We start from the raw sequence: 57,671 nt of genomic DNA, 5'->3' as shown, positions 1-57,671 counted from the left end.
CAGTACCTGCTGCTCGCCCGCGTCGACGGGGTCGGCTGGCCGCTATTCGTGCTGTGCGCGGTGTCCTCGGTCGGCGACACCTTCTACTGGACGACCTACCACGCCTATTTCGCCTCGCTCGGCGACGCCGAGCATCGGGGCCACCAGATCGGCGCGCGCGAGGCGATCGCGGCGATGGTCGGCATCGCCGCGCCGCTGCTGACCGGCTGGGCGCTGGTGACCCTGGGCGCGGAGGTCGCCTTCGGCGCCACGGCGGTGGTGCTGGCGCTGTCGGCCCTGCCGCTGTTCTTCACGCCCGAAGTGCCGATCAGGCGCGAGGCGCCCCTGGCCTTCTCCTCCGCCCGGCCGGGGGTGGCCTTGTTCATCGCCGACGGCTGGATGGCCTCGGGCTATCTGTTCGTCTGGCAGATCGCGCTCTTCATCTCGCTGGGTGAGAACTTCGCGGCTTTCGGCGGGGCGATGGCGATCGCGGCGGTCGCCGGCGCGGCCAGCGGCCTGCTGCTGGGACGGTTCATCGATGCAGGACATGGCCGGCGCGCCGTCTGGCTGGCGGCCGGCACGGCGGCGACGGTGATCGCCGCGCGGGCGGCGGGCTATGGCCATCCGGCCGTGGCGGTCGCCGCCAACGCCGCCGGCGCCCTGGTCGTGGCGCTCTACACCCCGACCATGATGACGGCCGTCTACAATCTCTCGAAGGCCTCGCCCTGCCCGCTGCGCTTCCACATCGCCACCGAAGGCGGCTGGGACGCCGGCGGCGCGGGCGGCGCGCTCACCGCCGCCGCGCTGCTATGGGCCGGCGCGCCGTTCTGGGCCGCGATCCTGATGGGACTGGTCGGCACCAGCGCGGCCTTCGTCCTGCTGCGCCGCTACTACTACGCAGCCCCCGCCGCCGAGGCGCCTCAGATCACGTAGTCGTAGACCGCCTCGGCCAGGGTGTGGTCCATGCTGCGGGCCGGTTCCTCGCAGGTCGGGCAGTTGACCAGGCGGGCCGGAACCCCGGCCGCCGTGCAATGCGGCGGCACCGGCTTGAGCACGACCGAGCCCGACGCGACCTTGGCGTAGTCGCCGATGGTGATGTTGCCGAGCACCTTGGCCCCCGCGCCCAGCAGCACGCCGTTGCCGATCTTCGGGTGGCGGTCGCCGCGCTCGGCGCCGGTGCCGCCCAGGGTCACGCCCTGCAGCAGCGAGACGTCGTCGCCGATGACCGCGGTCTCGCCGATGACGATGCCGGTGCCGTGGTCGATGAACACGCCCGAGCCGATCTTGGTGGCCGGATGGATGTCGACCTGGAAGATCTCGGACATGCGGCTCTGCAGGTAGAGCGCGATGGTCTCGCGGCCCTGGCGCCACAGCCAGTGGGCGACGCGCTGGGTCTGCAGCGCCTGGAAGCCCTTGAAGAACAGGAACGGCTGGACATAGCCCTTGCAGGCGGGGTCGCGCTCGAACACCGCCTTGAGGTCGGCCTCGGCGATGTCCACCAGCCGCGGATCGGCGGCGTAGGCCGCGTCGGCCAGTTCGCGCAGGCTCATGGCCCGCAGCTCCTGGTCGCCCAGCTTGCGCGCCAGTTGATAGGACAGGGCCGCGCCCAGGTCCTGGTGGCTCAGAACCACGGCGTTCAGCAGCGAGGCCAGCGCCGGCTCGGCCTTGGCCGCGCGCTCGGATTCCATGCGCAGGGCCGCCCATACCGGCGGTGCGGCTGACGGATCGATAACTTCCAGGCGCTGACTCAAAGGCTCCTCCCGTCCCAAAGGCGGTCCCCTATCCTAGCATGGCGCGCGCGAGCGGCGCCGACAAAAGCCCTTCCCGGGCCATGTGGTACGCCCGAAGCAACATGGCAACCGTTAAGGCGTCGCGGATATGGCCCGCGCTCGCCGCCTCCAGCGCCTGGCGGAACGGCGCGCGGACCATGGCGATGTCCTCGGTGTCGTCGGCATGGCGCGTGTCCACGGCCGGGTGCAGGCCGGTGGCCAGATAGCCGATCGCCAGTTCGTCGGTGACGGAATTGGAGAGCTGGACGCGCAGGATCTCGCGCCAGTCGGCCGCCGCCAGGCCGGTCTCCTCGGCCAGTTCGCGCTGGGCGCCGAGCAGCGGGTCCTCGTGCTTGGGGCCGCCGCCCTCGGGAATTTCCCAGCTATAGTCGGCGAACGGGAACCGGTGCTGCCCGACCAGGACCACCGATCCGTCGTCTTCGATCGGCAGCACCGCCAGCGCATAGTTCTTGAAGCCGACGACGCCGTAGAAGGCCGGCGAGCCGGTGGGGGCGATCGCGGCGTGCTCGGTCACGGTGATCCAGGGATTTTCGTAGGCGACCTTGGATTCGCCCCGCCCCCAGGGCTTGCCGTGCTCGGTGAGCCACGCAGGTTTTTGCGACATATTCTCAACTAGCCTTGCAGATCTTCGCCGCGAACCCCACTAAAGGAGCCCCTGCGGCCCTTCATCCCAGCGAGACGCCCGTCTTGTCCATCAAACTTCCCCAAGCCCCCGCGTTCGGCGCGCCCGTCGAACAGCGCCCCTGCCCCGAGTTGCTCGGCTTCCTGGCGACCCGCCGCTCGTCGTCGGCCGTCACCCTGGCCGAGCCGGCGCCGGCCGCGGGCGAGATCGACGCCCTGATTCGGCTGGCCGCCCGCGCGCCCGACCACGGCAAGCTGGCGCCCTGGCGGTTCATCATCCTGCGGGACGAGGGCAAGGCCGAATACGCCGCCCGGCTGGAGGCGCTGGCGCAGTCACGCGGCGACGCCCGCGCCGCCGCCAAGCTCGCCAAGCTGAAGATTCCGCCGATGGGGATCGCCGTGGTCTCGGCGCCGCGCGCGCACGAGATTCCCGAGTGGGAACAGGTGCTGTCGGCCGGGGCGGTGTGCACCGGCCTGCTCTACGCCGCCCAGGCGCTGGGCTACGGCGCCAACTGGATCACCGACTGGTACGCCTATGACGACGAGGCCAAGGCGATCCTCGGCCTGGCGCCGAGCGAGAAGGTTGCGGGGTTCATCTTCATCGGGACGGCGAAGGAGCCGCCGCAGGAACGCGAGCGCCCCGATAGCCAGGCCCTGACCACCGTTTGGCGTCCCTAGGCCCAGACACACGGCGGCCGGACAGCGATGGCCCGCTGCCCGGCCTGATGTGACACGCCCGAGGAGAGATGGGCACGGTTCTTATATCACGCTGCTAGCTGCACGGCTAGTCGATCAAGGCTAAGACCAGCGCGACATGAGGCCGCTCGGGGCCAACGCTCCAACCAGAGCACAACCATTGGGATGTATTGCGGCAGATGAATACTTTCCCGGCCTGGGCCGAGGCCTCACATTCAACCGTCCGAACCAGGATGATCGGGCCGATGGACCGCCCCTATGCTGGTCAGCCGCGGCCGCGATAGGTCGCAACACCCTGATCGGGGACCCAAAGACCCTCCGGCGCCGGCCCGCTTTGCCAGAAAACATCGATCGGAATGCCTCCGCGCGGAAACCAATAGCCGCCGATGCGCAGCCAGCGCGGCGCGGCGACCTCGACGATTTTCCGGCCGATGGCCACGGTGCAGTCCTCGTGGAACGCCCCATGGTTGCGGAACGAGCCGAGATACAGCTTCAGCGACTTCGATTCGATGAGCCAGTCGCCCGGCGCATAGTCGATCACCAGGTGCGCGAAATCCGGTTGGCCGGTGACCGGGCACAGGGAGGTGAACTCCGGCGCGGTGAACCTGGCCAGGTACAGCGTGTCGCTCTGCGGATTGGGCACGCGTTCGAGGACCGCCGCCTCGGGGCTGTCGAAGCCCCGAACGTCCCGCCCCAACTGGGTCAGATGCATTTCTTCCATGGCCGCGATTTATCCCGGCCGGAGGTTTGCGGCAACCAAGCGAGCCGCTATCAAGCTTCCAACCAACAAACAGGGAGAAGGTCATGGCGGGCAAGGACTTCGAAGGCTTCATCGTCGTGGTGACCGGCGCATCGACCGGCCTTGGCCGCGCCATCGCCGTGGAGACCGCCAGCCGCGGCGCGCAGGCGGTGGTGATCAACTACGCCCGCAGCGCCGACGAGGCCCAGGAGACCGCCCGCCTGGTCGAGGCGCACGGCGCCAAGGCCGTCCTGGTCCAGGGCGACGTGGCGATCGACGCCGACTGCCGCAGGATCGCCCAGGCGGCCGAGCCGTTCGGGCGGATCGACGCGCTGTTCAACAACGCCGGCGTCACCAAGTTCGCGCCCAACCACGCCGACATGGACGCGGTGTCGGCCGAGGACTTCCTGCAGCTCTACGGCGTCAACGTGGTGGGCGCCTTCCAGATGACCCGCGCGGCCCGCACGCTGCTGGAAGCCGCGCCGCGTCCCGGCGCGGTGGTCAACACCTCGTCGATCGCCGGGGTCGCCGGCATCGGCTCGTCGGTGCCCTACGCCGCCTCGAAGGGCGCGATGAACACCATGACCCTGTCGCTGGCGCGGGCGCTGGCGCCCAGGATCCGCGTCAACGCCATCTGCCCCGGCTTCATCGACACGCCCTGGTTCGACAAGGGCGTCGGGGCCGAGCGTGCGCAGAAGATGCGTGACGGCGCCGCCGCCAACACCCCGCTCAAGGCCGCCTCCAGCGCCGAGGACGTCGCCGCCGCCGCCGTCTTCCTGGCCTCCACGGCCTCGCGTCACGTCACGGGCGAGACCCTGCTGGTCGACGCCGGGACTCACCTCGGCTATGCGCCGCTGGCCATGCGCTGAGGCTCGCGGCGGGGACGCAGCCTCAGGTCAAACCCTGACCTGGGGCGCACCCGTGGCGCCAATGGCACAGTCATTCGCCCAAAATCGCGGCGCCACGTTCTGTTAACGCTCAAAAATAGAACAGCGACTACCCAGCAGAGGTGATCAGCTCCGCCTGCGTTGATCTGCCGGTCGGCCGCATGGCGATCTCGGATCGACGATCAGCTGGAGCCTGGTCGGACAATGGGGATACAACGCTAATGAAAACTCTCACCACCACGCTGATGGCCGCCGCCGCGACGATCGCCATGAGCGGCGCCGCCTTCGCGCAGGACGAAAGCCCGCTCGACATCTCGTTCAACATCGGCGCGGCCACTGATTACGTCTGGCGCGGCACCAGCCAGACCGACGGCCCGCAGATCTCGGGCGGCATCGACGCCACCGTGGGCGGCCTGGTCTACGCCGGGACCTGGATTTCCAACGTCGACTTCGGCACCGGCAACGACACCGATTTCGAACTCGACCTGTACGCGGGCGTCACGCCGCAGCTCGGCCCGGTCAGCCTCGACCTCGGCATCCTGTACTACGGCTACATCAACGCTCCGACCGGCTCGGACCAGGACTTCATCGAATTCAAGCTGACCGGCTCGGTCCCGGTGGGTCCCGCCACGCTCGGCGCCGGCGTCTACTGGTCGGACGACTTCTTCGGCGGCAGCGGCAACGCCACCTATGTCGAGCTGAACGGCTCGGTGCCGATCGCCGAGAAGTTCACCGTCTCGGCCGCCGTCGGCCATCAGGACGTCGACTATGACGGCGACTACACCACCTGGAACCTCGGCGTGGGCTACGCCCTCACCGACTATCTCGGCGTGGACCTGCGCTATCACGACACCAACGAGCACGATTACGGCGACCTCTACGAGGGCCGCGTCGTTCTCAGCCTGACCGCTTCGTTCTAAGTCTAGGCAGACGTGATGAAATGAAGAGCCGCCCCGGCGACGGGGCGGCTCTTTTGCTCTATTCCGGGCGACTGCAGCGCAAATTCGACCCCATCGCGAAAAAACATCGTTCTCCTACGGAGCGAAAACCTCGCCTTGGAGTTTCATTGGACGGTCGCGTTGACGCGTCTATGTTGCCAACCCAAGACGGACGCGGAGCGCGATTCATGGAGCAGATGGCCAATCGGGCCCAGACCATCATCGCGGATGCTCTGATTGCCGCCGGCGCTTTCTTCCTCGCGTACCTGCTAGCCTCCGGTCAGTTCCTGGAAACTGCCGGACCTACTCTTCCTGCACTCAAGCTCCTCCAGCTCATCGGCATCTATACCGGCCTCGCGGCGCTGTTCTCGACGATCTTCCGGCGTGAGCTCTCGCCGTGGCGCTATGTGTCGATCCCCGACGCCCTGGTCCTGGCGCGCACCGCCTTCCTGACCGCGGGCGTCTTCCTGCTGCTGGTCTTCGTGCTCAATCGCGCCGAGGGCCTGCCGCGCTCGGCCCTGGCCATGGCCGTGGTCTTCCAGATGGTCGGTTCGATGGGCGCGCGCCTGATGCGCCGCGCCATGCACGAGCACGCCCTGGACAGCTTCGCGCCGCTGAAGTCGATCAAGGACCGGGCGCCGCACGCGCCGTCTCTGCTGCTGATCGGCTCGCCGGCTCTGGCCGACTCCTATCTGCGCGACGCCGCGCGCCGGCACGACCATGCCTGGACCCCGGTCGGCATCGTCAGCCCCGACGCCCGCGACCTGGGCCAACAGGTCCGCGGCGTCTGCGTCATCGAAAGCCTGGTCAATCTGGACGAGGCCCTGACCGATCTGCGCCGCTGGAACCGCTATCCGCGCGCCATCCTGTTCCTGGACGAGCCCGGCCGCCTGAAGGGGCTGACCGCCGACCAGCTCGGCCAGCTCAAGAACGACGGCATCCGCCTGCTGCGCCGGCCCTCGATCGTCGAACTCGCCCATCACGAAGGCACGCCGCTGCTGCCGATGCGCGAGATCAGCGTCGAGGAGCTGCTGGCCCGCGAGCCGATCGAACTGGACCGCGCCGCGGTCGGGGCGCTGATTCACGGCCGGCGGGTGCTGATCACCGGGGCCGGCGGCTCGATCGGCGCCGAACTGGTGCGCCAGGTCGCGCAGTTCCAGGCCGCGCACGTCACGCTGATGGACTTCTCCGAGACCTCGCTGTTCGAGATCGACCGCGAGATGGGCGAGACCTGGCCCAACCTGTCGCGCACCCCGGTGCTCTGCGACGTGCGCAACGCGCACCGCCTGCACCAGGCGTTCGACCGCGAGAGGCCCGACCTGGTGTTCCACGCCGCGGCGCTGAAGCACGTGTCGATGGTCGAGCGCCACCCCTGCGAAGGCGTGCTGACCAACGTGGTCGGCACCTGGAACGTCACCGAGGCCGCCCGGGCCTGCGGCGCGGCGCAGATGATCCTGATCTCGACCGACAAGGCCGTCGACCCGTCGAACGTCATGGGCGCGACCAAGCGCCTGGCCGAGGCGGTCATCCAGGCCCAGCAGGCCGGCGAAGGCACCCGCTTCTCGGCGGTCCGATTCGGCAATGTCCTGGGCTCGGCCGGCTCGGTGGTGCCGATCTTCCGCTCGCAGATCGAGCGCGGCGGCCCGGTGACCGTCACGCACGAGAACATCGAGCGCTTCTTCATGACCATCCCGGAGGCCGCGCAGCTCGTGCTGCACGCCACCGCCCACTCCGCCGAGGGCGAGGAGACCACCCACGCGCGCCTGTTCCTGCTGGAAATGGGCGAGCCGGTCCGGATCATGGACCTGGCGCGGCAGATGATCGCCCTGTCGGGTCACGTCCCGGGCAAGGACATCGAGATCGAGGTCACCGGCCTGCGCCCCGGCGAAAAGCTGACCGAGGCGCTGCTGGACGAGACCGAGCGCTCGCTGCCGTGCGCGCCCAAGGTGATGGAGGTGGTCTCGTCCTCGGCCCTGCGCATCACCGCCAACCACCTCATCGAACTGGAAGCGATGGCCCAGGGCGGCGACGTCGATCAGGTCCGCGCCAAGCTGTTCGACATCGTGGCCCAGGTCCGTGGCGAGAAGCCGCCGGTCCCGGCCCTGCGCGTCGTCTCCAACGCTTAAGGCCGCCGCCGAGGCGTGACGCGGCCGCGCCAAGGGTCTAATCGATTGGCATGGCGGTTATCCTGGTCACCGGCTCGGCCGGCTTCATCGGCTCCCACGTCGCTCATCGGCTGCTCGATCGCGGCGACGAGGTGGTGGGCCTCGACAACCTCAACCCCTATTACGACCCGACGCTGAAACAGGCGCGGTTGGCGCGGCTGCAGGCGCGGGCCGGCTACCGGCACTCGGCCATCGACCTGGCCGACCGCGAGGCCATGGCCCGCCTGTTCGCCGAGGCCAGGCCCGACCGGGTCGTCCACCTGGCCGCCCAGGCGGGGGTCCGCTACAGCCTCGAGCAGCCGGCCGCCTATGTGGACGCCAACCTCGTCGGCTTCGGGAACATCCTGGAGGGGTGTCGCGCCGTGCAGGCCCAGCACCTGGTGTTCGCCTCCACCAGCTCGGTCTATGGCGCGAACGGCAAGCTGCCGTTCTCGGTCCACGACAGCGCCACGCACCCGATCACGCTCTATGCGGCGACCAAGCTGGCCAACGAGGCGATGGCCCACTCCTACGCCCACCTGTTCGGCATTCCGGCCACCGGCTTCCGGTTCTTCACGGTCTACGGCCCGTGGGGCCGGCCGGACATGGCGCTGTTCAAGTTCACGAAGGCGATCCTGGACGACCAGCCGATCGACGTCTTCGGCCAGGGCCGGATGCAGCGCGACTTCACCTATGTGGACGACATCGTCTCGGGCGTGGTCGCCGCGCTCGACCGCCCGGCCCAGATCGACCCGGACTGGGACCCCATGGCGCCCGATCCGGCCACCAGCGGCGTCGCGCCCTGGCGCATCCTCAACCTCGGCAATAGCCAGCGGGTCGAGCTGATGCGCTACATCGAGGTGCTGGAGGAGAAGCTGGGCCGCAAGGCCAAGCTCAACCTGCTGCCCATGCAGCCCGGCGACGTGGCCCGCACCGAGGCGGACGTGACCGACACCAAGGCCGCGCTCGACTATGCGCCCTCGACCCCGATCGAGGTCGGGGTGGCGAACTTCGTCGACTGGTATCTGGAATACTATCGGGTCGGCGCGAACTGACGCCTGGACCGGAAGGGCTCTAGCGGCGGCGGGCGTCGTCCTTGGCCCCTGCGGCCTCTTCCTTCGCCCGGCGGGCTTCGGCGCGGTCGGCCCGGCGCTCGGCCACGATCGACCAGATGATCAGGCCGACGATGCACGCCGCCAGGAACGGCAGGGAAAACCGGCCGAGTTGTTCCATGGAAGATCCCCTCAGGTCAGCGACGACAGCTAGTCGATAACAGGGTTGTGCGCCCTGACAAGCGGCCGCCTACAGGCGCAGGTCCGCCGCCCCTTGCGGGAACATCGCCTTCACGTCGTAGAGGACCGCCCCGGGCTTGCCGAGGGCGCGGATCGCCTCCACGCCCATCTCCTTGAACTGGGTGTGCGCCACGGCCACGACGATGGCGTCGTAGGCGCCCTGCGCCAGGCCCGCCACCGGGGCCACGCCGTATTCGCGCTCGGCCTCCTCGGCGTCGGCCCAGGGCTCGTGCACGTCGACCTCGATCTCGTACTCGCCCAGCTCGCGGACGATGTCGATGACCCGGGTGTTGCGCAGGTCCGGGCAGTTTTCCTTGAAGGTCAGGCCCATGACCAGGACGCGCGCGCCGCGCACCTGGATCTCGCGCCGGATCATGGTCTTGACCAGCTCCTGGGCGATGTAGCCGCCCATGCCGTCGTTGATCCGGCGGCCGGCCAGGATCACCTGCGGGTGATAGCCCGCGTCCTCGGCCTTGGAGGTCAGATAGTACGGATCGACGCCGATGCAGTGGCCCCCGACCAGGCCCGGCGTGAACTTCAGGAAATTCCACTTGGTGCCCGCCGCGGCCAGCACCTCCTGGGTGTCGATGCCCAGCCGGTTGAAGATCAGGGCGAACTCGTTGATCAGCGCGATGTTCAGGTCGCGCTGGGTGTTCTCGATCACCTTGGCCGCCTCGGCGACGCGGATGGAGCTGGCCAGGTGGGTGCCCGCCGGCACCACCGCGGCGTAGAGCGCATCGACGAACTGCGCGGCCTGGGGCGTCGATCCGGCGGTCACCTTGATGATCGTCGACAGGCGATGCTGGCGATCGCCGGGATTGGCCCGCTCGGGGCTGTAGCCGGCGAAGAAGTCCTGGTTGAAGCTCAGGCCCGAGACCGCCTCGATCACCGGGATGCAGTCCTCCTCGGTGGCGCCGGGATAGACGGTCGATTCGAAGATCACCACCCCGCCCTTGCCGATCACCCGGCCCACCGTCCGGCTGGCCGCCAGCAGGGCGGTCAGGTCGGGGCGCTTGTAGCGGTCGATCGGGGTCGGCACCGTCACGATGAAGACGTTGCAGGCCTTCAGCTCGGCTTCATCGGCCGCAAAGGCCAGCCCGCCGGCCGCGGCGAGCTCCTCCTCGGAGGTCTCCAGGGTCCGGTCGTGCCCCGCCTTCAGCTCGCCGATCCGCTCGGCGTCGATGTCGAACCCGACCACCGGGTACTTTTCCGCCAGCGCCACGGCCAGCGGCAGGCCGACATAGCCCAGGCCGATCACGCCGATCCTGGCCGGCGTGCGCGTGAAGGGGTTCTGGAGCATCAGGCGGTCTCCTAGCGTCCGGTCGCCCGGAACAGCTCCGTGCAGGCGCAGAGGATATGGTAGAAGGACGTGGCCGGGGCCGGCTCGTCGATGAAGGTTCCGTCGGCCCGCAGCTTGTCGCGCCAGGCGCCGGGCGCCGGCGTCCGCAGATAGCGCCGCAGCACCTCGGCGGCCTCGACCTGGCGGGCTTCGTCGCCGAACAGCAGCTCGGCCTTCAGGTGCTCGGTCTGCGGCCACAGCCGCGCGGTCGCCTCGCGGATCGAGAAGTCGTCCCAGAGTTCGTTCATCACCACCTGGCGGGCGGCGTCGATCCCGCGTCGCCCGGCGTCGTAGAGGCCCCGCGCGGCGGCCAGGGCGTCCTCGCGCCCGCGCAGCTTGCCCCACTTCTCCAGCAGCCAGGCCCATTCGAACTGATGTCCGGGCTCGACCAGCCGGCCGTCGTCGCCGTCCACCAGCCGCCAGTCGGCGTCGAAGAACTCACGCAGGAAGCCGCCGCGGGGGTCGATGAAGACGCGCAGCGCCATCTCGACGATCTCGTCGGCCATGGCGTCCCAGACGCCGCCGTCGTTCTCGGCCCAGGCCAGCGCGCCCTCCAGCAGGTGCATGTGGGCGTTGGCCTGGTACGGATAGGCGATGTTCTCGACGAAGCCGCCGGCGGGGTTGCGCATCGCGTCCAGCCCGTTCAGCACGCCCAGCGCCACCGCCCGCAGGTCGTGACGATCAGGATCGACCCGATGCAGGGTGGCCGTACCCAGCAGGGCGAAGGCCTGGTCGTACAGCATCGCCGTGTCGTCCAGCGGCGCGCCGTCCAATCCCACCAGGGTGCGGAACAGGCCGTCGGGCCGCAGATAGCGGTCCAGCAGGAAATCCATGCCGTGCCAGGCGGCCTCGCGCCAGGGGCCGTCCCAGCCCATCGCGCCGGCGGTGGCGAACACATAGGTCTGCCGGCCCTGCACCCGCGCCCGACGCGGCCCCGGACGGGGCTCGCCGGCGATGCTCAGCGCTTCGTGATAGCCGCCGCGCTCGCGATCGGCGCCGCGTTCCCACCAGAGCGGCAGCGCCGCCTCGCGCACCCAGCCATCGTACCAGGCGCCGGCTGCCGCCAGGCTCCCGAATGCTGCTGCGTCCTGAGCTTTCTCGTCCCGTCGCGCCGGCGAATCGACTTTCAACACTTCCAACCTTGTCCTAGCAGCGCCCTCGATAGCGCGTCGTGGCCACGCGTCATATCGCGATTGTGGCGGGCCCAGTTACGGACAGCTTGCGGCGAAATTGCGTGGCCCTCGGGCGACATCGCCAGAGCCCCGGCCGAACATGGGAAACCTTTGTTCAGCGGCGGGATGCTAAACCGATCCTCGCTGCGGCGCTCCGGCCGCCCCGCGTGAAGGCGCTGACATGTTCGGACTGGTCAACTCCGCCATCCTCAAGCTCAGGCTCTACCTGATGAAGCGGCGTCAGTTCGACAACCTGGCGCTCCGCAAGCTCTTTCGCGAGCGGTACGACATCGACATCGGCATGTACTCCTACGGCTGCTTCGACCAGTGGCGGATGCCCGGCCCGATCCGCATCGGCCGCTACTGCTCGTTCGCGAGCACGGTGCGCTCGGCCCCGATCAACCATCCGCTGGAAGCGCTCACGACCCACCCCGTGCTCTATGAGCGCAAGTTCGGGGTGGTCGACAAGGACATCACCTGGGACCAGCCGCTGATCGTCGAGGACGACGTCTGGGTGGCCCACAACGTGGTCATCCTGCCCAGTTGCAAGTTCATCGGGCGCGGGGCGGTGATCGGGGCCGGCGCGGTGGTGACGAAGGACGTCGAACGCTACGCCGTCATGGTCGGCAACCCGGCCCGCAAGATCCGGGACCGCTTTCCCGCCGATCTCGCCGCCGCGATCGAGGCCAGCCGCTGGTGGGAGCTGGACACGCCCGAACTCAGGCGCCTGCTCGAAACCCACGGCGACATGGTGTCCAGCCCCACCGTCGCCGCGCTTGAGGCCTGGAGACACGGCTAGCGACGGGCGGGCCGAAGGGTCCGCAACAGATCCCGCACTTCGACGATCGTCGCCCGTTCGCGCAGAAGCACCCATCCGATCACCGCCGCCAGGAGCGTCGTGAACAGGGTCATCGACGCATAGTGGCCGGTCTCGGCGCCCCATGCCGCCCCGAAGACGATCGCAAGGACTGCAGCGAACACCGCGACGCGATCGAAGCCGTCCCAGGCGGAGAATCCGACCTGCCGGTTCAACAGGGTCAGGGCCACGATCAGCGCCGTGAACTCCCCGAAGATGAAGCCGGCCAGGATGCCCGTCAGGCCGCCGAAGCAGATGAACCCGACGATCGCCGCCGGCAGCGCGACCAGGCGTGCGATGTTGTTGATCATCACGATGCGGCTCAGGCCCATGCCGAGCGCGACGTTCGTCGGCCAAAGACGGATGAACCGCGCGGCCTGCAGGATGCCGATCAGGGCGACCACGGTCACCGCCTGATGGAACGCCGGGCCGTAGAGCATGACCACGGCGATCGGCGCCACCAGGGCGAAGCCGGCGGCGATGCCCAGCGACAGCAGCAGCGCGCGCCCCGCCAGCCGGTCAGCCGCCAGCTTCAGGTTCGTAAGGTTGCCCCTGGCCGCCGAAATCAACGGCAGGTTCGTCGCCCCCAGGACGCGCGTCACCATCGACGCCGGCGAGCTCACCAGCAGGAGCACTGCGGTGTAGTAGCCCAGGTCCTTCACCCCCAGTTGGTGCCCGATCAGCACCCGGTCGCCCTGCGAGCCGATGAACAGCAGCAGGCCGTTGACGACCAGGGGACCGGCGAACAGCGCCAGCCGCCCGGCGTATTCGCGGGAATAGCCGATCGCATAGGGGCGTTTGGCCGTGAGATGGGACACGATCACCTGGACCAGGGGCCGGGCGATGAGGCCGTACAGGATGGCGGTGAAGTCGCGTGTGCAATAGGCCGCCACGATGATCACCACGGTGCTGACCACCTCGGCGACGGCCAGGCCAAGCGCCTCGGCCCGGAAGTCGTGCCTGCGCTGCGCGCGGCGGAAATCGAGATGCAGCCAGCCGCCGATCAGCGGCGCCGCAGCGAGGATCATGAGGCCCGGAGCCAGCGCCGGCTGGCCATACAGATGGGCCATCGGATAGGCGGCGATCATCAGGCCAAGGGCGATGAAGACGCCGCGCCCGACGAACACCAGTTGCACCAGCTTCTGGACGGCCGGGACGTCTCCGTCGGGGTCCTGAATCAGGAAACGATCGCTGCCGCTGTCGCTCACCGATTCGAAGAACGCCGCCGTCAGCAGCAGCAGGGCGGCCAGGCCGAGCTGTTCGGGCCCAAGCAGCCGCGCCATGATCGTGTAGCGCGCGAGGGAGCAGGCCTGCGCAACTACAGACGCGGCGACATATGCTCTCGTACCCTGACGAATGACAGCGCCCTCAATCTTCGATCGCCTCGCCGCGGCCGCGGCTGGCGCATCCACCTACACCGTTTCCGCCAACACCGATCAGCGGTTCGGCTCAAAACTCACTCAGGCCACAGCCGATGCGAATATCCGGCGCAACTCCGCCCGGTACACGCCGAGCAGATCGTCCACCTCCCGCATTCCATTGGCGATGTCGGCCGCCAGTTCCTGCCGTCGATCGAGGCAGTCCTCGAGATAACGGAGCGCGCCCTCAAGATCGACGCCCGAGGTTGGAATCATCCACTTGTACGCCAGCAGGCCGAACAATCCGCTGAACTTTCGACTGTAGGCGACTGGCACGACAGGAGTTCCCGACGAGAACGCGCCGATACAGGCATGCATTCGCCCGGCGACCAGGAAGTCGAGGCTGGAGATGTACGATTTCGCGTCGGACGGCTGCGTGAAGTTCGGGACCCGAACCACGCTCGGGAACTCCGCCGCGAGCCGGTCGGCCACGCGGCCGTCATCGTCCCAGACATAGGCGTCCGCCGTCGCGTGGGGAACCAGATGCACCTCCACGCCCGGCCGCGCGACCGCGTAGGCGATGAACCGCCGCATGAGCTGGGCGTAGTCGAGGCTGAGCCCGAAGCGGTTGCGGCCGCTCTCCGCCTCGTTGAACAGCAGCCCCGAGACATTCACCCCCAGCCGCAGGCGATCGCCGCCGCGCTCGGCGCTGCGATCGACATAGGGCAGCGCGAACGCCACATCGACGGACAGGCGGCCGTTGGCGTCGGGCGCCAGGTCGCGCAGCGCTTCCAGCGACGCCCGGTCCCGCGCCAGCACGCTGTCGGCGCGCTTCAGGGGGATGGCCGCCAGTTGGCGGTAGGGGAACTTGGTGAAGGGGCCGATGGTCTGCGGCGACAGGACGAGCGGCGTGCGCCCGATCAGGGCGTGGATCTTGGTCAGCCACAGGAACAGGAAGCGCCGGAAGCCATAGATGTCGGCGAAGCTGTCGCCGGCTCCGATGTCCAGGATGCAGTCCTGCTCGCGAATGACCCGGAGCGCTCCGCGAGGATCGAGCAGCGTTCGGGAGTTCATCACGAAGAGATCGGCTTCCCCAGGCGACACGTAGACAGCGCCGTCGTCGCGCATGCCGATGATCGTAAAGCGGGGATCGAGATCGAGTTCCAAGGCCACCTGGCGAACGATCGCCATGTTGGCCACCGTCAAGGCCCCGACGCCCAGATTCCCGGAGTTCGGCGAATGCCATAGCAGGCCGATTTTGATCGCCTTAGCCGCCATACCTAAGTCTCTTCCTATACGCTCTGGAAGCGCCGGGCCGGACGCGGCGCGGCTTCCGGCTCGCTCGTCACCCGCCGGCCCGGCCGATAGCCTTCGCCAGCTCCGTCCCCACGAGGGCGCTACGACGCCCGGCCGGGATGGCGGCCAACAGCGCCGGCACGAATTTGTCGATCAGGGCGAAGGCGCCTTCGGGCGCCTCGCCAAGCGCCGAGAACCGCACCAGCACGCCGTCGGGAACATAGCCTTCCATCGCGGTCTTGAGACGAATGGATCGCTGGTCGCCGGCGCTCTTGGGCAGGTACTCGCCCATGCGGGTCCAATAGGTCACGTACTCGACCCGATCGGCGCCCTTGGCGACCAGCCGGCGGACCGGCAGGTCGGCGCCGCCCGGCAGCTTCATGTCGCCGGCGCTGACCGACTGCAGTTCGAAACCCAGGGCCGGATAGCAGGACTCCGGCCGGTGCAGTTGCAGCATGTCGCTCTGCGTGTCGCCATAGGCGATCAGCATCATCACCTGGTCGCCGCTGTCGAGGTCGCGATAGATGCGCCCGACCATCTCGCTGTAGAGCGTGGCGGCCAGGCCCTCCGACTTCGGCTGCACCAGGCTGTCGCTGTCCTCCGACGACCAGCCCGCGAACCGGACCGGGACGATGTTCTCGATCTTGTCGCCCGACTTCACCAGGCTCAGCCGGCGCCGCGGCTTGAGGCCGTAGGCGACCCCGGCCGCCCCGGCGGCGGCGCCCAGGAACAGAAGTTGCCGACGCCCGATCATGCCGCCGCGGCCTTCAGCGTCAGCAGCCGCGACATCAGGTTGTCGACCGCGAAGACCAGCAGCAGCGCCGTGACGAACAGGAAGATGCCGGCCGCCATATGCAGGAAGCCCTGCGCCACGGCGTCGCCGAAGAAGTAGGTCAGCAGCACGAGCGTGACGATCCGGATGATGTTGGCCACGATCGCGATCGGGATCACCAACGCGACCAGGAACAGCGAGTAGCGCCACGAGGCGTTGCGCAGCAGGTAGATGTAGAAAAGACTGATCGCCACCAGGCCGGTGATCGAGTTCATGCCCGAGCAAGCGTCCTCCACCAGTAGCTGGTAGTGGCCGATCATCAGGGTCACGCCCTCCCGGAACACCGGGATGCCGACGGCCTGGAGGCCCTCGGTCGCGGCGAAGGAGACGAACAGCTTCAGCGGCGCGGTGAAGCTGTCCATGAGCCAGCCGGGCAGCGGCGCCAGGAAACCCAGATAGAGCAGCGGGAACCAGTTCGTGAGCAGGACCTTCAGGCCGAAGGCGGCGTAGAGCAGCGATAGCCCGACGCCGTAGAGGCCCATGACCTCGAGGCTGATGAAGTCGTAGGCCCGGCCGAAGACGTAGAGCGCCAGGGACGCGGCCATGGCCGGGACGGTCAGCCAGTCGCTGCCCGGCGAGGCGGCGGCCAGCATCTCGCCGCGCTTGCGCCACAACAGCCACAGGCCGGTCGCCAGGACGATCGGACCATGGGCGCCGGCCTCCTTGGACCAGACCTGCTCACCGAGGGTCGCGAGGGTCGGAACCGACAGCAGCGCCATCCCCAGGGCGACCGCCCACATATTCGGGACCGCGAGCCGGGAGCGCGGCGCAATATCGGATGCGGCAGTCGCCAACGATCAGCCTTCGTTCATCACGGTTCCGACGATACGGGCGCGGTCTTCGTTCAGTTGGGCCGCCAGGGCCTGCATGTCGCTGATAAAGCTCTGATTTCGCCGCACGACGATGAGGCTGTAGCCGACGACGGTGCTGATGCGGCGCGCGTCGGCGCAACTGTTGGCGGCCGGCGTGTCGATGATCGTCATGTCGAAGTCGCGCAGTTGCTGGTCGACCAGATCCTTGAAGCGATCGCTGGCCAGCAGTTCCTGGGCGTCCGGGGCGGTCCCGCCCGAGAACATCACCGACAGGTTGGGCAGGACGAAGGACTGGATGACGCCGTCCTCGGCCTCTTCGGCGTTCAACGCCTGGCGCAGGCCGATCACCGGCTGGGCGGGCCGGATGAGGTCCTGCACGCTCGGCTTGCGCAGATCGCCGTCGATCAGCAGCGTGTTCACGCCGGTCTGAGACAGCGCCACGGCCAGGTTCACGGCCGTGAAGGTGCAGCCCACGCCGATGCTGGGCCCGCAGATGGCCAGCCCGCGACGTCCGTCGTCCAGGTGCTGGGCCATGATGTGGGTGCGCAGGGTGCGAATGGCTTCCGCCTGCTCGGCATGGGGCGCCGAAAGCGTGACGACCGCGGGAGAGAAGGAATACGCCCGCTCCCCGCCCCCGCGCATCCCTACCTCGGCGATCGAGGCGCCCCCGATCGGGGTGGCTTCATTTGTCCGGGGCACTTGCGTTTCCTTGGTCATGCGTTCGCGAATTTACGCCGGCCCGGCCCCTGGGCGGTGCGGGCGGGAAGTTGGAGCCCCAGGAACCCGCGCGACTTGCGCGGCCCGGCGATGACCGCGAGCAGCGGCGCATCGATGACAGCCGTCACGTCCTCGGCGCCGCGGACGCGGCGGCCGAACATCTCGATCAGCAGCGACACCAGGACGCCGAAGCCCAGGCCGAAGCCGAGCGCGCCGAACATGATCAGCGGCACGTTGGGGAAGCTGGGCGCCTGCGGGGTCACCGCGCTGCCCAGCGGAACCAGGTTGGTCTCGCCGATCTCGGCTTCCTGACGCAGCTCGGCCGTGCGGGCGGCGGCCTTCTCGAACTGCGCCCGGCGCAGATTGACCTCGGCTTGCAGTTGGCGCAGGCGCTCGACCTGGTCGCGCTGGCCGATGACCTTGCTCTTCTGACGCTCGAGCGCGCCAGCGCTCACCGCGGAGGCTCCCGCCATCGCGCCCGCCGCGCTGCGCTCCTGGGCGACCTGGCTGGCCATGACCTCGCGCTGCTGGCGCATGGCGATCAGGTCGGGGTGGTTGGGGCCGAGCGTGCGCGAGGCCTGGGCGATGGTCGCATCGATCTGGGCCAGTTGCATGGCCGAGGCCGAGGGGCCGGTGATCACCGGCATGGCCGGCGCGGCGGACGCCTGGGCCAGCGCGCTCAGCTTGGCGCTCTCGAGGTCGGTCGCATCGTCCTGCAGGACGATGCCGGTCTGCTTCTCATAGGCGGTCTTGGCCGCCTCGGCGGCGACCAGCACGGTCTTGGCCTTCTCGGTCTGCTCGCCGTACCACTCGGCGGTCCGCCGAGCGGACTCCCGGCGGAACGCCAGGCTGGTGTCGATATAGGCCTTGCGCAGGGCGTCGGCGACGGTGCGCGCGCCCTCCGGCGAATTCGAGGTGTAGCTGATCTCCAGGATGTTGCTGCCCTCGATCAGCGAGACGCCGGTGCCGTCGATGACGAGCTGGGCGGCCCAACGCCGGAAGTCGCGGTCATCGCCCGGCCCGCGCATGTCGTATTGGGTGATCAGGTTGGGATCCTTCAGCCAGCCGAGGTCTTCGACCACCTGACCGGCGACCCGGTAATCCCTGATCAGCTCGATCTGGGTCTTGGTGTAGGCCCGCGCGAAGTTGGGGGCGGTGATCTGGCCGGTCACGGGATCGGGCTTCACGAGGTCCATCATGACCCGCGAATAGGCCGCGTAGCGCGGCGGCACGATCATGATGACGATGAAGGCGCCAAGAACGCAGCTAAGCGTCGCGGCGATGGTCACCCACCGCCGGGCCCAGAGGATCCTGAGAAACTGGATAATGCTCATTGTCTGCCTCCGGCCCCCACTTCGCCTAGAACAAGCGCTCGCCGATGACGATCACGTCGCCCGGCTCGACCTTGTCGTCGAGGGTGACCTTCAATTTGGCGCCTGATCGCGTGACCTGCACACGACGGTCCGAGCCCGCCGGGCCGAGGCCGCCGGCCTTGGCGATCGCCAGGCGATAGGTCAGGCCGGTGGCGACCGGATACGAGCCGGGCGCGTTGACCTGGCCGCTGATGTAGAAGAGCTCCGCCTGCGGGGCGAAAATCTTGTCGCCGGGCCCCACGACCGGGTCCTGGGAGAGGTCGCCGGTCGCCAGGTCCTTGATCAGGAGCCGCTTCTCGGCGCCGCCGTCGGCCGGCCGCAGGACCACATAGTCGGCCCCGCCGCCGCTGACCCCGCCGACGCGGGCCAGGATCTCCGACAGCCGGTAGGTGCGGTTCACCGTCACCAGGCCGGGCGAGGCGACCGCGCCCAGCACCGTGACGTAACGGCTCGAATAGGAGACGACCTCGACGTTGACGATCGGGTCGGCGAAGTAGCCGCCGGCCTGCAGCGCGCCGCGCACCTGGTCGCTCAGGGCCCGCGCCGTGCGCTCGCCCGCGGGGATGCGGCCGATCAGCGGCAACTGGATGGTCCCGTCGGCGCCGATCCGGGCCCTGGTCTTGAAGTCCGCCCTGCCCAGAACCTCCACGTCCACGACGTCGTCCGGACCAAGGATGTAGTCCGGCGACGGGGCCGGCTGCGCATCCGGCGCCGCCACCGCCGGCGGTGCGACAGACGGCGCGATCGGCTGCGCCAGCGCACCCATGGGCACGGCGAGCGCGGCGCTGATCGTGACAAGCAGTTTGGGCAGGCTATTACGCATGGTCAGGCCTCAGTCCGATCAAAACGCGACACCCGTCGACAGCGCGACGACTGTCCGCGTGTAAGTATATTGCGGAACGTTGGCGTCCCGATCCTCGTAACGCGCCGTCAGGGCCCATTTGATCCGTTCACTTTGGGCGAACGAAATGGCCCCAAATACGGCGTAGCTGTCCGAATCCGCCAGAACCGGCGCGATGATGGCGAAGGCCCCCTCGGTTTCGGTGCTGGCGAACTCAGTGCCGAGCGACACTGCAATTCGCGAGCCAAGATCATAGGCCCCCGTCAGGCGCCAGGTCGTGTCGATGCTGTACAGCCCGCCCAGGCTGCTGGCCGGGGAAACCTGACGGCCGACGCCGAACTCGGCGCGGAGCCGCTCGCTCGGGCGGTAGGTCAGGTCGAGGCGGTAGGTCGAGCCCTCGAAATCGCTGTCGGGCAGCAGGCTGTCGGTTTCGACCGTGGTATAGGCGTAGGACACGACGCCTTGCAGGCGGCTGCTGATCCGGCGCTCGAACGAGACGCCGATCGACGTCGTCTCGTACCCGCTCGCCTGCGTCGGCAGGATGCGATTGGGATAGTCGGTGTCGGAATAGCCCGTGAAGACGGTGATCGTTCCCAAAGCGGGACGCGCATAGGTGACGCCGATGGTCGCGTCGAACGTCTCGGAGTCGTTTCCGGACACGATGGCGTTGCTGTTCTCGGACCAGGTCTTGTTGACCGTGCCCATGACGCCCAGGCCCGACGCCCGCGAGCAGGCCAGCGTTCCGCCGATCGACCGGCTCTCGATCGCGTTTTCGGAGTCGACCAGCGTGACCGTCTGGAGGTTGGCCTGGCCGTAGTGGGCCTGCCCGCCGATCTGGCCCTGGCAGGGCCCGAAGTTGAGGTTCAGCCCGCCGACCAGATCAAGGTTCTCGGTGTCGAGCTGGGTGTTCTTGTCGTGGAAGTCGTAGCCCACGCTGCCCTGCAGATAGATCGATTGCCGGCTGATCGGCAGCAGCACGTCGGCGGTCACCGCCGGGCTGAAGATCGTGTCCTCGCGGACGATGCCGCGGAGCGCGGCGGTGGCGGCGTCGGAACGCGAGACGTTGGTGTCATGCAGGACCGTCGCCTGAACCCCAAACGTCACGCTCCGCACGTCCTGCGCGAGCGCCGGCGTCGACATCGCCGCAACGCCCAGCAGAGTACTGTAGACGACTTTCCGATAGTGCATGCGCATCCCCCCCAATTCGTAACGCCTTCTGACAGGTCAAAGCCTTCAGAGAGATAGCGCCCGCGATTTGCGCGTGCACTAACAAAGTAGGCTGGTCTTTGTGAACAATCTGCTCATGAGCAGTTCGGTTAATCAGCGCTTCCCAAGAAGTACCCGCCGAACAGTGCCTACGAGATTGCGCGCGGCCTCAGTCGGCGGCGCGCGCCGGGCGGCCTCGGAGACTTCGGTCCCCCGCATGTCGGGCTTGGGTTGCAGCGTCGCGGTCAGGGCGCCGAGCCGGGCGTGGACCAGCCGCTTGCGGCGCGCCTGCGAGGGTTGCATCAGGTCGATCTCGCCGACATCCAGCGTTTCGACGCTCAGGGCGCAACCGTCGACGGCGCTCTGGAACGCGCGCGCGCCGGCTTCCGAGCGGACCACGATCAGGCTGCGCCCGTCCTGCTCGTCGAAGCTGGGATAGCCGCTCTCCCCGCCGTACCAGGCGTCGGCGCAGGCGATGTCGGCGACGCCGCCGACCGCGTCCGGGCAGATCTTGCAGCGGAACTGGACTTCCTTGGACAGATGCGCGCCCCAACTGTCGGCGTAGGACATCGTCGCCACGCGGCCGTCATGGGTGGTCGCCGCCGCCGTGCCCGGCCATCCCTGCCCGCGGTATCGGAAAGCGGCCACCTCGTCGAACCGCACGTCCATGGTGTCGAGCATTCGATGCACGCCGTCGTGGCTCGGCATGCCGCCGCAGAAGAACGACAGCATCAGCGGCACGTGCCGGTCGACCCTGGGGTCGCCCAGCGCCAACCTGCGCAGGGCCGAGACATCGCAGGGCTTGCCCACGAAGGCCATCCGGCCGCCTGCCGCCAGCGCCTCGTCGATCTGGCTCAGCGGCGAGGAGGCGGTATAGCGCGATCCGGCCCCGGCGATGACCTCCTCAGGCGTCGTCGAACAGACGGTGACGTTGGCGGTCGGCTTCTCGGGGTCGGCCTTGATGTGCAGCACGCGGTCGACGAGGCCGGTGGCCAGGGCGTGGATGAGAATGGCCGACAGGGCGCCGCCCGACGAGCCTTCGAACCTGACCGCCGCGTCGGTCGCATAGCCGGTCCAGACGCCGCGCCACGGCCCCCAATAGGGATGAAGGTTCTCGGCCCGGCCCCAGGGCGCGACGACCGCGCCGGGACATGACTGGGCGATCGTCGCCTCGGCCGCGTCGGAGATGGGCGCCGACTGGATGGGACGGCTGTAGCCCGGCGGGGTCATGCGCATGCCGATGGCGCCGTCGGACACCGCCGCGCAGAGCCCGCAACCGGTGCAGAGCTGCCCGCGAAGGACGCGCTCGACGGTTGGTGATGCCGGCAAGGCCATACTCAGTTCCCTAGTCCCACGCGCAAGCCGCGCGAAGTCGCTACAACAAAAAAAGATTTAGCGGCGGTTTAGCGGCGACGGGCTCACGAATTGTAAGCCACGTAGTAACCCGTCTTTAGACGTCTTACTGGTACGAGAGACTTCATGCGTGGATATTGATGGCGAGACGGTGGCGGTTTCAGACGTCGTAGTTGCGGGATCGGCTCCCATACCGGGCGCCAAGGACGGCGCGCGGCGTCTGCGTCTCTGCCTGGCGGCGTCCGGCGGCGGCCACGTCCGCCAACTGCTCGATCTGGAGAAGGTCTGGTCGAAGCACGACTATTTCTTCGTCACCGAGGACACGGCGCTGGGCGCCGATCTCGCACAAAAGCACCGGACCTATTTCGTGCCGCACGTGGCCATCGGCCAGGCGCGGCTGGGCAAGCCCTTCCGGATGATCCGGGCCGCCGCCCGCAATTTCCTCCGGTCCGCGGCGATCATCGCCCGCGAGCGCCCGGACATCGTCATCTCGACCGGCGCGGGCGCGGTGTTCTTCGCCGTGGCCTGGGCCCGCCTGCGCGGCGCCAGGACGGTGGTGATCGACTCGTTCGCCAGGTTCGACCGCCCCTCCCTCTTCGCCCGCATCGCCGCGCCGATCGCGCACGACCTGATCGTGCAGTCGGCGGCGCTGGCGTCGTATTTCCCGAAGGCGAAGGTGTTCGATCCCTTCCGCCTGCTGGATACGCCCGCCCCGCTGAAGAAGCCGCTGCTGTTTGCGACGGTCGGCGCCACCCTCCCCTTCGAACGGCTGGTCTCGTCGGTGGCCGAACTCAAGGCGCGCGGCGGCCTGCCCGAGGAGGTGATCATCCAGACCGGGGTCGGGGCCCCGCAACCGCAGGGCGTCGAATCCTTCGAGACCCTGTCGTTCGATAGGATCCAGGAACTGCTGACCGACGCCGACATCGTGGTGTGCCATGGCGGCACGGGTTCGCTGATCACCGCCCTGCGCAAGGGCTGCCGCGTCATCGCCTTCCCGCGCCTGATGGAGAAGGGCGAGCACTACGACAATCACCAGGCCGAGATCACTCGCGCCTTCGCCACGCGCGGCCTGATCGCCGTCGCCAACAGCGCCGACGAGCTGGCCGTGGCCCTGGAGCTGGTCCGGTCCCGGCCTCCGGTCCTGGCGACCACCGACGCCAGCGAACTGATGAGCTACCTCGAGGACATGCTCGATGACGAGCGTCGCCAGCGGCGGCTCAAAACGCAAAGAGCGTGACAGCCCGCCAAGGCCGCCACGCTCTTTTCGTATTCCACGGTTCTCCCCGGGCCTGATCGGCCCAGGGACTGTTGCAGGCGCTTAGAGCGCGAACTCCGAACCGTCCAGGGTGTGGACGCCCATCAGCTTGATGTGCAGGTCGGCCACCTTGTCGCCGTTCATGTCGCCATAGACGTGCGTTTCGCCCTTGGAGACCTCGTAGCGAAGTTCACCCGCATTGCCGCTGAACGCCTTGGTCCCGATGAAGGCGAACTTGTCGTTGGCCGCCGTCTTGGTGTTGGCGTCCAGTTCGCTCAGCAGGATCTTGTCGCCCTGAGCCTTGGAGAAGTCCGTGATCGTGTCGGTCGACCCGAGGTCGGCCGGACGGAACACGAAGCTGTCGGCGCCAGCGCCGCCGGTCAGGGTGTCGGCGCCCGGGCCGCCTTCGAGGCGGTCGTTGCCGGCGCCGCCCACCAGCACGTCGTTGCCTTCGCCGCCGAGCAGGCTGTCATTGCCGTTGCCGCCGTCGAGACTGTCGGCCCCGGCGTCGCCCAGCAGCCGGTCGTTGCCGTCGCCGCCCGAGAGGGTGTCGTTGCCTTCACGGCCCCGCAGGATGTCATCGCCGCCCAGACCGGACAGGTTGTCGGCCTTGGTGGTGCCGGAGATGTCGTTGGCCAGGTCGTTGCCGACGCCGACCGTGGCGCCTTCCTGCAGCTTCAGGTTCTCGACGTTGTCGGTCAGCTTGTAGTTGACCGACGCATAGACGGTGTCGTTGCCGCCGTTCACGCCCTCGACGACCTTATCGTCGGCGTCCTTGATGATGTAGACGTCGTCGCCGGCGCCGCCGACCAGGGTGTTGGTTCCCGCGCCGCCCGTCAGGGTGTCATGACCAGCGCCGCCTTCGAGCTGCATGTTCTCCTTGCCGCTGACCGTCAGGCGGTCGTTGCCGGAGGTGCCCTTCAGGATGGTCGAGCCGCCCGGGTTCGGGGTCGGGTCGGGGGTCGGATCAGGCTTGCCCGGAGTGGGATCGGGGTTCGGCTTCGGATCCGGCGTCGGGTCGGGAGTCGGCTTGGGATCGGGAGTCGGTTTCGGATCGGGCGTCGGCTTCGGATCAGGGGTCGGGGTCGGGTCGGGCTTGCCCGGGTTGGGGGCCATGCCGCCCGGCAGCGGCACGGTCGACACGTCGCCCGCCGAGCTCTCATGGGCCTTGATCCACGCGTTGATCTTGGCGATCTCGGCCGAGGTCAGGGGCGAGACCGTGACGTTGCCGCTGTTGGCGGTGGTCGTCGTGCCCTGCAGGTTGAAGCTGGCGGCCTCGTTGTTGGTGATCTTGGCGTTGGTCGATTCGTTGATCCGGATCCACGAGGTCATGTCGCCGTAGGGAATGACCGTGTTGCCGTCGACCACCAGGCCGTTGACCTTGGCGACCATGATGCCGTTGTACATCCCGCCGACGACGACGTTGTCGGTCACGGTGACGCGATCATAGCCGATGCCCGCCTGGTCGGTGATGAAGATGCCCTGGATGATGCCGCCGTCGCCGCGCGCGATGACGTTGCCGCTCACCTCGATGTCGTGAGCCTTGGAGGTGGCCCCGCGGGTCAGGAACTGGATGGCGTCCGGGTGGTCGCCATTGGCCGGCGCGAAGTCATGGAACGTGTTGCCGAGGACCTTCACGTTGGACGTGCCGACGGCGATGACGCCGTCCGCACGCATGTCGTGCATGTTGTTGCCTTCGATGCGCACGCCGGTGCTGTTCATCATGCTGATGCCGTGAGCGAGTTCATGGAACTCGGACCCCGTCACCGTCACGTTCGAGCTCTCGCGGATGAGCATGCCCGACTGGTCGTCGCCCGGGTTGTTGTTGAGCGACCCGTGGAATTCGATGTTGTTGAACGCGATGTTCTTGGAGCTGTTGACCTGGGTGTTCCACACGGTCGACGGCTTGCTGAAATCCATGTGCAGGTTCTCGAAGGAGAGCCCCTGGCTGTTGGCCACGGTCAGCCCCGTCAAGGTCGCCGGATTGCCCGCGTCCTTCGAGGTGATCGTCACCGTGCCGTCGAACACGACACCCTTCAGCGAGATATTGCCGTAGTTGCCGGCCGAGAGAAGGATGGTGTCGCCAGACTTCGCAGTCGTCAGAGCGGCACGCAGCGCGTCAGCACTATTAACAGTAATATTAGTCACGTAGGGAGACCCTCACTATTGGTAGCCAAAGTCCGGCGCAGCTAAATGCACCAAGGCCACTGAATGTGAGAGACTATCTACATACTCGAATGGATCGCCTCCAGGTGACGGAACGTCGCAACAAACCTGAAACATGGCGAATTTAAACTTCTCAGAACCTGAATCTTGACTGTCGATTCGCGGCGAGGGCATGTCCTGAATCTGGCAGAATCCAGACATTTTTCGCGTAGTCTTCAGTTTTCCTTGCCGCCGGCCAAAACAAAACCCGCCGCTGCATGGCCTGCAGCGGCGGGTTGCACGGTCCGGGGAGACGTCGCCCCGGCTCAGAGCATGAAGTCGGCGGCCGTGAGCTTGCTGACACCCACCACGTTTATCTCGAAGTCGGCGATGCGATCGCCATTCATGTCGCCATAGACGTGCGCGTCGCCGTTGATGACCTGGAAGCGCAGTTCGCCCGCCTTGCCGCTGAAGGCGCTCGTTCCGATGAAGACGAATTTGTCGTTGGCGGCCGTATTGAGGTTGGCGTCGAGTTCGGCCAGCAGGATTCGGTCGCCCTGGGCGGACGAGAAGCCTTCGATCCGATCCACGCCGGACAGGTCGCCGGGACGATAGACGAAGCTGTCCGCGCCGGAGCCGCCGACCAGGGTGTCGGCGCCAGGGCCGCCCTCGAGCCGATTGGCGCCCGCGCCGCCGATCAGGATGTCGTTGCCCTCGCCGCCATAGAGGCTGTCGGCCCCGGCGCCGCCTTCCAGCCGATCGTTGCCGGCGTCGCCATACAACTGGTCGTCGCCGTCGCCGCCCAAGATCGTGTCGTTGCCCTCGCGGCCCTTTATGGTGTCGTTGCCGCCCATGCCCGAGAGGCTGTCGGCCTGCGTCGTGCCGGTGATGCCGTTGGCCAGGTCGTTGCCGACGCCGACCGTGGCGCCTTCCTGCATCTTCAGGTTCTCGACATTGTCGGCCAGCGTATGATTGACGTAGGCGTAGACGACGTCGACGCCGCCGTTGGCGCTCTCGACCACCTGGTCGTCGAAATCGCGGATGATGTAGCTGTCGTCACCGGCGCCGCCCACCAGCGTGTTGGCGCCCGCGCCGCCGGTCAGCACGTCGTTGCCCGCGCCCCCTTCGAGCCGCATGTTGGCCTTGCCGGTGACGGTCAGGCGGTCGTCGCCGGACGTGCCGGAGAGCACGACCACGCCAGTACTGGGAGCCGTCGGAGCGGGCGGGACCGTGGCGGGGGGCGGGGCCTTGGGGACCGTCGGGACGGTCGGCGCCGTCGGAACCGTCGGCGTGGTCGGGACGGTGGGAGTCGTCGGGACCGTCGGGGTCGTCACCGGCGGCGTCGGAATGGTCGGCGTCTCGATCGGCGACGCCGGGCCGCCCAGCATGTCCATCAGCTTGGCGACATCGCCGCCATTGGCGCTCAGCCAGGCGCCGAGGTCGGCGATCTGCTTGGCGCTCAGAGGCTGCAGGACGACGTCGCCCGACTGCGAGAGGTTGCTGTTGCCCTGCAGGACGTAGGTGATGGCCTGGTTGTTGCTCAGTTGGGCGTTGGTCGAGTCGTTGACGCGGATCCAGGACTTCTGGTCGGCATAGGAGGCGACGACGTTGCCGTCGATCACCACGTTGTTGGCCGAGGCGACCATGATGCCGTTGTACATGCCGCCGACCACGACGTTGTCGGTGACGGTCACGCGCTCGTAGCCCAGGCCGATCTGGTCGGTGATGAACACGCCCTGGATGATGCCGCCTTCGCCGCGGGTGATCAGGTTGCCGCTGACCAGGATGTCATGCGCCTTGCCGGTGGTGCCGCGGGTCAGGAACTGGATGGCGTCCGGGTGGTCGCCATTGGCCGGATAGAAGTCGGTGAAGACGTTGCCGACCACCTGGACGTTCGAGCTGCCGGCGCCCATCACCCCGTCCGAGCGCAGGTCGTGGAAGCTGTTGCCCTCGATGCGCACGTTGGTGCTGCCCATCATGCTGATGGCGTGCGAGAACTCGTAGAACTCCGAGCCGGTCACCTTGACGCCGGCGCTGTCGCGGATCAGCAGCGCGTTCTGGTCGTCGGCCGGGTTGCCGTTCAGCGAGCCGTGGACGTCGAGGTTGTTCAGCTCGATGTTCTTCGAGCCGATGATCTGGGTGTTCCAGACCGTCCAGGGCGAGCTGAAGTCCAGGTGCAGGTTCTGGAAGGTCAGGTTCTCGCTGTTCTGAACCGTCAGGCCGGTCAGGGTCGCCGGGTTGCCCGGATCCTTCGAGGCGATGGTCACCGTGCCATCGAACACGAAGCCCTTCAGCGAGACGTTCGAATAGTTTCCCGCCTCAAGGAGAATCGTATCGCCAGATTTGGCGCTGCTGAGCGCCGACATCAAAGATTTAGCGCTGTTAGCCGTGAGTATCACGATGTCTCTCCGCCACGATTACCGGCCCGACGCTTCGCATCGTCAAAGTCCGGATGCCCCGTTGTGGCATTATGACTATCGGCGACCCGCTTGAGGCGCGCTTAAGCGACTAGGTTAATTGCCGGATAACCTAACCATCTGGAAACCATGGCGTATAAACGCCCATGCGCAGAGCCGCGCCGGGCGGGATCAGACGAGGGTCAGGTCTGCTGGGGCGTCAGCGCCCGCGCGCGCCGATGACGGCGGTGGGCGTCCAGCGCCGGCCGCTCGACCATGTGCCAGGAGAGCGCCGCGAGCGGCACGGTCGCGGCCATGGTGACGAGGGTCAGCAACAGGTGCGAACGCGTCGGCCAGACCGCGTAGAGGGCGACCATCACCGGGTAGCCGTAGATGTACATTCCATAGCTGTAGTCCGGCCAGCCGGCCGAGACGACGCGGCGCTGGGCGGTCAGGAAGCCGCAGCAAAGCACCGCATAGCCGATCAGGATCTGCCGCATGTGCAGGCCAAGGCCCAGGCGGTCGACCGCCAGGTTCAGCACGAACAGCGCGCCAAGCCCCCACCATGAGAGCGGGATGCGGTCATGATAGAGATAGGCCGCGACCCCCAGGGCGAACGCGGCCCAAAGGCGGTCGAACGTGCCGATCAGGTAGACCGCCCCGTCCCCGACCAGGCCGCGCGCCGTCTCCTGCACGACCGGGACGTCCCACACCAGCACCCCGACCAGGCTGAGCGGCAGCACCAGCCACTTCATGATCGCGGGCCGGGCCAGGCCCAGCGCCCCGAGGATCGCCAGGACCGCATAGCACCGCACCTCCCACGGCAGGGTCCACAGCGAACCATTCAGCACGCACGTCTCGCCGCCGCAGTCGACGCCCGTCAACTGGTACGACGCGGCCGTGAAGGTGAGATTGGTGAGGATGAACCGCGCCGTATCGCCGCCGAGATACGCGCCGGCCGGCGCCGTGGTGAAGAAGCCCCCGGCCAGCACGGTCAGCAGGATGCAGAGCGCCAGTCCAGGCCACAGGCGCACGAACCTGGCGGTCGCGAAGCGCACCGCGCTCCCCAGGCGAAGCAGGCTCGGATAGACGAGAAAGCCGCTCAGGAAGAAAAATCCATCGACGGCGTAGGTCGAGATGGTCGCGCCCAGAAATCCGCTCAGGTCGTCGACGCCGCGGACGCCATGGCTCATGAAATAGCAGTGCGTGTAGATGACCGACGTCGCGAGCAACAACCTCACCGCGATGAAGTTGTTGGCGTCTGCGTTCAAGTGCCCGCCACCGATCCGCATTGCGCGCCCCTTAGACACGCCGCATCGCTATATGTGACCGCCCAGAAGCGACTACGACAGCGAAACTGGCGCTTGAGCCTTAAGCGTACGACAATCCACTACCCTATAAGCCTGTGCACTATTCCCCAGCCCGCCCTATTATTGATGAAACGTCAATATCGCCTGCGCATATCTGCGGCAGGGCGCGCCGTCGGGGCGGCCCGATGATTTCACGCGAGTCCGCCACCAAGATGAGCCCGACTGGAGCCGTCCCCGACCTCAGCGCGCGGCCTCTCGTCAGCGTGATCGTGCCCCACTACGACGACCTCGCCGCCCTGGACCGCTGCCTGTCGGCGCTGCAGGCCCAGACCTATCCGGCCGATCGCTTCGAGGTGATCGTGGCCGACAACATGTCGCCCGTCGGCCCCGAGGCGGTCGCGCGGGCGATCGCCGGACGCGCGCGCCTTGTCACCGTGAGCGAGCGCGGCGCGGGCCCCGCCCGCAACGGCGGGGTGGCGATCGCGAGCGGCGATGTGCTGGCCTTCACCGACGCCGACTGCATCCCCGCCCCCGACTGGCTCGACCAGGGCCTCGCCGCGCTGGCGCACAACGACTTCGTCGGCGGCGGCATGCGCGTCCTGGTGGACGACGAGCGCACCGTCACGGGGCCCGAGGCGTTCGAACTCGTCTTCGCCTTCGACAACCGCGCCTATGTCGAGCGCAAGGCCTTCACCGTCACCGCGAACCTGTTCTGCCCCGCGCCGCTGTTCCGGCAGGTGGGCGGCTTCCGCGTCGGCGTCTCGGAGGATCTCGAATGGTCGCACCGGGCGCGCGATGCCGGCTTCCGGATCGGCTATGCGCCCGCGGCGCTGGTCTCGCATCCCGCGCGCCGCGACTGGCGCGAGCTCACCAGCAAGTGGCGGCGCCTGAACCACGAGACCTACGGCATCGTCGCGGCCGGGCCGCAGGGCCGGCTGCGCTGGCTCGCCCGCAGCCTGCTGCTGCCGCTCTCGGCGCTCGCCCACACCCCCCGGGTGCTGACCAGTCCGCGCCTGCGCTCGCCACGGCAGAGGCTGTCGGCCCTGTCGACGCTCTATCGACTGCGCATCTGGCGCTCGCTCGACGCCCTGGCCCTGCTGGCCAAGACCGGAAACTGACCCCATGCACGTCGCCGTCTGCATCGTCGCCTTCCGCAATGTCGACGACATCGTGGGCTGCCTGGGCGCGCTCGCGGCATCGAGCTACCGGGACTTCGAGGTCCTGATCTGCGAGAACGGCGGCCAGGCCGCCTATGAGGCGCTGCAGGCCCGCCTGCCCGCCGCCCTGCCCGGCGGCCAGCCGGTCCGCGTCGTCCGCGCGCCGCACAACCTCGGCTATGCCGGCGGCGTCAATGTCGGCCTGCGCGAAACGCCGTCGGCCGACGCCTGGTGGGTCCTCAATCCCGACACCCTGCCCGGCCCCGAGTCGCTCGCGCGCCTGGCGGCGAGGCTCGCGGAGGGCGACTGCGAGGCGGTGGGCAACACCGTCTATCTGCCCGGCGGCCGCGTTCAGTCGCACGGCGGACGCTGGCGGCCATGGTTGGCGCGGGCCGTCTCCATCGGCCACGGGACGGCGCACGGCGGCGCGGTGGACAAGGCCCAGGTGGAGCGCGAGCAGAGCTACCTCAACGGCGCCTCGATGATGATCGGCCGCCGCTTCCTCGATGCCGTCGGCCCCATGCGCGAGGACTACTTCCTCTATTGCGAGGAGGTGGAGTGGTGCCTGCGCGGCCTGCAGCACGGGATGCGGCTGGGCTACGCCCCGGGGGCCGACGTCCTGCACGAGGCCGGGACCACCACCGGGTCCTACGACCACATTCGCAGCCGGCCGCGGACGCCGATCTATCTGGGCGAACGCAACAAGCTGCTGACCGCCCGCGACCGCCATCCGCTGAAGCTGCCGGTGGCCGCGGCCGCGGCGCTGGCGCTGCTGTGCCTGCGCTTTGGCCGCGCCCGCGCGTGGCGCCAGCTCGGCTACGCCCTCCAGGGCTGGTTGGCCGGATTGCGGGGCGAGCGCGGCCCGCCGCCCTGGCTCGACGTCAGCTAGCGCTGGCCGAGGGCGCGCGGTCGATCTCGCCGTTCATCGCGCGATAGACCATGGCCGTGACGATGCCCATCAGCATGAAGATCAGCGGGTGGTTGTCCTGCTGGCTGAACACCGACTTGATGACGATGAAGTTCACCAGGGCGATCGCCGCGGGCATGAAGAAGCTCATCTCGCCCTTGGGCGAGCGCACCGCATACTTGGCCGCATAGTAGGTCGAGGCGACCAGCATGCCGTAATAGACGAAGAAGCCGATGATCCCGTACTCCAGGCCGATGGCGAGGTAGTAGGTGTCGATGGTCTGGATGCCGGCCGGACTGACGAAGCCGAGCGTGCTCCCGCCCGTCCCCGCGCCGTGTCCCCAGGGCGCCTTCAGGATCATGGGGATGCCCATGTCGTACTGGGTGCCGCGCGAGGCGGTGCTCGCCGCGGTGTCGCCCCCGCCCCAGACCATGTTGCGCAGCCGGCCGACGAACATCGTCGCGGCGATGAACAGGGCGAAGATCGCCGGATAGGCCAGCACGATCGCCGGGGCGAGCAGGCTGGACTTGTCCGCCCGCCAGCGCAGCCCGCTCCACAGCAGCAGGTAGAGCATGAACGCCAGCAGGAAGCCGACCATGCCCAGCCGCGAGTCGGTGATGATCACCACATAGAGCATCAGCGGCATGGTCGCGCCCGCGGCGATGCGGGTGACCAGCTTCTTCCCGAACATGACGAAGTGCAGGATGAAAGGCGCCACCAGCGCCAGGAACTCGGCCAGGCCGAGCGGCGTCGAGAACGTGCTCTGCACCCGATACTGGCCGGTGGCCGAGCGCACGCTGCCGGTCAGCGCGCGGATGACGCTCTCGTCCTCGACCTGCAGGAAGCTCGGCACGAAGGCGCCCCACGAGGGCCGGCTGATCTTGTACTCGTAGACGCCGTTCAGGCAGACGATGAGCGTGATCGCCCACAGGATCACCGCCCACCGGTGCACTCGGCCGGGCTTCAGGAAGACATAGCAACTGGCGAAGTAGATCGTCGTCCAGGTGAGCTGCGAATTGATGACCCGCTGGATCGAGAAGTCCTTGTCGCTGGAGACGGCGATGGTGACCACCTGGATGGCGACGAAGACCGCCAGCAGCTTGTAGACCAGGGGCGTCGCGTTCAACGCGGCCTTCATGCGCGCCCTGAAGTCCGGCGACATCGAGTAGCTGATCGCCAGCAGCAGGGCCAGCGGGGCTCCGACCAGCCGCATCAGCGTGATCCAGGGCAGGCCCGGCAGCGCGATCGCCAGATAGTTCGGCCACAGGAACAGCACGATCACGAAGGCGAAGCTGAAGCCGTAGAGCGTGCCGGCGGGCGATGACTTGCCATCGGGCAGGGCCCAGATGGTGATCAGCCCGAGCAGCGCCACCGGGATGACCAGTTGCTTGATCAGGTAAGGCGTGGTCAGCGCATAGAAGAAGCCGAAGAACAGGCAGAAGCCCATGAAGGCGAGCAGAAACGCCGCCTGCACGAGACGCCCGGGGCCCGGCTGGGTGTAGGGCTTCAGGATAACCGACCGGAAGCTCCGGCCGCCATTGTCGCTCCCAGCCCACATCAGGGCTCTCTCCCGGCTGTCCAGCGCCGCCGATCCGCGACGCCTTTCGTTTTCAAACCGCCCGACGAGGTCATGTCCATGGCTGGGCGTTCACAACCTGACGCCCATGGATTAACATTCCCCACCGTGCTCGCTAAGCCGCGAACACCTGCGACGGCGGCGCCGTGCAGATTCCGCTGACCAGCGCTTCGGGGCAAGTGGCCCCGCCAATTAAGTAATTGTTAGTCGTACGCAGGCCCCATCAGGTCCGGAAGGAGGCGCCGGGCCTCCTGCGTCAATTTAGACCGGATCGCCGCAGCTCATGGCAGGCTAGGCTCTGCTTCGTCAGCGGGGGCTGCGACAAAAACTGAGAAGACGCAGACCTCATGGCTGATTTCCTGTGCGCGAGCGCCGCCGAACTTACCGCTGCACTTGGCTCGGCCAAGGCGGGCGATAGAATTCTTCTCCAAGCTGGCAATTACGGCAACGTCTCGCTGAAGGGCTTCGTGTTCGATGGCGCGGTGACCATCGCCTCGAAGGATCCGGGCAATCCGGCGACCCTGACCGGCCTGACGGTTCAGAACAGCGAGAACCTGACCTTCCAGAACCTGCACCTGGACTTCAGCTCGCCCTGGACGGTCTGGAACACCCAGATCATCGGCTCGAAGAACATCGAGCTGAACAACCTCGACGTCCACGGCTCGCTGAACGGCAACCCGGCCGACGACCAGAACGCGCTGCTGATCCGCGACAGCGCCGGCGTCAAGGTGACCGGCTCGGAGTTCTACGAGTTCTCGCACGCCATCAGCATGATGGGCAGCACCAACGTGCGCATCGAGGGCAACAGCTTCCACGACCTGCGCTCGGACGGGGTGATGGGCGCCGGCAGCTCGAACGTCCAGGTGGTCGGCAACGTCTTCACCGACTTCTATCCGGCCAATGGCGACCACCCGGACGCCATCCAGTTCCTGACCCGCGGCACCACCGGCAAGGCGCATGACATCCTGGTCAGCGGCAACCTGATCACCCGCGGCGAAGGCGGCATCATCCAGGGCGTGTTCATCACCGACCAGATCGGCCTGGGCTACGAGCGCGTGACCGTCACCGACAACGTCGTGGTCGGCGGCATGTACAACGGCATCATGGTCGCCTCGGCCAACAACGTGGTGATCGACGGCAACGTCGTCGCCTCCTACGCCGACCAGAAATCCTGGATCCGCGTCACGGACTCGACCAACGCCCAACTCAGCAACAACCAGGCCATCACCTACGTCCTGGAAGGCAACAGCAACCTCTCGCAGTCGGGCAACGCGATCATCGCCGCCCTGAAGAGCGACAGCGCCATGGCCCACTGGGTCTGGGGCAGCGACGGCGCCGATCAACTCGCCGCGCGCATCGGCGGCGGCAGCCGCATCGACGGCGGCGCGGGCAACGACGTCATCGACGGGCGCGACGGCGACGACTATCTGCGCGGCGGCTCCGGCGACGACCGCATCACCGGCGGCGCGGGGAACGACGACCTCAACGGCAACATGGGCAACGACACCGTTTCGGGCGGTGAAGGCGATGACTGGGTCCTGGGCGGCCAGGACAACGACCTGCTGCACGGCGACAACGGCGCCGACATCGTCATGGGCAACATGGGCAATGACACCATCTATGGCGACGCGGGGGCCGACACCGTGCGCGGCGGCCAGCACAACGACCTGATCTACGGCGGCGACGGCGACGACTGGCTGTCCGGCGATCGTGGCGACGACACCATTTCGGGCGGCGCCGGCGCGGACGTCTTCCACATCTTCGCCGACGCCGGCCTGGACGTGGTCACCGACTTCAACCGCGCCGAAGGCGACCGCGTCCTCATCGGCGACGGATCGCGCTACACGGTGGCCCAGGTCGGCGGCGACGTGGTGATCGACCTAGCGGGCGCCCGGATGGTGCTGTCCAACGTCGCCCTGTCCTCGCTGTCCGACGGATGGATCATCTCGGCCTGAACCGGCTGAGCCGTCACGCCTAGAGCAGGCGCCGGCTCAGCGGCAGGTCCTGCTCGGCGATGTCCAGCAGGTAGCGGCCATAGGCCGTCTTCTCGAACAGCTTGCCGCGCAGCTTCAACTGCTCGCGATCGATGAAGCCGTTGATGTAGGCGATCTCTTCCAGGCAGGCGATGTGGACCCCCTGCCGCTTCTGGACCGCGCGGACGAACTCGGAGGCCTCGACCAGGCTCTCGTGCGTGCCGGTGTCCAGCCACGCATAGCCGCGCGAGAGCTGCTCGACGAAGAGGTCGCCGGCCTCCATGTACATGCGGTTGAGATCGGTGATCTCCAGCTCGCCGCGCGCCGAGGGACGGACCTGCTTGGCGTAGTCGATCACCCGGTTGTCGTAGAAATAGAGCCCGGTGACCGCCTGGCGCGACCGCGGCTCGGCGGGCTTCTCCTCCAGGCTGATCGCCCGTCCGGTGTCGTCCAGCTCGACCACGCCATAGGCCTGCGGCTGGTCGACCTCGTAGGAGAAGATCGTCGCGCCGCTCTCGCGGGTCGCCGCGTTCTTCAGCAGTTGGCTCATCCCGGCGCCGAAGAAGATGTTGTCGCCCAGGACCAGGGCCGCGCGATCCTCGCCGACGAAGGTCTCCCCGATCAGGAAGGCCTGGGCCAGCCCCTCCGGCCGCGGCTGGATCGCGTACTCTATATTTAGGCCGAAGTTCGAGCCGTCCTCGAACAGCCGCCGGTAGTTGTCGATGTACTCGGGCGACGAGATGATCAGGATGTCGCGGATCCCCGCCAGCATCAGCACCGACAGCGGGTAGTAGATCATCGGCTTGTCGTAGATCGGCAGGAGCTGCTTGTTCACCGCCAGGGTGGCCGGATGCAGCCGGGTGCCCGAGCCGCCGGCCAGGATGATGCCCTTCATCTAAGATCCTTGTTCCTGCTTGGCGGGAAGCAGCGCCTCGACAATGTCTTCCACCGCCGCCCGCCAGGGGCGCGGAGTGATCCCGTAGTCGCCGCGCAACTTGGCGACATCCAGGCGCGAATTGGCCGGCCGTCGGGCCGGCGTCGGGTATTCGGCCGTGGTGATGGCCTCCACCTTCGGCGCGGGGTAGCCGCGCGCGGCGGCCAGGTCGAACACCGTGCGGGCCAGCTCGTACCAGGTCGCCTCGCCGCCGTTGACGAAGTGATAGGTGCCGCTCGGCGCCGCCTGCGGCGCGGCGATCATCCGCCCGGCGATGTGCAACAGCACCGCGGCGATGTCGATCGCGCTCGTCGGGCAGCCGCGCTGGTCGTCGACGACGCGGATCTCCGGCCGGGTCTCGGCCAGCCGCAGCATGGTCTTGATGAAGTTCGAACCGTGCGGGCTGACCACCCAGGCGGTCCGCAGGATCACGTGGCGGGGATTGCCGGTGCGCACGGCCTGCTCCCCCGCCTCCTTGGAGGCGCCGTAGACGCCCAGCGGCGCCACGGGATCGCCCTCGGCGTAGTAGCCGGCCTTGGAGCCGTCGAAGACATAGTCCGTGGAGACGTGGATCAGCGGGATCTGCGCGGCGGCCGTGACCTGGGCCAGCGTCGCCGGCCCCAGGGCGTTGGCGCGCCAGGCCTCGACGGCCTCGCTCTCGGCGCGATCGACCGCGGTGTAGGCCGCGCAGTTGATCACGGCCGCCCAGGGACGCGAGGCCACCATCGCCAGGATCGCGTCGGAGTCGCTGAGATCCAGCTCGGCGCGGCCGGGCGCGACCACGTTCATGCCCGCCGGCGCCTGCCGCATGACCTCGTGGCCGACCTGGCCGCTTCCGCCGGTCAGCAGCACATCCGTCGTCACGTCCGACGTCATGCGTTGACGGTCTTCAGGCCCAGGCGCTGCCCCGCGTCGCCGCGCGCCACGATCGGCTTCCACCACGCCTCGTTGGCCAGGTACCAGCGGACGGTCTTCTCGATGCCGGTCTCGAAGCTCTCGCGCGCCGTCCAGCCGAGCTCCCTGTCCAGCTTGCTCGGGTCGATCGCGTAGCGGTGGTCATGCCCCGGCCGATCGGCGACGAAGGTGATCTGTTCGCGATAGGACCGGCCGTCGGCGCGCGGGCGCAGGCGATCCAGGGTCTCGCAGATCACATGCACGACCTGCAGGTTGGTGCGCTCGGCGCGGCCGCCGATGATGTAGCTCTCGCCCGGGGTCCCGGCCTCGAACACCCGCGTCAGCGCCCGGGCGTGATCGTCGACATAGAGCCAGTCGCGGACATTGGCGCCCTGGCCGTAGACCGGCAGCGGCTCGCCGGCCAGGCACTTGACGACCATCAGCGGGATCAGCTTCTCGGGGAAGTGGTAGGGCCCGTAGTTGTTCGAACAGTTGGTGACCAGCACCGGCAGGCCATAGGTGTGGTGCCAGGCGCGGACCAGATGGTCGGACGAGGCCTTGGAGGCCGAATAGGGCGAGCGCGGATCATAGGCCGTGGTCTCGGTGAAGAACCCGGCGTCGCCCAGCGACCCGAACACCTCGTCGGTCGAGATGTGGTGGAAGCGGAAGGCGTCCTGGGCCGCCCCCGGCAGCCCCCGCCAGTAGGCGAGCACCTCGGACAACATGACGAAGGTGCCTATGATGTTGGTCTGGATGAAATCGGCCGGCCCGTCGATCGAGCGGTCGACGTGGGATTCCGCGGCCAGGTGGGTCACGACGTCCGGCCGGAAGTCCCGCAGGGCCGCGCGCACGGCGGCGGCGTCGGCGATGTCGGCCTGGCGGAATGCGTAGCGATTGTCGCCCGCGACGCCGTCCAGCGAGCGCAGGTCGCCGGCATAGGTCAGCTTGTCAAGATTGAGGACTTCATGCTCGGTTTCAGCGACCAGGTGCCGGATCAGAGCCGAGCCGATGAAGCCGGCGCCGCCGGTGACAAGAATACGCAAAACCTACTCCCCCAGTGATCGCTGGCGTCGAAGGCTACTCCATACCGCCTGCGAGCCGCTTGGGAAAAGGGTTAGGATCCCAATGCGTTCCCGATTACGGGCGGCCGGCGGCCCGGGGCGTGGCCCCTGCGGCCTCTGCGGGCTTGTCGGCCGGCTTTTCAGCGGCGGCCTTCTCGGCGACGGGCGCCTTGTCGGGCGTCGTCGGGACCGCGGGCTTGTCCGTCGCGGCGGGTTTGCGGCTCTCCAGGAAACGCTTCTGCGCGGCGAGAATCCACAGGTAGGGCAGCACGGCTTCTTCCGAGAAGCGGTAGCCGCGGCCGTATTCGTCCTCGTGGGTCTCCAGCAGGATCTGCCTGGAGGCCAGTTCCTCGATGGTCGCCTTGAAGCTCGCGGCGTTGGCGGCGCTGGGATAGAGCGCATCGATGTCGCGGTCGTCGAACCGGCCGTTGTTGAACAGCGCCGCCCCGGCCATGACGCCCAGGACGTGACGCACGCCGGTCTTGGCGGCGTGGTCGATCTGGAGCTGCGAGTGCCTGGAGATCCGGCCCCGGAACTCGGTCAGCGCCTGGTCCACGGCCAGCGAGACGTCCTCGACCGCGACGTTGGTGCGCCCCTTGTCGATGGCCGCGAGCCCCGAATGGTGGCTGAGCAGGCTGGCGAGATAGGGCGAGCCGTTGGCCACGAAGACGATGAACTCGGTCGCCGCCTTGTCGTAGGTCAGGCCGCTGAGCTCCTCGCCGTTCTCGACGAGGTGGTTGACCTCCGTGGCGCTCATCTTCGGCACCTGCAGCGCGAAGATGTTGCGGCGGATCGAGGGGATGTGCTCGACCAGTTCGGTCAGGTCCGCGGCCACGCCGGCGATGACCAGTTGGGTGCGGATCGAGCGGTCGGACAGGTTCTTGATCAGTTCGGCGATGTTGCGGCGGAACTCCGGAGAGTCGCACACGTCGAACTCGTCCAGCACCACCAGCACGCGGGTGCCGGTCAGCTTGGCGAACAGGTCGGCGACCAGGCGCGGCGTCAGGACCGTGGCCGGCAGCAGGTCGGCCAGGGTGCCGCCGCGCTCGGACGCGTCGGCGGTCGGCGCAAAGCCGCTATGGAACAGCAGCGGAACGTCGGCCGCGACCGCGCGGAAGATCTCGTCGAAGGTCGAACCCGCCCCGCACGAGCAATAGACCACGATGTAGCGCGCCTCTTCGGCCGCCCGGGTCAGCACGTGGACCAGCGAGGTCTTACCGATGCCGCGCTCGCCATACATGATGACGTGGACGCGCTGGTCCTCGATCGAGCGGATCAGGGTCGTCAGCACGTCGACGCGGCCGGCGAACATCCGCCGGTCGGTGATCGGCTGCGAAGGGGTGAAGGCGCTGCGCAGCTTGATGCGCGCGCTGGCGAAACGGTCGTTCAGGCGCGGGCTGAGCTGGTCGCCGGCCATCGACTGGAAGCGCGGGAAAGCGGCGTCGAGCGGCTTCTTGGCGGGCGCGCCCTCGCGCACGGCCGGCGGGGCCGCGAAGACAAGGTTCGGCTGAGCGTTCTGGGCAGCTTTCGGCTTACGCCCGAACGAGCGCGCCATCAGGCTATTGATCCAACTCACGGCGCCTCCAAGCACGCATGCTGCGGTGCATCTGCGATATCGACGGTCTACGACCGCAGGCGCGAACCCGCCACCCGTAAACACGCCGATTGTGGCGAAAACTTAAACCGATGCGAGTTGAGTCAACGTTAATCGCCGCCCCGACCCGCAGACTTCTAGGCGACAACTTCAAGCTCGACCTCAAGCACGTCTTGCGGCCAGGCGCTCGGAGACCTGTTCCGACGCCTTGTAGGCCATCACGCCCAACACCAGAGACACGAGCAGCATGAGCGGCACGTTGTTGACGTGCAGGACGCGCAGGAAGACGTGCACCGGCACGCCGTGGGTCAGATAGATATAGAAACTCGCCGCCGCGATCAGTCCGATGACGCCGTGCAGCATGCTCGGCAGCGACAACCGCGGGGCCCACAGGAGAAGGCCGGACGCCGCCGCGAACCACAGGGCGTGGGTCACGTTGGCCGGGAAGTGGAAACGCTCCCAGACGCCGATCGGCGCGGCGATCTGCGTCACGGCGATGAGGCCGCAGATCGCCGTCAGCAGCAGCTTGCGCTGCGTCGTCGTCGCCCTGTGCAGGCACCAGCCGAAGGCGAGCAGATAGAAGACGCTGTCGGGCGTGCGCTCCAGCAGGCGCTCATGCGACAGCGCCATCGTCGCGGCGACGCGAAGCGCCAACGCCCCGCCCAGCAGCAGCAAGCCGAAGCTCCAGGGATCGCGGATCGCGAACCTGCGCACCGGTCCGATGGCCAGCAGCACGGCGAATATCACCATGCACTGGAACAGCACCTCCAGGAACCAGTAGGGCTCGAGGAAACTGCCGAACCGGCCGAAGAAATTGCTGATCAACAGCAGCGACGGAAGATCGAACGTTCGCTCCGCCGCCAAGTATAGGCAGAGGATCACGTAGTACGGCGCCATGATCCGCTGGAAGAACGTCGCCAGCATCCCGCCGCCGCCGCCCTCGTTCAGGCGCGAACCCTGATAGCGGGAGAAATTGTAGCCTGACAGCAGCAGCAGCACGTGGGCGCTGCCGCCGACCGGCCAGGTGGACGCATGGGCGATCACGACGCTGATGATCGCCACCGCGCGGATGACGATCTCGGACTCCATCCCGCGCAGGCTGAACAGGCTGCGCGTGCGCGTCTTGGCCTGGTCGGCCAGGGCCTGCAGCTCGGCGACGCTCGTCTCTTCCCATCGGTCGGGCAGGAAGCCCAGCCGGCCCTCGATCTCGAGCGACAGCCCCACATAGCCCAGGGAGTCGCCGCCCAGGCTGACGAAGCTGTCGCTCGGGGCGATCGTCGCGCGCGGAAAGGCGTGGCGGAACGCATTCTCGATGGACTTGCCGCGCCCTGCCCGGCCGACCGCGCCGCGCGCGGCCTGCGCCTTGGCGTCCGCCAGCACCGCCTGATAGTCGATCTTGCCGGAGCTCAGGGTCGGCAGGGTCTCGTAGCCGACGACCTGGATCACCGAGGCCGGCAGGTCGAGCCGCTTGGACAGATCCTCGGCCACGACCCGCGGATCGGCCGCCACGACGCCCACCGCCAACAGGTCGTCGTTCCCGGCCGCGACGGCGCGGACGCCCTGGCGCTCCAGATGGGCCTCGACCTCGTCGAAACTGATGCGCAGGCCATAGAGCTTCGAGAAGCGGCTCTTGCGGCCGACGATCCGATAGAGGCCCTGGGCGTCGCGCACCGCCAGGTCGCCCGTCTTCAGTTCGGCGATCTCGCGCCCCTTGGCGAGGTCGGCCTCCTCCAGCGCATAGCCCGACATCACGTTGGGCCCGCGATAGACCAGTTCGCCCTGGGTCTCGGCCGCCTCGATCGGCGCGCCGGCCTCGTCGATCAGATGAAACGCGCCGCCGGGGATCGGCACGCCGATGCAGCCCGGATTGTCCAGCAGCAGCTCGGGCGGGACATAGGCCATCCGCGCCGTGGCCTCGGTCTGGCCGTACATCACGAAGAACCGCACGCCCGCGCCCCGGGCCCACTGCGCATAGGCCCGCGCGGTCTCCGCCGGCAGGCGACCGCCCGCCTGGGTCATGGTCCGCAGCGACGGCAGGTCGCGCTGCCTCAGGCCGATGCGGTCGAACAGTTCGTAGGTATAGGGAACGCCGGCAAGCGAGGTCGCCCCCTCGGCCTTGAAGAAGTCCCAGAACGCCTCGTCGACCACCGAGCGCCCGGTCAGCAGGATCGTCCCGCCGACCGCCAGGTGCGAGTTCACCACCGACAGGCCATAGCTGTAGTGGATCGGCAGGGTGGTGATCGCGCGGTCGCCGGAGGTCAGGCCGAGATATTCGCCGATCGCGGCGGCGTTGGCCTCGACGGCCTCCCGGTCCAGGCGAACCAGCTTGGCCGCGCCGGTCGATCCCGACGTCGACAGCAGCACCGCCAGGTCCGGATGCAGGTCGCGCGGGCCGTCCGGGCCCGGCTCGGCCGTCCAGCGGCCGCCGGCCTTGAAGAAGCGCAGGCTCGGCCGATAGGTCTCGATGGTCCGCTGCAGTTGCCCGCCGCCCTCGCCCCCGGCCATGATCACCGGATGCCCGTGCCGAAGCGCGGCCAGGTAGGCGACCAGCGGCGGCAATTCGTTCGCGGCCTCGATCAGCATCAGGCGCCGCCCGGGCGGCAGCGCGCGGGCGAAGGCGTCGGCCCGCTCCGCCAGTTCGGCATAGGTCAGGCGCTCGCCGGCGTCGGTCACGACCGCCAGGGCCTGGCCATGTTCCTCGAGCCGACCTGCGAAGGTGGCGGTCTGGGGAATGAACGGAGCGGTCACGTCAGGCAAACTCACCTGTTCAGCCCCCTGCCTCGACATCTTCCGGTCGCGTCGACGGCCCGATGCCTTGCGCGAGCGGAGGGGATTTTCCGGACCCTGAGGGGTCCGTTCAGAACTTCAAGTTGAACGGCTTCAGGACGTAGGCGACGTAGGCGAGAACCGCGACGATGATCCCGAAGGCCGCGGCGCCATAGCCCTCGTTGCCGACATAGTTGGCCAGCGCGCACCCGATGCAGGCCGGCAGGTACTGGTAGATGTTGTCCTTGGGCTCTTCCTGGGCCGTCGATCTGTGCAGAAACAGGACGATCAAGGCCCCAAAAATCGCGACCGTCACCCAATCGTAGATCGTCTGCAAGACACCAGCCCCTAAACAATACTGTTCAAACCGAGCAGCCTTGGGCCCTGCATAAATCAGGCCACACCGAACATCGCAATCGGCAGGATAGCCGAATCCCGAACAACGCTGCGCGAAAATAGCAATCCGGCGACGAACCTCGGCTTATGCTTAACCGCGCCGATAGATTTCGATGCTGGGACGGGAAACGAATCTTAACTCACATGGCTCAGGTTGTTGTTCCGTCCGCAACGATCTGGCTCAGCTTAGGTGACATCTTCCATCCCAGACACCGAACGGCGCCGGCGCCGCCGCACCCCGTTCCGCCAGAGGCGGCGCGCCGGTGAGCGCGCCTATGCCCTGGGCGTCGAGGTCGATCTGGTCCGCCCCGAAGAGGTGATGCACCACATCGAGCAGGCGGTGCTGACCCGCACCCCCAGCCGCATCGCCAACCACAACGCCCACAGCATCTATCTCACCAAGAAGAACCCCGAGTTCGCGGCCTTCTTCGAGCGCGCCGACCTGATCGAGGTCGATTCCACGCCGCTGATCTTCTTCACCCGCGTCCTGGGGCTGCACAGCCGCCGGTTCCACCGCTGCACCTATCTCGACTGGCGCGACCACTTCTGGAGCGTCGCGGCCCGCAAGCACTGGCGCGTCTTCTATCTCGGCGGCGCGCCCGGCGTCGCGGCCGAGGCGGCCCGGCGGCTCAGCGCCCGCTATCCCGGCGTCGAGATCGCCACCCGCGACGGCTTCTTCGACATGTCGCCGGGATCGGCGGAGAACGCCGCGGTCGTGCAGCAGATCGCCGAGGTCAAGCCGCACATCCTGTTCGTCGGCATGGGCATGCCGCGCCAGGAGATCTGGATCCACCACAACCAGCCGCTGCTGCCGCCGACGGTCACGCTCTCGGTCGGGGCGGCGTTCGACTACGAGGCCGGCGTCCAGTGTCCGGCTCCCCGCTGGATGGGCGCGCTGGGCGTGGAGTGGCTGTTCCGCCTGGTCGGCGATCCCCGGCGGCTGTTCGCGCGCTACTGCGTCGAGCCGTGGTGGCTGATCCTGCCGGCCCTGAGCGACGTCGCCGACGCCGCCCGCAAGGGCCGCCTGTTCCGCAGCCCGCGCGCAAGGCGGCGGGAAGCCCCGGCCAACGAGGTCAGGGAGCCCGCCTGACGGCCTCAGGCGTTCTCGACCTCGCGCACGTTGTCGACGCCGGCGCCCTTCAGCGCCGCCACCAGTTCCTCCAGCGCCGCCGCCAGCTCGTCCGGATCGCGGCTGCGCAGGACCAGGTTGGAGCCATAGCCGCCGTCGCCGAAGAACGGATAGCTGCCCAGCGACATGTCGGGATGAGCCTTGGCCACCGCCTCCAGCGGCGCGGCGATCACGCCCTCGCCCGAGCCTTCGACCCGCACCGTCCGGGCCACGGTCACCGCCCCGCCGCGCAGGCGCCAGCCCACGTCCTCCAGCATGCCGCGCATGATCGTCGGCACCCCGGCCAGGACGAACACGTTGCCGATGGTGAAGCCGGGCGGGCCCTGCACCGGGTTCTTCACCAGCTCGCCCCCGACCGGCACCCGGGCCATGCGGCGGCGCGCGGCGTTCAGCTCCACGCCCCAGCGGGCCGCCATCATGGCGATGATCTCGGGATGCTCCATCAGCTCGACGCCGAAGGCGGCGGCCACGGCGTCGGCGGTGATGTCGTCATGGGTCGGCCCGATGCCGCCGGTGGTGACCACATAGTCGTAGCGCTCGCGCAGGGCGTTCAGCGCCGCGACGATCTCCTCCAGCACGTCGGGCACCGTGCGCGCCTCGGCCAGGTCGACGCCGAGCACGCCCAGATACTTGGCGATGTCCCGCAGGTTGGTGTCCTGCGTCCGCCCCGACAGGATCTCGTCGCCGATGATCAGCACCGCGGCCGTGACCCGCTCGCTCCCCGGACTCCCCATATCCCCGCTCCTCGCCTACATCCGCACTTCGTTTCTTCCCTTTCGGACTAACCCCGCCCATGGACTTCCCGCAACCGCTCGTTCGCGGCCGGCTCGTCAGCCGCTACAAGCGCTTCTTCGCCGACGTGGTCCTGGACGACGGGACCGAGCTTACCGCCCACTGTCCCAATCCGGGCGCGATGCTGGGCCTCAACGTCCCGGGCCTGCCGGTCTGGCTGTCCAGGTCGGACGACCCCAAGCGCAAGCTGGCCCACACCCTCGAACTGGTCGAGGCCGACGGCGGCATGGTCGGGATCAACACCATGCACCCCAACCGCCTGGTCGCCGAAGCCCTGGCCGCCGACGCCATCGCCGAGGTCGCCGGCTACGCCACCCATCGGCGCGAGGTGAAGTACGGCGCGGCCTCGCGCGTGGACTTCCTGCTGGAGCATCCAGGCCGCGCGCCCTGCTGGCTGGAGGTGAAGAACGTCCACCTGCGCCGCGCCGGGACGCTGGCCGAGTTTCCCGACTGCGTCGCGGCCCGCTCGCTGAAACACCTGGGCGAACTTCGGGCCATGGTCGCCGAGGGCCACCGCGCGGTGATGCTGTTCGTCGTCCAGCGCACCGACTGCGACGCCTTCGCCGCCTGCGCCGACCTCGACCCCAAGTACGCCGCCGGCCTGATCGACGCCGCGCGGGCCGGGGTGGAAGTCCTGTGCTATGATTGCGATATAAGTCCCAGCGCCATTCGCATCGCCCGCCCGGTTCCGTGGCGCGACGCGGCGCTCACGGAAGCCGAAAGAGTACTGCCATGACCGACGTTCTCGACGCTGAGCACCGCACGGGCCAGATCCGCATCCATGGGGCCGAGGGCTTCGAGGGCATGCGCGTCGCCGGCAAGCTGGCCGCCGAATGCCTCGACATGCTGACCCCGCACGTCGTTCCGGGCGCGGTGACCGAGAAGCTGGACGACCTGGCCCGCGAGTTCATCCTCGACCACGGCGCGGTCCCGGCCTGCCTGTTCTATCGCGGCTATGGCAAGACCACCTGCATCTCGCCCAACCACATCGTCTGCCACGGCATTCCCGGCGACCGGGTCCTGCGCGAAGGCGACATCGTCAACATCGACGTCACCGTCATCGTCGACGGCTGGCACGGCGACACCAGCCGCATGTACGGCGTCGGCGAGGTCGCCCCGCGCTCCAAGCGCCTGATCGACGTCACCTACGAGGCGCTCCAGCGCGGCCTGGACGAGGTCAAGCCGGGCAATCGCACCGGCGACATCGGCCACGCCATCCAGCAGTACGTCGAATCCATGCGCTGCTCGGTGGTCCGCGACTTCTGCGGCCACGGCCTGGGCAAGGTGTTCCACGACGCGCCCAACATCCTGCACTTCGGCCAGAAGGGCACCGGCGAGATCCTTCAGCCCGGCATGTTCTTCACGATCGAGCCCATGGTGAACCTGGGCAAGTACCAGGTGAAGCTGCTGTCGGACGGCTGGACGGCCGTCACCCGCGACAAGTCGCTCTCGGCCCAGTGCGAGCATTCGATCGGCGTGACCGAGACCGGCTACGAGATCTTCACCGGATCGCCGGCGGGCATCTTCAAGCCGCCCGTCCAGGGCGGCTGAGCCCCGCTCACGGCCAGGTTGCGCGCCGGCCCGGCTACGCGCCTCTTGCCAAGCTTGAACAAATGACGAACATTGTTCGCCATGGACGGTTCGAGACATCTCGCCGAGGGGCCCCAGCCCGATCTCTGGGCGGCGCCGGCGGCCCCGATCACAGCGCCGCGGCCGCACTATCACGGGCATCGCGACCGCCTGCGCGAGCGGGCCGGCCGCGCCCTGGACGTCCTGCCCGACTACGAACTGCTTGAGCTGCAGCTCTTCCGCTCGATCCCGCGCGGCGACGTCAAGCCGCTGGCCAAGGCGCTGCTGGCGCGGTTCGGATCGCTGGCCGCGGTGCTCTCCGCCTCCCCCGCCGAACTGAAAAGCGTGCCCGGCGTCGGCGAGGCGGTGGCCCTGGACCTCAAGCTCCAGCACGAGATCGGCCTTCGGATCGGCCGCGAGGCGGTCCGGAAGCGCCCGGTCATCAGTTCCTGGAGCCAGTTGCTCGACTATGTGAAGCGGGCCATGGCCCACGCCCCGCGCGAGCAGTTCCGCGTGCTGTTCCTCGACAAGCGCAACCAGCTCATCGCCGACGAGGTCATGAACCACGGCACCGTCGACCACGCGCCGGTCTACCCGCGCGAGGTCGTGCGCCGCGCCCTGGAGCTGTCGTCCAGCGCCATCATCCTGGTGCACAACCACCCCTCCGGCGATCCGACGCCCTCCCAGGCCGACATCGCCATGACCAAGGAGGTCGTCCTGGCCGCCCGCTCGCTGCGGATCGCCGTCCACGACCACCTGGTCGTGGGCCGCGAAGGCGTCGCCAGCTTCCGGGCCCTGGGACTCCTCTGATTTTCCGCTACAGCTAAGCTTCCACGCCAAGGGCCGCCGCAATGATCCGAAAGTCTCTTCTCCTCGCCGGCGTCATGGCGCTGACCATGGCCAGCGCCGCTGCGGCACAGGCGCCCGAGGCGGAATCCGAGATCGATCCGGCAGCCGCCGCATGCCTGGGCGACGGCGGCGAGGCGATCGCCGCCCGGCTGGCCGCCTGCACCGAAATCGTCGACACCTCGGAGGCGGCCGAAGACCGGGCCTGGGGGCTGCGGATGCGGGCCCTGATCCAGACCGACATGGAACTGCCCGACCGCGCGCTGGCCGACGTCAGCCAGGCGATCCGCCTGACTCCGGGCGATTCGACCGGATACTTCCTGCGCGCCGTGGTCCTCAGCGGAATGGACGACGGCAGGTTGGCCCTCGCCGACATCGAGCGCGCCGTGAAGATCGATCCGAACAACGGCGTCTATCTCGCGCTCCGCGGAAGGTTGCGCAGAGACGCCGGGGACATGGCCGGCGCCCTGGCCGACTATGGGCGGGCGATCGAACTCGCCCCGGACGACGCCGACTTTCTGGTCGGACGCGCCCGCGTGCGCGACGTCATGAACGACAACGCCGGCGCCCTGGCCGATCTGGATCAGGCCGTGAAAGTCTCCAAGGAGGCGCCCGATATCGTCGTCGAGCGGGCCCACTTCCTGGTCTACATAGGCCGCCATGACGAGGCGAAGGCCGGTTACGACCGCGTCCTGGCCCAGCAGCCGGACCATGTCGACGCGATCATGGGCCGGGCCCGCCTGTTCCAGAAAAAGGGCGATTTTCCCGCGGCGAAGGCCGAGCTCGATCGCGCCCTCGCCCTCGATCAGACGGACGCCGACGCCTATGTCACCCGCGCCTGGATTCGATACGTCCTGGACGATGCGGTCGGCGCACGAAGCGATATGGACCGGGCGGTGGAGATCGCCCCCGACCAGGCGCTGATCGAGCGCGCCAGGCTGTTCACCGACCAGAAGCAATATGACCTGGCCCTGGCCGACGTGGCGCGCGCGGAGGCTGCGGCGCCGAAATCGGTGATGCCGGTGCTCACCCGGGCGGGGATCTACGCCGAACAGCAGGACTGGAGCCGCGCGATCGCCGAAGCCGACCGCGCCGTGAAGCTGGCGCCTGCCGACATCGACGCGCTGAACGCCGCCTGCTGGATCCGCGGCGAGGCGAAGCGGGAGCTCGACCGCGCCGTCAGCCTCTGCACCAAGGCGATCGGCTTGGCGCCCGACGACTTCGAGCCGCTCGACAGCCGCGCGTTCGCGCACCTTCGCCGCGGCGACCTGCAGAAGGCGCTCGCCGACGCAAACGCGGCCCTGGCCCTGAACCCGCGATCGGCGGAAACGCTCTACCTGCGCGGCGCCATCAGGCTGCGCCTGGGCCAGCAACCGCAAGGCCAGGCCGATCTCGACGCGGCGCGCAAGCTGAACCCGAAGGTGGAGACCGAGTACGCCCGCTACGGCCTGCTGCTGTAGAGGGTTTCGCTCCAGGCCTGGTAGGGACACCGGGGGTCGAACCCGGACGGATTGCTCCGAGCGATTTTAAGTCACACACACCCATTCTAATCTCTTGATTCTATAAGATTATTTTTCTTCGTCAAGCCAACTGTGTAAGAAACTGTGTAAGTGCTTCGAGCCAGGATAGCCGCATCCCACGCTGCGGAGAACGATGCGTCTGCGTGATGTGCGTCGCTCTGCGAATTCGGCTGGTTCGCCTTTTGATAGGCTTTCTATCCAGTCACCTGCGACGAACCCAGGTCGCTCGACGACCGAAGCGAAGGCTTCGCTGGGGCGTCGTTGAATTGCAGGTGGGAAGGGCGTAAAGGCCAACGCCTTTTTGTAGGGCTCCCCGAGGAGAAGGCATGGTTACTTCCGGCGAAGCTGGCGCCGGCCAGTCGTTGCCTGTCGATCGGGCTAATGAACAGAACCCCGGTGGTTCACATAAACCGGGCGGCCATCGCGGCCCGTTCCTGAGCCTGACGGTCGGCGCGATCGGCGTGGTGTTCGGAGATATCGGCACCAGCCCACTCTACGCTATGCGCGAGGCGCTTGCCCGCGTGGAGGGCGCGCCGGAAGGCGCGGTGCTCGGCGTGCTCTCACTGATCTTCTGGGCGCTGATCCTCGTCGTGACGGTCAAGTACGTCGTCTTCCTGATGCGGGCGGACAACAAGGGCGAGGGCGGCACCCTGGCCCTGATGGCGCTCGCCCAGCACGCCATCGGGCGGCGTTCCGCCCTGGTCTTCTTCCTCGGCCTCTGCGGGGCGGCCCTCTTCTATGCGGACGGCGTGCTCACGCCCGCGGTGTCGGTGCTGTCAGCGGTCGAGGGCCTGCGCGAAGCTCCAGTCCTGGGGCGAACGCTCTCGCCCTTCGTCCTGCCTATCACCGTAGGCATCCTCGTCACGCTGTTCCTGGTCCAGTCGCGTGGGACGGCGGGCCTGGCCCGAGCGTTCGGCCCCATCACCGCCGTCTGGTTCCTGATTCTGGCTGGCCTGGGCGTCTTCCATATCTTTAACGAGCCCGCCGTCCTTTGGGGGCTCTCGCCGCATCACGGCGCGCGCTTCCTGATTGAGAACGGCTTCCTGGGCTTCGTCATCCTGGGCTCGGTGTTCCTGGCGGTCACCGGCGCCGAGGCGCTCTATACGGACATGGGGCACTTCGGAAAGTCGCCGATCCGCGCGGGCTGGCTGTTCCTGGTCCTGCCCTGCCTGATGCTCAACTATCTCGGCCAAGGCGCCTTGGCGCTGTCGCAGCCGGAGGCGGCCGAGAACCTGTTTTGGATGATGGTGCCCGAGATCGTCTACTGGCCGATTCTGGTGATGGCGACGCTCGCCACCATCATCGCCAGCCAGGCGGTGATCACCGGCGCTTTCTCCATCACCGGACAAGCGGTGCAGCTTGGTCTGTTGCCGCGCCTCAACATTCGCCGCACCAGCGAGACCGAGGCCGGCCAGATTTACGTGCCCTCGATCAACATCATCATGCTGGCGGGCGTATTGCTGCTCCTCGCCATGTTCCCGGCCTCCTCGCGGCTGGCGGGCGCCTATGGCGTGGCGGTGACGGGCGCCATGCTCGTGGACACGCTCCTGGCCTTCTTCATCCTGCGCTTCATGTGGAAGCGCAGCCTGCCGGTCAGCCTCGTCGTCCTGGCGCCCTTTGCACTGATCGACCTCAGCTTCTTCGGTTCGAACCTCCTCAAGGTTCCCCAGGGCGCCTGGGCTCCACTGGCGATCGGCGCCGGCATCGTCCTGATCATGTGGACCTGGACACGCGGTTCGCAGCTCCTGGCGGAACGGGCGCGCCGGGACAGCCTGTCGATGGAGGAACTCGCCAGCATGTTACACAAGCGCCCCCCGCCTCGCACGCCTGGTACGGCCATCTTCTTGACCTCAGACCCGGAGATCGCGCCCGTGGCGCTGATGCACAATCTCAAGCACAATCGGGTTCTGCATCAGCAGAACTTCATTCTGACGGTGAAGACGGCCGATCGCCCGCACGTCCCTCCGGAAAGACGGATCGAGATCGCGCCGCTAAACGAGGACTTCAAGCGGCTGACGATCACCTACGGCTTCATGGAGACGCCCAATATCCCCAAGGCATTGGCGCTTTGCCGCAAGCAGGGGCTGAAGTTCGACATCATGGCGACCAGCTTCTTCCTGGGCCGCAGGTCTGTGGTGCCGACACCCCACGGCGGTATGCCACTCTGGCAGGATCAACTCTATCTGTTCCTCATGCGCAACGCCGCCAATCCCACCGACTTCTTCCATATCCCGCCGGGCCGGGTCGTGGAGATGGGAACGCAAGTGAAGGTTTAGATTGTTAGAGAACAACGGCGCATCCCGATGCGCCGATCTAGACCTTGCATACCCGACGCAGGGGCCTATTCTCACACTTAGCTATCAGGCTGAGGGTCTACCTCCGCAGCCAGGCCGGCGCCGCTTCGGTGTGCGAATCCGGTCCGACGCCCGTCGATAACCTGGCGTCACGACCGCTTTGTTCGATCCATGTCGAGAGCCGCCGTGACCCGCACGTCTATGTTCATATCCCACCCAAGTTGGGTTTTTTCCAGTTGCACGCGCGGGCCGCATCCGCCGTCTGCGCACTCGGCGCTGGGGCGTGAAGTCTAGACGTCTGCCCCACGATCGACTGGAGAGTTGCGTTGCTCACCCTGCTAGCCATCCTGCCCTTCTTGGGCGCGATCCTGCCCGCCCTGGCCATCCGAGCCGGACGGAACGCCTGCGCGGCTGCGGCGGGCCTCGTCACCCTGACCGCCCTGGCGATCCTGATCTCGATGGCGCCGGCGGTAATGGCAGGTCATGTGGTCCAGGCGCGAATCGACTGGATTCCCAGCCTGGGCCTCAACGCCAATTTCTTCCTCGACCCGCTGAGCCTGATGTTCGCCGGCATGATCCTGGGCATCGGCCTGCTGATCATCGTTTACGCCCGGTTCTACCTCGCCAAGACCGATCCCATGGGACGGTTCTTCACCTATCTCCTGCTGTTCCAGGGCGCGATGTTGGGCATCGTGCTCTCGGACAACGTGCTGCTGCTGCTGATCTTCTGGGAGCTGACTAGCCTCTCCTCCTTCCTGCTGATCGGCTATTGGCGTCATCTGCCCGAAGGCCGCCAGGGCGCGCGCATGGCCTTGGCCGTCACCGGAGCCGGAGGGCTTTCGCTGATTGGTGGGCTGATGCTGCTCGGAAGCATCGTCGGCTCCTACGACCTCACCGTGATCCTAGAGAACCGCGAGGCGATCCAGGACTCGCCGCTCTATCTACCGGCGCTGCTGCTGATCCTCGGCGGCTGCTTCACCAAGTCGGCGCAGTTCCCCTTCCATTTCTGGCTGCCGCAGGCCATGGCCGCGCCGACCCCCGTCAGCGCCTATCTGCATTCGGCCACCATGGTGAAGGCGGGGATTTTCATGCTGGCCCGCCTGTGGCCGGTGCTGGCAGGCACCGAGGCCTGGTTCCTGATCGTGGCCACCACCGGCCTCGTCACCATGGTGATCGCCGCCGCCGTCGCGCTGTTCAAGGACGACCTGAAGGGACTGCTCGCCTATTCGACGGTCAGCCACCTGGGCTTCCTGACCCTGCTGTTCGGCATCGGCACGCCCATGGCGGCGCTGGTGGGCGTGTTCCACATCATCAACCACGCCACATTCAAGGCCGCCCTGTTCATGAACGCGGGCATCGTCGACCATGAGGCGGGCACGCGCGACCTCAAGCGTCTGGGCGGACTGTTCGGCCTGATGCCTATCGCCGGGGTTCTAGCTTTGATCGCCGGCCTGTCTATGGCGGGCGTCCCGCCGCTCAACGGCTTCATCTCCAAGGAGATGATGCTGGAGGAGGCCGCCCACACCGCCTGGTTGGGCCAGCCCTGGGTCTTCCCCGTGCTGGCCACGCTGGGCGCGACGCTCTCGGTCGCCTATTCCTTGCGCTACATCGTCCACGTCTATTTCGGCCCGCGACGCGACGATTATCCCAAGGCTCCGCATGATCCCGGCATCGGCCTCTGGGGTCCGCCGGCAGTGCTGACCGCGCTTGTCATCGCCATCGGCCTCGCGCCCGCGCTGCTCGCCGGTCCGCTGGTGAACGCCGTGACGGCCGCGGTCACGGGCGGAGCCGCGCCGGACGTACACCTGGCGCTGTGGCACGGCCTCACGCCGGCCCTGGCGATGAGCGCGGTCGCCCTGACCGCCGGGGCGTTGACGCTGTGGCAGCATCGCCGCGCGCAAGCTGTCTGGACCCGGCTGCGCTTGCCCGAAGCCAAGGCGATCTTCGATGCCCTGGTCGAGGCCTTGGTCGCGGCGTGCCGGCGCCTGACCTATCGCCTGCACGACGGCTCGCTCCAGCGTTATCTGGCGATCCTGATTGGCACGGCGACCGTGGTGGGGCTGAGTGGCTTCCTCGGCGCCGAGCACGCGGCGGGGGATCGGCCCAGGCTTCCCGCGACCCCGATTGCGATCGTGGCGTGGCTCGCCCTTGTCGCCGCCAGCCTGGCCATCGTGGTCGGTCATCACGCCCGCTACCTGTCACTGATCCTCATTAGCGTGGTGGGCCTGATCGTCTCGCTCGCCTTCGTCTACCTCTCCGCGCCGGACCTCGCCCTGACCCAGATCTCGGTCGAGGTGGTGACCATCCTGCTGCTTCTGCTGGCGCTGAACCTCATGCCCAAGCAGACGCCGCGCGAGAGCGGGCCGGTCCGCCGCCTGCGCGACGGGACGCTGGCGGTCGCCGCGGGAGGCGCCGTCGGCGCCGCGGCCTGGGCCATCATGACCCGCGACGGCGCCTCCATCTCGGCTTTCCACTGGGCCAACGCCTATTCCGGCGGCGGCGGGACCAATGTCGTCAACGTCACCCTGGTGGACTTCCGCGGCTTCGACACCTTCGGCGAGATCATCGTCCTCGGCATCGCCGCCTTGGGCGTCTTCGCACTCCTGGACACCTGCGACCGCGGCGCGGCGGGCCGCCGCTTGGCGCTCTGGACTCCCGAGACCGTCCGTTCGCCGGAACGCCACCCTATGATGCTGGTGGTCGCCACACGCCTGCTGCTGCCCCTGACCGTCGTCGCCGGCCTCTACATCTTCCTTCGCGGCCACAACGAGCCGGGCGGCGGCTTCATCGCCGGCCTGATCTTCTCTATCGCCCTCCTGATGCAGTACATGGCCTCCGGCTGGCATTGGGCCCACCAGCGTCTGCGCGCCGACCATCACGCCCTGATCGGCTGGGGTGTCCTCATCGCCGGTCTTACTGGCGTAGGCTCGATCCTGTTCGGCGCGCCCTTCCTGACTAGCGCCTTCGACTATTTCCATCTGCCGGTGATCGGCGAGTTCGAGCTTGCCACCGCTCTGATCTTCGACGTCGGCGTGGCGCTCACTGTGGTTGGCGCGGTCATGCTGGCCCTGGCCCAGCTCTCGCGGGTGTCCGAGCGCGCCGAAAAGCTCCAGGCCACGATGAGCCCTATGGATGTTGATCCCTCGGCCAACCGCCGCCCCGCCCCGGAGGCCGGCGCATGAGCCTGGAACTTCTTCTCGCCTCGGCGATCGGCCTTCTCACCGCCTGCGGGGTCTACTTGGTCCTGAGGCGCCGGACCTTCCCGGTCGTGCTGGGTCTGGCGTTCCTGTCCTACGCCATCAACCTGTTCCTGTTCTCCATGGGGCGGCTGGTGATCAACCGCCCGCCGCTGTTCGACAAGGCGGCGGAGAGCTACACCGACCCCCTGCCGCAGGCCCTGGTGCTCACCGCCATCGTCATCGCCTTCGGCATGACCGCCTTTGTGGTCATCCTCGCCCTGCGGACCTACCTCGAAAGTGGAACCGATCAGGTCGATGGTCTGTCGGACGAACACGACCGCCGTTCCGGCGCTGCGGACTCCCCGGGCGGGGTGCAATGACCGGCTGGCTCATCGTTCCGGTCGCCTTGCCGGCCATCGTCGCGGCGCTGATGGTGCTGTTCTTGCGGCGTCGTTTGATGCTGTCCAGGATCGCCTCGCTCGGCGCCACCGGCACCCTGGCCGCGGTTTCGGTCGCCTTGCTCGTCCATGCCGGGACGGGTGCGCTCGACGTCTACGCCCTTGGCGATTGGGCCGCGCCTTTCGGCATCGTCCTCGTCCTCGATCGCCTATCGGCCTTGATGGTCGCCCTGACCTCGCTCCTGGCCCTGCCGGTGCTGGTCTACGCCATCGTCACTGGGTTCGATCGCAGGGGTTGGCACTTCCATCCGCTCTTCCAGTTCCAACTCCTGGGCCTGAACGGCGCCTTCCTGACCGGCGACCTCTTTAATCTGTTCGTCTTCTTCGAGGTCCTGCTGATCGCGTCCTATGGCCTGATGCTGCACGGCCAGGGGGCCGCCCGCCTCAAGGCGGGCGTGCAGTACGTGGTGGTCAACCTCGTCGGCTCGACCCTGTTCCTGGTCGCGGTCGGCCTGCTCTACGGCGCCACCGGCACGCTCAACATGGCGGACATGGCGGTTCGCGTTGCGGCCGCCCCGGCGGGCGATCAAGCCCTCATCAAGGCCGGCGGGCTCCTGCTGATCGTGGTCTTCGGCCTGAAGGCCGCCCTGGTCCCGCTGCATTTTTGGCTACCGCGCACCTACGCCTCGACGTCCGGGGCGATGGCGGCGCTCTTCGGGATCATGACCAAGGTCGGCGCCTACGCGATCATCCGCATGACGACCGTGGTGTTCGGCGCCTCGGCCCAGGCGGCGGCCTGGGCGCCGGGACCGTGGCTTCTGGCCGCGGCGCTGGCGACGATGCTCCTCGGCTTCTTGGGCGTCCTGGGCGCGCGGCGGCTTCGAGAAACGTCGGCCTTCGCCGTGGTGGGCTCGATGGGCGTGCTCCTCTCCGCGGTCGCGGTCTTCCAGTCTGAGGCCATGGCGGCGGCGCTCTACTATCTGGTTCACTCCACCCTGGCCGGCGCGGCGCTCTTCCTGGTCGCCGACCTGATCGCGGCCCGGCGCGGTGAGTACGGCGACGCCCTGGTCGCCGGCCCGCGGTTCGCCGACGCGGAGGCGCTGTCACTCCTTTTCTTCATCGCCGCCATCGCCATCGTCGGGCTCCCGCCCCTATCGGGCTTCGTGGGCAAGCTCCTGATCCTAGACGGCGTGCGCGAGGCGGTCGGCAGCGCCTGGATCTGGGCCGCCATCTTAGGAACCTCACTTCTGGCGCTGCTAGGCTTCGCCCGGGCGGGCAGCTTGCTGTTCTGGAAGAGCACGGCCGTCGAGGGCCAATGCCACGCCCACGTCCAGCAGGGCGGACGGATGGCTCTCGTCCCTGCCGGCTGGCTTTTGACGCTCATCATCGCCGCTGTGGTCTTCGCAGGCCCCCTTACGGACTACGTCCGGGCCTGCGCGGACCAGCTCTTCCATCCGGACATCTACGTCCGCGCCGTGCTGGGAGGCTCACCATGAAACAGCCTGGCGTATGGCGGCGCCTTCTGCCTCATCCGGCGCTCAGTGCAGCCCTGGTCGCCGTCTGGCTGCTGCTCTCCAACCGCCTGACGGTAGGTGGCCTGGTCCTGGCGCTCCTGTTCGCGGTCCTGGTCCCGCTCTTCACCAGCCGCTTCTGGCCCGATCGCCCGAAGCTCCGCTTCGGCCCCGCCCTGGCCGGATACCTGGCCATCGTGCTGTGGGACATCGTCGTCGCCAACTTCCATGTGGCCTGGGTCATCCTTTTCCACCGCAACCGCGATCTGCGCCGGCGCTGGCTGGTGATCCCCCTGTCGGTGCGCTCGCCCGAGGCCATCACCACCCTGGCCGGCACGATCAGCCTGACGCCTGGGACGGTATCTTCCGACGTCTCGGCTGACGGACGCCATCTGCTCGTCCACGCCCTCGACCTCGCCGACTCGGCGGTGGAGGTGGCGCGGATCAAGGCCCGGTACGAAACCCGCTTGCTGAGGATATTCCCATGACCCCTGTTCTGAGCGCCGCCGTCGCCTTCACGACGGCCTGCGTGTCGATCGCCATGCTCTTGAACCTGTTCCGCCTGCTGCGCGGACCCAGCGGCGCCGACCGCATTCTGGCCCTCGATACGCTCACCATCAACGTCATCGCCGCGATCGTGCTCTTCGGGATCAGCCAATCGACCGCCGCCTACTTCGAGGCCGCGCTGCTGCTGGCCATGGTCGGATTCCTCGGCACGGTGGCCTACTGCAAGTTTCTGCTGCGGGGAGACATCGTCGAATGACCCTCGCACAGATGTTCGCGGAGTACCTGATCGCCGGCCTCCTCGTGCTTGGCGGCTTCTTCATCCTGGTGGGGTCGTGGGGCTTGGCCAAGCTGCCGTCGCTGATGACGCGCCTACACGGTCCGACCAAGGCCACCACCCTGGGCGTCGGCTCGTGCCTGATCGCCTCGATGATCTACTTCCCGGTGTTCGGCGGAACCTACTCCGCTCACGAGCTGCTGATCACCCTGTTCCTGTTCATCACCGCGCCGGTGGCCGCGAACATGATCGCCAAGGCGCATCTACATCGTCAACGCCATGGGCTGGATGGAGAGTCCCCCGAAGACGATATTCGCGGATTGCCGCGCCCCTCGGACAGGGACTGGAGCACTTTCGAGGGCGGCTCAGGGCGTTAGAGCCTTCGATGCTGGAAGCAAATCGCGCCCCTTCTTAGGACCGTGCCGGAAATCTATCACTTCCGCCGTTCGCAAAGATCATGCCCTGTGCTTGGCCGGGGCTTTCAACAAGTCAGCCGCTTCGACGCCAAGCTCCTTCGCAAGGCGGTCCACGACGTCGATGCCAGCCGCGTAGACGGATCGCTCCAGGGCGCTGATGTAGGTTCGATCAATCCCAGCGCGGTGGGCGAGTTCCTCCTGGGAGAGTCCCGCCTCCTTGCGGAATTGCCGGAGGTTCGCGGCGAGCACGTGGCGAATGTCCATGCCGCCGACACCGCGGCGTTGTAGAGTATTTCACCACGGAGTATTCTCTACATTCGCCTTGTCCATCTGGGTTCAACGCGATGAGGTCGATGTGGGCGACACGGACAGAGACGAGCTGGCTCAGGCGACGGGCTTGGCCATCGCGCTGATTGGCTCATTGTTGGAAGGTTCCAAGGTGTTGCCCGGTGGCGAGTTCAGCCGGCACATGGCGATACTCGCCAGCGTCACGCGCGAGAGCGACCGAGCGCAGGCCGACATCCTGGACGAATGGGCGACGCTGGCGGCCCAGGTGAGCCGATCCAAACGAAACTAGCCAGTCTGCCTATGGCCCAGGATTATCGGCCGCGCTCTTTCCCGTCGTCCGGGC

At 67.8% G+C, this 57,671-nt stretch carries 52 protein-coding genes (2 of these 52 running past the window's edge); 24 read left to right on the top strand and 28 right to left on the bottom strand.

From position 1 onward, the window contains the following. Positions 1–912 carry the 3' portion of an MFS transporter gene (locus tag RTL41_RS07310; protein ID WP_312162850.1) on the top strand. It extends 252 nt beyond the left edge of the window, so 912 of the gene's 1,164 nt are visible here — the last part of the coding sequence; its start codon lies beyond the left edge, outside the window; its stop codon occupies positions 910–912. Here RTL41_RS07310 and cysE read toward each other — a convergent pair. Both cysE and RTL41_RS07300 read right to left on the bottom strand, forming a co-directional pair. Continuing rightward, positions 900–1,730, bottom strand: coding sequence for a serine O-acetyltransferase (gene cysE / locus RTL41_RS07305; RefSeq protein WP_312162847.1), 831 nt, complete (start codon positions 1,728–1,730; stop codon positions 900–902). The genes RTL41_RS07310 and cysE overlap by 13 nt on opposite strands. Before the next feature lie 28 nt (positions 1,731–1,758). Further along, on the bottom strand, positions 1,759–2,373 hold the full coding sequence (locus RTL41_RS07300; protein WP_312162845.1) for an NUDIX hydrolase: 615 nt from the start codon (positions 2,371–2,373) through the stop codon (positions 1,759–1,761). Positions 2,374–2,456: 83 nt separating this feature from the next. On the opposite strand from RTL41_RS07300, the gene RTL41_RS07295 reads away from it, so the two are divergent. Beyond that, positions 2,457–3,068 (top strand): nitroreductase, encoded by a 612-nt coding sequence (locus RTL41_RS07295; protein ID WP_312162843.1) that lies wholly within the window; start codon positions 2,457–2,459, stop codon positions 3,066–3,068. Positions 3,069–3,351: 283 nt separating this feature from the next. Here the strand turns inward: RTL41_RS07295 and queF are convergent, their stop codons facing one another. After that, a complete protein-coding gene (gene queF, locus RTL41_RS07290) occupies positions 3,352–3,807 on the bottom strand; it encodes a preQ(1) synthase (RefSeq protein ID WP_056021133.1) in 456 nt (151 codons plus the stop codon). A gap of 83 nt (positions 3,808–3,890) precedes the next feature. Here queF and RTL41_RS07285 point away from each other — a divergent pair, with 83 nt between their 5' ends. The 4 genes from RTL41_RS07285 (at position 3,891) to RTL41_RS07270 (ending at position 8,849) form a co-directional block, all read left to right on the top strand. Next, on the top strand, positions 3,891–4,694 hold the full coding sequence (locus tag RTL41_RS07285; RefSeq protein ID WP_312162837.1) for an SDR family NAD(P)-dependent oxidoreductase: 804 nt from the start codon (positions 3,891–3,893) through the stop codon (positions 4,692–4,694). Between the two features lie 239 nt (positions 4,695–4,933). Further along, complete coding sequence (locus tag RTL41_RS07280) at positions 4,934–5,632, top strand: TorF family putative porin (protein ID WP_312162835.1); 699 nt, start codon at positions 4,934–4,936, stop codon at positions 5,630–5,632. A gap of 215 nt (positions 5,633–5,847) precedes the next feature. Next, positions 5,848–7,776 carry a nucleoside-diphosphate sugar epimerase/dehydratase gene (locus RTL41_RS07275; RefSeq protein WP_312162833.1) on the top strand — a complete coding sequence of 643 codons (1,929 nt, stop codon included), beginning with the start codon at positions 5,848–5,850 and terminating at the stop codon, positions 7,774–7,776. 50 nt (positions 7,777–7,826) lie between these two features. Further along, positions 7,827–8,849 carry an NAD-dependent epimerase gene (locus RTL41_RS07270; protein ID WP_312162831.1) on the top strand — a complete coding sequence of 341 codons (1,023 nt, stop codon included), beginning with the start codon at positions 7,827–7,829 and terminating at the stop codon, positions 8,847–8,849. A 19-nt stretch (positions 8,850–8,868) separates the two neighbouring features. Here RTL41_RS07270 and RTL41_RS07265 read toward each other — a convergent pair whose 3' ends face one another. From RTL41_RS07265 to RTL41_RS07255, 3 genes are all read right to left on the bottom strand, one after another. Next, complete coding sequence (locus RTL41_RS07265; RefSeq protein WP_312162829.1) at positions 8,869–9,027, bottom strand: hypothetical protein; 159 nt, start codon at positions 9,025–9,027, stop codon at positions 8,869–8,871. A 69-nt stretch (positions 9,028–9,096) separates the two neighbouring features. Next, positions 9,097–10,386, bottom strand: coding sequence for a Vi polysaccharide biosynthesis UDP-N-acetylglucosamine C-6 dehydrogenase TviB (gene tviB, locus RTL41_RS07260; RefSeq protein ID WP_312162828.1), 1,290 nt, complete (start codon positions 10,384–10,386; stop codon positions 9,097–9,099). 11 nt (positions 10,387–10,397) lie between these two features. Further along, entirely contained in the window at positions 10,398–11,555 is a 1,158-nt protein-coding gene (locus RTL41_RS07255) for an AGE family epimerase/isomerase (protein ID WP_312162826.1), read from the bottom strand. A 223-nt stretch (positions 11,556–11,778) separates the two neighbouring features. On the opposite strand from RTL41_RS07255, the gene RTL41_RS07250 reads away from it, so the two are divergent. Beyond that, positions 11,779–12,396, top strand: a complete 618-nt coding sequence (locus tag RTL41_RS07250; RefSeq protein ID WP_312162824.1) for a CatB-related O-acetyltransferase — start codon at positions 11,779–11,781, stop codon at positions 12,394–12,396. On the opposite strand, the gene RTL41_RS07245 is transcribed toward RTL41_RS07250, so the two are convergent. The 9 genes from RTL41_RS07245 to RTL41_RS07205 all read right to left on the bottom strand — a co-directional run bounded on the left by RTL41_RS07245 (position 12,393) and on the right by RTL41_RS07205 (position 22,223). Continuing rightward, positions 12,393–13,865 carry an oligosaccharide flippase family protein gene (locus tag RTL41_RS07245; protein WP_312162822.1) on the bottom strand — a complete coding sequence of 491 codons (1,473 nt, stop codon included), beginning with the start codon at positions 13,863–13,865 and terminating at the stop codon, positions 12,393–12,395. The genes RTL41_RS07250 and RTL41_RS07245 overlap by 4 nt on opposite strands. A 48-nt stretch (positions 13,866–13,913) precedes the next feature. Beyond that, complete coding sequence (locus RTL41_RS07240; RefSeq protein ID WP_312162820.1) at positions 13,914–15,089, bottom strand: polysaccharide pyruvyl transferase family protein; 1,176 nt, start codon at positions 15,087–15,089, stop codon at positions 13,914–13,916. 67 nt (positions 15,090–15,156) lie between these two features. After that, positions 15,157–15,861 carry an exosortase-associated protein EpsI, V-type gene (gene epsI / locus RTL41_RS07235; RefSeq protein ID WP_312162817.1) on the bottom strand — a complete coding sequence of 235 codons (705 nt, stop codon included), beginning with the start codon at positions 15,859–15,861 and terminating at the stop codon, positions 15,157–15,159. Further along, positions 15,858–16,679, bottom strand: coding sequence for an exosortase V (gene xrtV, locus RTL41_RS07230; RefSeq protein WP_312162814.1), 822 nt, complete (start codon positions 16,677–16,679; stop codon positions 15,858–15,860). Before xrtV ends, epsI begins: the two co-directional genes overlap by 4 nt. A gap of 57 nt (positions 16,680–16,736) precedes the next feature. Beyond that, complete coding sequence (locus RTL41_RS07225; RefSeq protein WP_312162812.1) at positions 16,737–17,450, bottom strand: CpsD/CapB family tyrosine-protein kinase; 714 nt, start codon at positions 17,448–17,450, stop codon at positions 16,737–16,739. A gap of 14 nt (positions 17,451–17,464) precedes the next feature. Next, on the bottom strand, positions 17,465–18,802 hold the full coding sequence (locus tag RTL41_RS07220; RefSeq protein WP_312162810.1) for a Wzz/FepE/Etk N-terminal domain-containing protein: 1,338 nt from the start codon (positions 18,800–18,802) through the stop codon (positions 17,465–17,467). A 25-nt stretch (positions 18,803–18,827) separates the two neighbouring features. Continuing rightward, the gene (locus RTL41_RS07215) at positions 18,828–19,664 is read right to left on the bottom strand and encodes a polysaccharide biosynthesis/export family protein (protein ID WP_312162808.1); all 837 of its coding nucleotides are present in this window, start codon (positions 19,662–19,664) and stop codon (positions 18,828–18,830) included. An 18-nt stretch (positions 19,665–19,682) separates the two neighbouring features. Then, a complete protein-coding gene (locus RTL41_RS07210) occupies positions 19,683–20,876 on the bottom strand; it encodes a hypothetical protein (protein WP_312162807.1) in 1,194 nt (397 codons plus the stop codon). A gap of 126 nt (positions 20,877–21,002) precedes the next feature. Then, positions 21,003–22,223, bottom strand: a complete 1,221-nt coding sequence (locus RTL41_RS07205; protein ID WP_312162804.1) for a Coenzyme F420 hydrogenase/dehydrogenase, beta subunit C-terminal domain — start codon at positions 22,221–22,223, stop codon at positions 21,003–21,005. Positions 22,224–22,371: 148 nt separating this feature from the next. On the opposite strand from RTL41_RS07205, the gene welK reads away from it, so the two are divergent. Then, positions 22,372–23,478, top strand: a complete 1,107-nt coding sequence (gene welK, locus RTL41_RS07200) for a beta-1,4-glucuronosyltransferase WelK (RefSeq protein WP_312162802.1) — start codon at positions 22,372–22,374, stop codon at positions 23,476–23,478. Between the two features lie 81 nt (positions 23,479–23,559). On the opposite strand, the gene RTL41_RS07195 is transcribed toward welK, so the two are convergent. The 3 genes from RTL41_RS07195 to RTL41_RS07185 all read right to left on the bottom strand — a co-directional run bounded on the left by RTL41_RS07195 (position 23,560) and on the right by RTL41_RS07185 (position 29,308). Beyond that, a complete protein-coding gene (locus RTL41_RS07195; RefSeq protein WP_312162800.1) occupies positions 23,560–25,644 on the bottom strand; it encodes a right-handed parallel beta-helix repeat-containing protein in 2,085 nt (694 codons plus the stop codon). 323 nt (positions 25,645–25,967) lie between these two features. Further along, positions 25,968–28,007 carry a right-handed parallel beta-helix repeat-containing protein gene (locus RTL41_RS07190; RefSeq protein ID WP_312162799.1) on the bottom strand — a complete coding sequence of 680 codons (2,040 nt, stop codon included), beginning with the start codon at positions 28,005–28,007 and terminating at the stop codon, positions 25,968–25,970. Between the two features lie 233 nt (positions 28,008–28,240). Next, positions 28,241–29,308: an acyltransferase gene (locus RTL41_RS07185; protein ID WP_312162797.1), complete on the bottom strand. Its 1,068-nt coding sequence runs from the start codon at positions 29,306–29,308 to the stop codon at positions 28,241–28,243. Positions 29,309–29,559: 251 nt separating this feature from the next. On the opposite strand from RTL41_RS07185, the gene RTL41_RS07180 reads away from it, so the two are divergent. Beyond that, positions 29,560–30,465: a glycosyltransferase gene (locus tag RTL41_RS07180; RefSeq protein ID WP_312162795.1), complete on the top strand. Its 906-nt coding sequence runs from the start codon at positions 29,560–29,562 to the stop codon at positions 30,463–30,465. Between the two features lie 4 nt (positions 30,466–30,469). After that, on the top strand, positions 30,470–31,393 hold the full coding sequence (locus tag RTL41_RS07175) for a glycosyltransferase family 2 protein (RefSeq protein WP_312162792.1): 924 nt from the start codon (positions 30,470–30,472) through the stop codon (positions 31,391–31,393). On the opposite strand, the gene RTL41_RS07170 is transcribed toward RTL41_RS07175, so the two are convergent. Further along, the gene (locus RTL41_RS07170; protein WP_312162789.1) at positions 31,386–32,969 is read right to left on the bottom strand and encodes an O-antigen ligase family protein; all 1,584 of its coding nucleotides are present in this window, start codon (positions 32,967–32,969) and stop codon (positions 31,386–31,388) included. The genes RTL41_RS07175 and RTL41_RS07170 overlap by 8 nt on opposite strands. Positions 32,970–33,334: 365 nt before the next feature. On the opposite strand from RTL41_RS07170, the gene RTL41_RS07165 reads away from it, so the two are divergent. Continuing rightward, positions 33,335–34,942, top strand: coding sequence for a right-handed parallel beta-helix repeat-containing protein (locus RTL41_RS07165; protein ID WP_312162787.1), 1,608 nt, complete (start codon positions 33,335–33,337; stop codon positions 34,940–34,942). Between the two features lie 19 nt (positions 34,943–34,961). Here RTL41_RS07165 and rfbA read toward each other — a convergent pair whose 3' ends face one another. From rfbA to RTL41_RS07135, 6 genes are all read right to left on the bottom strand, one after another. Further along, positions 34,962–35,855 carry a glucose-1-phosphate thymidylyltransferase RfbA gene (gene rfbA, locus RTL41_RS07160; RefSeq protein WP_312162786.1) on the bottom strand — a complete coding sequence of 298 codons (894 nt, stop codon included), beginning with the start codon at positions 35,853–35,855 and terminating at the stop codon, positions 34,962–34,964. Next, positions 35,856–36,770: a dTDP-4-dehydrorhamnose reductase gene (gene rfbD / locus RTL41_RS07155; RefSeq protein ID WP_312162785.1), complete on the bottom strand. Its 915-nt coding sequence runs from the start codon at positions 36,768–36,770 to the stop codon at positions 35,856–35,858. It lies immediately after the preceding gene. Beyond that, complete coding sequence (rfbB, locus tag RTL41_RS07150) at positions 36,767–37,831, bottom strand: dTDP-glucose 4,6-dehydratase (protein ID WP_312162784.1); 1,065 nt, start codon at positions 37,829–37,831, stop codon at positions 36,767–36,769. Before rfbB ends, rfbD begins: the two co-directional genes overlap by 4 nt. A 94-nt stretch (positions 37,832–37,925) precedes the next feature. Next, on the bottom strand, positions 37,926–39,425 hold the full coding sequence (locus tag RTL41_RS07145; RefSeq protein ID WP_312162782.1) for an ATP-binding protein: 1,500 nt from the start codon (positions 39,423–39,425) through the stop codon (positions 37,926–37,928). 180 nt (positions 39,426–39,605) lie between these two features. Further along, complete coding sequence (locus tag RTL41_RS07140; protein ID WP_312162781.1) at positions 39,606–42,191, bottom strand: AMP-binding protein; 2,586 nt, start codon at positions 42,189–42,191, stop codon at positions 39,606–39,608. 109 nt (positions 42,192–42,300) lie between these two features. Further along, positions 42,301–42,546, bottom strand: a complete 246-nt coding sequence (locus tag RTL41_RS07135; protein ID WP_183773685.1) for an XrtV sorting system accessory protein — start codon at positions 42,544–42,546, stop codon at positions 42,301–42,303. 249 nt (positions 42,547–42,795) lie between these two features. On the opposite strand from RTL41_RS07135, the gene RTL41_RS07130 reads away from it, so the two are divergent. After that, positions 42,796–43,695 carry a WecB/TagA/CpsF family glycosyltransferase gene (locus tag RTL41_RS07130; RefSeq protein WP_312162778.1) on the top strand — a complete coding sequence of 300 codons (900 nt, stop codon included), beginning with the start codon at positions 42,796–42,798 and terminating at the stop codon, positions 43,693–43,695. Between the two features lie 5 nt (positions 43,696–43,700). On the opposite strand, the gene RTL41_RS07125 is transcribed toward RTL41_RS07130, so the two are convergent. Then, complete coding sequence (locus tag RTL41_RS07125; RefSeq protein WP_312162775.1) at positions 43,701–44,468, bottom strand: molybdopterin-binding protein; 768 nt, start codon at positions 44,466–44,468, stop codon at positions 43,701–43,703. 59 nt (positions 44,469–44,527) lie between these two features. Between RTL41_RS07125 and sfsA the strand changes: the two genes are divergently transcribed. The 11 genes from sfsA (at position 44,528) to RTL41_RS07070 (ending at position 57,001) form a co-directional block, all read left to right on the top strand. Then, on the top strand, positions 44,528–45,262 hold the full coding sequence (sfsA, locus tag RTL41_RS07120) for a DNA/RNA nuclease SfsA (RefSeq protein WP_312162773.1): 735 nt from the start codon (positions 44,528–44,530) through the stop codon (positions 45,260–45,262). Next, positions 45,259–46,077 carry a type I methionyl aminopeptidase gene (map, locus tag RTL41_RS07115; RefSeq protein WP_312162770.1) on the top strand — a complete coding sequence of 273 codons (819 nt, stop codon included), beginning with the start codon at positions 45,259–45,261 and terminating at the stop codon, positions 46,075–46,077. The genes sfsA and map overlap by 4 nt, the downstream gene beginning before the upstream one ends. An 81-nt stretch (positions 46,078–46,158) precedes the next feature. Next, the gene (radC, locus tag RTL41_RS07110; RefSeq protein ID WP_312162768.1) at positions 46,159–46,905 is read left to right on the top strand and encodes a RadC family protein; all 747 of its coding nucleotides are present in this window, start codon (positions 46,159–46,161) and stop codon (positions 46,903–46,905) included. Between the two features lie 41 nt (positions 46,906–46,946). After that, the gene (locus RTL41_RS07105; protein ID WP_312162766.1) at positions 46,947–48,401 is read left to right on the top strand and encodes a tetratricopeptide repeat protein; all 1,455 of its coding nucleotides are present in this window, start codon (positions 46,947–46,949) and stop codon (positions 48,399–48,401) included. A gap of 386 nt (positions 48,402–48,787) precedes the next feature. After that, on the top strand, positions 48,788–50,737 hold the full coding sequence (locus RTL41_RS07100) for a potassium transporter Kup (RefSeq protein ID WP_312162765.1): 1,950 nt from the start codon (positions 48,788–48,790) through the stop codon (positions 50,735–50,737). 344 nt (positions 50,738–51,081) lie between these two features. Then, positions 51,082–53,937, top strand: coding sequence for a monovalent cation/H+ antiporter subunit A (locus RTL41_RS07095; RefSeq protein WP_312162763.1), 2,856 nt, complete (start codon positions 51,082–51,084; stop codon positions 53,935–53,937). Between the two features lie 2 nt (positions 53,938–53,939). After that, positions 53,940–54,314 (top strand): Na+/H+ antiporter subunit C, encoded by a 375-nt coding sequence (locus tag RTL41_RS07090; RefSeq protein WP_409418314.1) that lies wholly within the window; start codon positions 53,940–53,942, stop codon positions 54,312–54,314. Beyond that, positions 54,311–55,828, top strand: a complete 1,518-nt coding sequence (locus RTL41_RS07085; protein ID WP_312162759.1) for a monovalent cation/H+ antiporter subunit D — start codon at positions 54,311–54,313, stop codon at positions 55,826–55,828. The genes RTL41_RS07090 and RTL41_RS07085 overlap by 4 nt, the downstream gene beginning before the upstream one ends. Continuing rightward, positions 55,825–56,331: a Na+/H+ antiporter subunit E gene (locus RTL41_RS07080; protein ID WP_312162757.1), complete on the top strand. Its 507-nt coding sequence runs from the start codon at positions 55,825–55,827 to the stop codon at positions 56,329–56,331. The genes RTL41_RS07085 and RTL41_RS07080 overlap by 4 nt, the downstream gene beginning before the upstream one ends. After that, a complete protein-coding gene (locus RTL41_RS07075) occupies positions 56,328–56,606 on the top strand; it encodes a K+/H+ antiporter subunit F (RefSeq protein ID WP_312162755.1) in 279 nt (92 codons plus the stop codon). Before RTL41_RS07080 ends, RTL41_RS07075 begins: the two co-directional genes overlap by 4 nt. Beyond that, on the top strand, positions 56,603–57,001 hold the full coding sequence (locus RTL41_RS07070; protein WP_312162754.1) for a Na+/H+ antiporter subunit G: 399 nt from the start codon (positions 56,603–56,605) through the stop codon (positions 56,999–57,001). The genes RTL41_RS07075 and RTL41_RS07070 overlap by 4 nt, the downstream gene beginning before the upstream one ends. 78 nt (positions 57,002–57,079) lie before the next feature. Here the strand turns inward: RTL41_RS07070 and RTL41_RS07065 are convergent, their stop codons facing one another. After that, entirely contained in the window at positions 57,080–57,304 is a 225-nt protein-coding gene (locus RTL41_RS07065) for a helix-turn-helix transcriptional regulator (RefSeq protein WP_312162752.1), read from the bottom strand. A gap of 133 nt (positions 57,305–57,437) precedes the next feature. Between RTL41_RS07065 and RTL41_RS07060 the strand changes: the two genes are divergently transcribed. Continuing rightward, the gene (locus tag RTL41_RS07060) at positions 57,438–57,617 is read left to right on the top strand and encodes a hypothetical protein (protein ID WP_312162750.1); all 180 of its coding nucleotides are present in this window, start codon (positions 57,438–57,440) and stop codon (positions 57,615–57,617) included. 22 nt (positions 57,618–57,639) lie between these two features. Here RTL41_RS07060 and RTL41_RS07055 read toward each other — a convergent pair whose 3' ends face one another. Next, positions 57,640–57,671 carry the final stretch of a relaxase/mobilization nuclease domain-containing protein gene (locus tag RTL41_RS07055; protein WP_312162748.1) on the bottom strand. 994 nt of this gene lie beyond the right edge of the window, so 32 of the gene's 1,026 nt are visible here — the last part of the coding sequence; its start codon lies beyond the right edge, outside the window; its stop codon occupies positions 57,640–57,642.

It is taken from the genome of Phenylobacterium sp. (assembly GCF_031984885.1).
Classification (GTDB): domain Bacteria; phylum Pseudomonadota; class Alphaproteobacteria; order Caulobacterales; family Caulobacteraceae; genus Phenylobacterium.
This window is presented reverse-complemented; position numbering and strand designations above follow the sequence as displayed.

Coding starts and splice junctions, on each gene's coding strand:
- xrtV (WP_312162814.1), bottom strand. CDS start 16,679: ATGTGGGCGGTCGCCCTGGGGATGGCGCTGCTGTCGGTTCCGACCCTC.
- RTL41_RS07220 (WP_312162810.1), bottom strand. CDS start 18,802: ATGAGCATTATCCAGTTTCTCAGGATCCTCTGGGCCCGGCGGTGGGTG.
- RTL41_RS07180 (WP_312162795.1), top strand. CDS start 29,560: ATGAGCCCGACTGGAGCCGTCCCCGACCTCAGCGCGCGGCCTCTCGTC.
- RTL41_RS07175 (WP_312162792.1), top strand. CDS start 30,470: ATGCACGTCGCCGTCTGCATCGTCGCCTTCCGCAATGTCGACGACATC.
- RTL41_RS07215 (WP_312162808.1), bottom strand. CDS start 19,664: ATGCGTAATAGCCTGCCCAAACTGCTTGTCACGATCAGCGCCGCGCTC.
- RTL41_RS07210 (WP_312162807.1), bottom strand. CDS start 20,876: ATGCGCATGCACTATCGGAAAGTCGTCTACAGTACTCTGCTGGGCGTT.
- RTL41_RS07170 (WP_312162789.1), bottom strand. CDS start 32,969: ATGTGGGCTGGGAGCGACAATGGCGGCCGGAGCTTCCGGTCGGTTATC.
- RTL41_RS07190 (WP_312162799.1), bottom strand. CDS start 28,007: ATGTCGGCGCTCAGCAGCGCCAAATCTGGCGATACGATTCTCCTTGAG.
- RTL41_RS07105 (WP_312162766.1), top strand. CDS start 46,947: ATGATCCGAAAGTCTCTTCTCCTCGCCGGCGTCATGGCGCTGACCATG.
- rfbD (WP_312162785.1), bottom strand. CDS start 36,770: ATGACGTCGGACGTGACGACGGATGTGCTGCTGACCGGCGGAAGCGGC.
- RTL41_RS07270 (WP_312162831.1), top strand. CDS start 7,827: ATGGCGGTTATCCTGGTCACCGGCTCGGCCGGCTTCATCGGCTCCCAC.
- RTL41_RS07125 (WP_312162775.1), bottom strand. CDS start 44,468: ATGGGGAGTCCGGGGAGCGAGCGGGTCACGGCCGCGGTGCTGATCATC.
- RTL41_RS07085 (WP_312162759.1), top strand. CDS start 54,311: ATGACCGGCTGGCTCATCGTTCCGGTCGCCTTGCCGGCCATCGTCGCG.
- RTL41_RS07070 (WP_312162754.1), top strand. CDS start 56,603: ATGACCCTCGCACAGATGTTCGCGGAGTACCTGATCGCCGGCCTCCTC.
- RTL41_RS07280 (WP_312162835.1), top strand. CDS start 4,934: ATGAAAACTCTCACCACCACGCTGATGGCCGCCGCCGCGACGATCGCC.
- RTL41_RS07250 (WP_312162824.1), top strand. CDS start 11,779: ATGTTCGGACTGGTCAACTCCGCCATCCTCAAGCTCAGGCTCTACCTG.
- RTL41_RS07165 (WP_312162787.1), top strand. CDS start 33,335: ATGGCTGATTTCCTGTGCGCGAGCGCCGCCGAACTTACCGCTGCACTT.
- RTL41_RS07240 (WP_312162820.1), bottom strand. CDS start 15,089: ATGGCGGCTAAGGCGATCAAAATCGGCCTGCTATGGCATTCGCCGAAC.
- RTL41_RS07080 (WP_312162757.1), top strand. CDS start 55,825: ATGAAACAGCCTGGCGTATGGCGGCGCCTTCTGCCTCATCCGGCGCTC.
- RTL41_RS07205 (WP_312162804.1), bottom strand. CDS start 22,223: ATGGCCTTGCCGGCATCACCAACCGTCGAGCGCGTCCTTCGCGGGCAG.
- rfbA (WP_312162786.1), bottom strand. CDS start 35,855: ATGAAGGGCATCATCCTGGCCGGCGGCTCGGGCACCCGGCTGCATCCG.
- RTL41_RS07065 (WP_312162752.1), bottom strand. CDS start 57,304: ATGGACATTCGCCACGTGCTCGCCGCGAACCTCCGGCAATTCCGCAAG.
- sfsA (WP_312162773.1), top strand. CDS start 44,528: ATGGACTTCCCGCAACCGCTCGTTCGCGGCCGGCTCGTCAGCCGCTAC.
- epsI (WP_312162817.1), bottom strand. CDS start 15,861: ATGATCGGGCGTCGGCAACTTCTGTTCCTGGGCGCCGCCGCCGGGGCG.
- tviB (WP_312162828.1), bottom strand. CDS start 10,386: ATGCTCCAGAACCCCTTCACGCGCACGCCGGCCAGGATCGGCGTGATC.
- radC (WP_312162768.1), top strand. CDS start 46,159: ATGGACGGTTCGAGACATCTCGCCGAGGGGCCCCAGCCCGATCTCTGG.
- map (WP_312162770.1), top strand. CDS start 45,259: ATGACCGACGTTCTCGACGCTGAGCACCGCACGGGCCAGATCCGCATC.
- RTL41_RS07265 (WP_312162829.1), bottom strand. CDS start 9,027: ATGGAACAACTCGGCCGGTTTTCCCTGCCGTTCCTGGCGGCGTGCATC.
- RTL41_RS07300 (WP_312162845.1), bottom strand. CDS start 2,373: ATGTCGCAAAAACCTGCGTGGCTCACCGAGCACGGCAAGCCCTGGGGG.
- queF (WP_056021133.1), bottom strand. CDS start 3,807: ATGGAAGAAATGCATCTGACCCAGTTGGGGCGGGACGTTCGGGGCTTC.
- RTL41_RS07275 (WP_312162833.1), top strand. CDS start 5,848: ATGGCCAATCGGGCCCAGACCATCATCGCGGATGCTCTGATTGCCGCC.
- RTL41_RS07075 (WP_312162755.1), top strand. CDS start 56,328: ATGACCCCTGTTCTGAGCGCCGCCGTCGCCTTCACGACGGCCTGCGTG.
- RTL41_RS07100 (WP_312162765.1), top strand. CDS start 48,788: ATGGTTACTTCCGGCGAAGCTGGCGCCGGCCAGTCGTTGCCTGTCGAT.
- RTL41_RS07285 (WP_312162837.1), top strand. CDS start 3,891: ATGGCGGGCAAGGACTTCGAAGGCTTCATCGTCGTGGTGACCGGCGCA.